Source organism: Caballeronia concitans (assembly GCF_001544615.1).
In the GTDB taxonomy this organism is placed as follows: Bacteria; Pseudomonadota; Gammaproteobacteria; order Burkholderiales; family Burkholderiaceae; genus Caballeronia; species Caballeronia concitans.
The window spans coordinates 1-56,401 of sequence record NZ_FCNV02000018.1; the positions used below are offsets into that span (position 1 = coordinate 1).

The 56,401-nt window shown below is 63.8% G+C and carries 52 protein-coding genes and 5 tRNA genes (1 of these 57 cut by a window edge); 41 read left to right on the plus strand and 16 right to left on the minus strand.

The features are described from left to right. Window positions 1–303: 303 nt before the first annotated feature. Genes imuA through AWB72_RS26210 form a run of 3 tightly spaced genes read left to right on the plus strand, consistent with a single transcriptional unit; the run spans window position 304 to window position 6,167 of the window. Complete coding sequence (gene imuA, locus AWB72_RS26200) at window positions 304–1,167, plus strand: translesion DNA synthesis-associated protein ImuA (RefSeq protein WP_040050929.1); 864 nt, start codon at window positions 304–306, stop codon at window positions 1,165–1,167. Then, window positions 1,112–2,695: a Y-family DNA polymerase gene (locus tag AWB72_RS26205; RefSeq protein WP_040050928.1), complete on the plus strand. Its 1,584-nt coding sequence runs from the start codon at window positions 1,112–1,114 to the stop codon at window positions 2,693–2,695. The genes imuA and AWB72_RS26205 overlap by 56 nt, the downstream gene beginning before the upstream one ends. 7 nt (window positions 2,696–2,702) lie before the next feature. Next, the gene (locus AWB72_RS26210; protein WP_244285759.1) at window positions 2,703–6,167 is read left to right on the plus strand and encodes an error-prone DNA polymerase; all 3,465 of its coding nucleotides are present in this window, start codon (window positions 2,703–2,705) and stop codon (window positions 6,165–6,167) included. A gap of 4 nt (window positions 6,168–6,171) precedes the next feature. Here AWB72_RS26210 and AWB72_RS26215 read toward each other — a convergent pair whose 3' ends face one another. Further along, on the minus strand, window positions 6,172–7,113 hold the full coding sequence (locus AWB72_RS26215) for a dTDP-4-dehydrorhamnose reductase family protein (protein WP_040050927.1): 942 nt from the start codon (window positions 7,111–7,113) through the stop codon (window positions 6,172–6,174). Next, window positions 7,110–7,316 carry a heavy-metal-associated domain-containing protein gene (locus tag AWB72_RS26220; protein ID WP_040050926.1) on the minus strand — a complete coding sequence of 69 codons (207 nt, stop codon included), beginning with the start codon at window positions 7,314–7,316 and terminating at the stop codon, window positions 7,110–7,112. The genes AWB72_RS26215 and AWB72_RS26220 overlap by 4 nt, the downstream gene beginning before the upstream one ends. Window positions 7,317–7,414: 98 nt before the next feature. On the opposite strand from AWB72_RS26220, the gene cueR reads away from it, so the two are divergent. Next, complete coding sequence (gene cueR / locus AWB72_RS26225) at window positions 7,415–7,801, plus strand: Cu(I)-responsive transcriptional regulator (protein WP_040050925.1); 387 nt, start codon at window positions 7,415–7,417, stop codon at window positions 7,799–7,801. A 222-nt stretch (window positions 7,802–8,023) separates the two neighbouring features. Then, window positions 8,024–8,170: a DUF3563 family protein gene (locus AWB72_RS26230; protein ID WP_087128962.1), complete on the plus strand. Its 147-nt coding sequence runs from the start codon at window positions 8,024–8,026 to the stop codon at window positions 8,168–8,170. 108 nt (window positions 8,171–8,278) lie between these two features. On the opposite strand, the gene copM is transcribed toward AWB72_RS26230, so the two are convergent. Next, window positions 8,279–8,677: a CopM family metallochaperone gene (copM, locus tag AWB72_RS26235; protein WP_040050924.1), complete on the minus strand. Its 399-nt coding sequence runs from the start codon at window positions 8,675–8,677 to the stop codon at window positions 8,279–8,281. Between the two features lie 221 nt (window positions 8,678–8,898). On the opposite strand from copM, the gene AWB72_RS26240 reads away from it, so the two are divergent. Continuing rightward, on the plus strand, window positions 8,899–9,126 hold the full coding sequence (locus AWB72_RS26240) for a hypothetical protein (RefSeq protein ID WP_244285760.1): 228 nt from the start codon (window positions 8,899–8,901) through the stop codon (window positions 9,124–9,126). Window positions 9,127–9,147: 21 nt separating this feature from the next. Here AWB72_RS26240 and AWB72_RS26245 read toward each other — a convergent pair whose 3' ends face one another. After that, the gene (locus AWB72_RS26245) at window positions 9,148–9,993 is read right to left on the minus strand and encodes a 23S rRNA (adenine(2030)-N(6))-methyltransferase RlmJ (RefSeq protein ID WP_040050922.1); all 846 of its coding nucleotides are present in this window, start codon (window positions 9,991–9,993) and stop codon (window positions 9,148–9,150) included. 251 nt (window positions 9,994–10,244) lie between these two features. On the opposite strand from AWB72_RS26245, the gene AWB72_RS26250 reads away from it, so the two are divergent. From AWB72_RS26250 to iscX, 11 genes are all read left to right on the plus strand, one after another. Beyond that, a complete protein-coding gene (locus tag AWB72_RS26250; protein WP_087128964.1) occupies window positions 10,245–11,039 on the plus strand; it encodes a 3-hydroxybutyrate dehydrogenase in 795 nt (264 codons plus the stop codon). Between the two features lie 12 nt (window positions 11,040–11,051). Further along, window positions 11,052–12,269: a patatin-like phospholipase family protein gene (locus tag AWB72_RS26255; protein WP_040050920.1), complete on the plus strand. Its 1,218-nt coding sequence runs from the start codon at window positions 11,052–11,054 to the stop codon at window positions 12,267–12,269. A gap of 91 nt (window positions 12,270–12,360) precedes the next feature. Further along, window positions 12,361–12,843 carry a low molecular weight protein-tyrosine-phosphatase gene (locus AWB72_RS26260; protein WP_040050919.1) on the plus strand — a complete coding sequence of 161 codons (483 nt, stop codon included), beginning with the start codon at window positions 12,361–12,363 and terminating at the stop codon, window positions 12,841–12,843. 151 nt (window positions 12,844–12,994) lie between these two features. Further along, window positions 12,995–13,522, plus strand: coding sequence for a Fe-S cluster assembly transcriptional regulator IscR (gene iscR, locus AWB72_RS26265; RefSeq protein WP_040050918.1), 528 nt, complete (start codon window positions 12,995–12,997; stop codon window positions 13,520–13,522). Between the two features lie 85 nt (window positions 13,523–13,607). Next, on the plus strand, window positions 13,608–14,831 hold the full coding sequence (locus AWB72_RS26270; protein WP_040050917.1) for an IscS subfamily cysteine desulfurase: 1,224 nt from the start codon (window positions 13,608–13,610) through the stop codon (window positions 14,829–14,831). Window positions 14,832–14,867: 36 nt separating this feature from the next. Further along, on the plus strand, window positions 14,868–15,296 hold the full coding sequence (iscU, locus tag AWB72_RS26275) for a Fe-S cluster assembly scaffold IscU (protein WP_040050916.1): 429 nt from the start codon (window positions 14,868–14,870) through the stop codon (window positions 15,294–15,296). Window positions 15,297–15,440: 144 nt separating this feature from the next. After that, window positions 15,441–15,764 (plus strand): iron-sulfur cluster assembly protein IscA, encoded by a 324-nt coding sequence (gene iscA, locus AWB72_RS26280; RefSeq protein WP_040050933.1) that lies wholly within the window; start codon window positions 15,441–15,443, stop codon window positions 15,762–15,764. Between the two features lie 84 nt (window positions 15,765–15,848). Next, window positions 15,849–16,376: a Fe-S protein assembly co-chaperone HscB gene (gene hscB, locus AWB72_RS26285; RefSeq protein WP_040050915.1), complete on the plus strand. Its 528-nt coding sequence runs from the start codon at window positions 15,849–15,851 to the stop codon at window positions 16,374–16,376. A gap of 36 nt (window positions 16,377–16,412) precedes the next feature. Further along, window positions 16,413–18,278: a Fe-S protein assembly chaperone HscA gene (gene hscA / locus AWB72_RS26290; protein WP_040050914.1), complete on the plus strand. Its 1,866-nt coding sequence runs from the start codon at window positions 16,413–16,415 to the stop codon at window positions 18,276–18,278. A gap of 26 nt (window positions 18,279–18,304) precedes the next feature. Further along, window positions 18,305–18,646 carry an ISC system 2Fe-2S type ferredoxin gene (fdx, locus tag AWB72_RS26295; RefSeq protein ID WP_040050913.1) on the plus strand — a complete coding sequence of 114 codons (342 nt, stop codon included), beginning with the start codon at window positions 18,305–18,307 and terminating at the stop codon, window positions 18,644–18,646. 14 nt (window positions 18,647–18,660) lie between these two features. After that, window positions 18,661–18,858 carry a Fe-S cluster assembly protein IscX gene (gene iscX, locus AWB72_RS26300; RefSeq protein ID WP_035969227.1) on the plus strand — a complete coding sequence of 66 codons (198 nt, stop codon included), beginning with the start codon at window positions 18,661–18,663 and terminating at the stop codon, window positions 18,856–18,858. Window positions 18,859–18,969: 111 nt separating this feature from the next. Here the strand turns inward: iscX and AWB72_RS26305 are convergent, their stop codons facing one another. Then, window positions 18,970–19,896, minus strand: coding sequence for a patatin-like phospholipase family protein (locus tag AWB72_RS26305; RefSeq protein ID WP_052449925.1), 927 nt, complete (start codon window positions 19,894–19,896; stop codon window positions 18,970–18,972). Between the two features lie 301 nt (window positions 19,897–20,197). On the opposite strand from AWB72_RS26305, the gene gltX reads away from it, so the two are divergent. From gltX to AWB72_RS26340, 7 genes are all read left to right on the plus strand, one after another. Beyond that, window positions 20,198–21,604, plus strand: a complete 1,407-nt coding sequence (gene gltX / locus AWB72_RS26310) for a glutamate--tRNA ligase (protein WP_040050911.1) — start codon at window positions 20,198–20,200, stop codon at window positions 21,602–21,604. A gap of 136 nt (window positions 21,605–21,740) precedes the next feature. Then, window positions 21,741–21,816, plus strand: a tRNA-Ala gene (locus tag AWB72_RS26315). A 160-nt stretch (window positions 21,817–21,976) separates the two neighbouring features. Further along, a tRNA-Glu gene (locus tag AWB72_RS26320) sits at window positions 21,977–22,052 on the plus strand. A gap of 74 nt (window positions 22,053–22,126) precedes the next feature. Then, a tRNA-Asp gene (locus AWB72_RS26325) sits at window positions 22,127–22,203 on the plus strand. A 72-nt stretch (window positions 22,204–22,275) separates the two neighbouring features. After that, window positions 22,276–22,351, plus strand: a tRNA-Glu gene (locus AWB72_RS26330). A gap of 75 nt (window positions 22,352–22,426) precedes the next feature. Beyond that, window positions 22,427–22,503: transfer RNA gene (locus AWB72_RS26335), tRNA-Asp, on the plus strand. Between the two features lie 174 nt (window positions 22,504–22,677). Next, window positions 22,678–23,142 (plus strand): GNAT family N-acetyltransferase, encoded by a 465-nt coding sequence (locus AWB72_RS26340; RefSeq protein WP_040050932.1) that lies wholly within the window; start codon window positions 22,678–22,680, stop codon window positions 23,140–23,142. 18 nt (window positions 23,143–23,160) lie between these two features. On the opposite strand, the gene AWB72_RS26345 is transcribed toward AWB72_RS26340, so the two are convergent. Further along, window positions 23,161–23,994 (minus strand): AraC family transcriptional regulator, encoded by an 834-nt coding sequence (locus tag AWB72_RS26345; protein ID WP_167550981.1) that lies wholly within the window; start codon window positions 23,992–23,994, stop codon window positions 23,161–23,163. A gap of 118 nt (window positions 23,995–24,112) precedes the next feature. On the opposite strand from AWB72_RS26345, the gene AWB72_RS26350 reads away from it, so the two are divergent. Then, a complete protein-coding gene (locus AWB72_RS26350; protein ID WP_040050910.1) occupies window positions 24,113–24,529 on the plus strand; it encodes a gamma-glutamylcyclotransferase family protein in 417 nt (138 codons plus the stop codon). Between the two features lie 110 nt (window positions 24,530–24,639). On the opposite strand, the gene AWB72_RS26355 is transcribed toward AWB72_RS26350, so the two are convergent. Together AWB72_RS26355 and AWB72_RS26360 are read right to left on the minus strand one after the other, a co-directional pair. Beyond that, window positions 24,640–24,882, minus strand: a complete 243-nt coding sequence (locus AWB72_RS26355) for a hypothetical protein (RefSeq protein ID WP_040050909.1) — start codon at window positions 24,880–24,882, stop codon at window positions 24,640–24,642. Window positions 24,883–25,162: 280 nt separating this feature from the next. Beyond that, complete coding sequence (locus AWB72_RS26360) at window positions 25,163–25,675, minus strand: YdcF family protein (RefSeq protein WP_244285762.1); 513 nt, start codon at window positions 25,673–25,675, stop codon at window positions 25,163–25,165. 483 nt (window positions 25,676–26,158) lie between these two features. On the opposite strand from AWB72_RS26360, the gene AWB72_RS26365 reads away from it, so the two are divergent. After that, window positions 26,159–26,470 carry a hypothetical protein gene (locus AWB72_RS26365; protein ID WP_040050907.1) on the plus strand — a complete coding sequence of 104 codons (312 nt, stop codon included), beginning with the start codon at window positions 26,159–26,161 and terminating at the stop codon, window positions 26,468–26,470. A 235-nt stretch (window positions 26,471–26,705) separates the two neighbouring features. Here the strand turns inward: AWB72_RS26365 and AWB72_RS26370 are convergent, their stop codons facing one another. Further along, a complete protein-coding gene (locus tag AWB72_RS26370; RefSeq protein ID WP_040050906.1) occupies window positions 26,706–26,963 on the minus strand; it encodes a hypothetical protein in 258 nt (85 codons plus the stop codon). A 189-nt stretch (window positions 26,964–27,152) separates the two neighbouring features. Beyond that, window positions 27,153–27,554: a transposase gene (locus AWB72_RS26375; RefSeq protein WP_040050905.1), complete on the minus strand. Its 402-nt coding sequence runs from the start codon at window positions 27,552–27,554 to the stop codon at window positions 27,153–27,155. A 425-nt stretch (window positions 27,555–27,979) separates the two neighbouring features. On the opposite strand from AWB72_RS26375, the gene AWB72_RS26380 reads away from it, so the two are divergent. The 9 genes from AWB72_RS26380 to truB all read left to right on the plus strand — a co-directional run bounded on the left by AWB72_RS26380 (window position 27,980) and on the right by truB (window position 40,299). Then, entirely contained in the window at window positions 27,980–28,882 is a 903-nt protein-coding gene (locus tag AWB72_RS26380; protein ID WP_040050930.1) for a LysR family transcriptional regulator, read from the plus strand. Between the two features lie 107 nt (window positions 28,883–28,989). Continuing rightward, window positions 28,990–30,192 carry a pyridoxal phosphate-dependent aminotransferase gene (locus AWB72_RS26385; RefSeq protein WP_244285763.1) on the plus strand — a complete coding sequence of 401 codons (1,203 nt, stop codon included), beginning with the start codon at window positions 28,990–28,992 and terminating at the stop codon, window positions 30,190–30,192. A gap of 317 nt (window positions 30,193–30,509) precedes the next feature. Further along, on the plus strand, window positions 30,510–31,415 hold the full coding sequence (scpB, locus tag AWB72_RS26390; RefSeq protein WP_040050903.1) for an SMC-Scp complex subunit ScpB: 906 nt from the start codon (window positions 30,510–30,512) through the stop codon (window positions 31,413–31,415). 127 nt (window positions 31,416–31,542) lie between these two features. Next, complete coding sequence (rluB, locus tag AWB72_RS26395) at window positions 31,543–33,510, plus strand: 23S rRNA pseudouridine(2605) synthase RluB (RefSeq protein WP_087128967.1); 1,968 nt, start codon at window positions 31,543–31,545, stop codon at window positions 33,508–33,510. A 364-nt stretch (window positions 33,511–33,874) separates the two neighbouring features. Beyond that, a complete protein-coding gene (rimP, locus tag AWB72_RS26400) occupies window positions 33,875–34,333 on the plus strand; it encodes a ribosome maturation factor RimP (protein WP_040050198.1) in 459 nt (152 codons plus the stop codon). Next, window positions 34,330–35,805, plus strand: coding sequence for a transcription termination factor NusA (gene nusA, locus AWB72_RS26405; protein ID WP_040050197.1), 1,476 nt, complete (start codon window positions 34,330–34,332; stop codon window positions 35,803–35,805). Before rimP ends, nusA begins: the two co-directional genes overlap by 4 nt. 93 nt (window positions 35,806–35,898) lie before the next feature. Beyond that, window positions 35,899–38,877 (plus strand): translation initiation factor IF-2, encoded by a 2,979-nt coding sequence (infB, locus tag AWB72_RS26410; protein ID WP_040050196.1) that lies wholly within the window; start codon window positions 35,899–35,901, stop codon window positions 38,875–38,877. A gap of 96 nt (window positions 38,878–38,973) precedes the next feature. Then, window positions 38,974–39,357 (plus strand): 30S ribosome-binding factor RbfA, encoded by a 384-nt coding sequence (gene rbfA, locus AWB72_RS26415; protein WP_040050195.1) that lies wholly within the window; start codon window positions 38,974–38,976, stop codon window positions 39,355–39,357. A gap of 3 nt (window positions 39,358–39,360) precedes the next feature. After that, complete coding sequence (truB, locus tag AWB72_RS26420; RefSeq protein WP_040050194.1) at window positions 39,361–40,299, plus strand: tRNA pseudouridine(55) synthase TruB; 939 nt, start codon at window positions 39,361–39,363, stop codon at window positions 40,297–40,299. 71 nt (window positions 40,300–40,370) lie between these two features. Here truB and AWB72_RS26425 read toward each other — a convergent pair whose 3' ends face one another. The 4 genes from AWB72_RS26425 to AWB72_RS26440 all read right to left on the minus strand — a co-directional run bounded on the left by AWB72_RS26425 (window position 40,371) and on the right by AWB72_RS26440 (window position 45,413). Then, the gene (locus AWB72_RS26425; RefSeq protein ID WP_040050193.1) at window positions 40,371–41,930 is read right to left on the minus strand and encodes a DHA2 family efflux MFS transporter permease subunit; all 1,560 of its coding nucleotides are present in this window, start codon (window positions 41,928–41,930) and stop codon (window positions 40,371–40,373) included. A 24-nt stretch (window positions 41,931–41,954) separates the two neighbouring features. Next, entirely contained in the window at window positions 41,955–43,229 is a 1,275-nt protein-coding gene (locus tag AWB72_RS26430; protein WP_040050192.1) for an HlyD family secretion protein, read from the minus strand. A gap of 52 nt (window positions 43,230–43,281) precedes the next feature. Then, on the minus strand, window positions 43,282–44,817 hold the full coding sequence (locus AWB72_RS26435; RefSeq protein WP_052449841.1) for an efflux transporter outer membrane subunit: 1,536 nt from the start codon (window positions 44,815–44,817) through the stop codon (window positions 43,282–43,284). Window positions 44,818–44,897: 80 nt separating this feature from the next. After that, window positions 44,898–45,413: a MarR family winged helix-turn-helix transcriptional regulator gene (locus AWB72_RS26440; RefSeq protein WP_040050191.1), complete on the minus strand. Its 516-nt coding sequence runs from the start codon at window positions 45,411–45,413 to the stop codon at window positions 44,898–44,900. A 357-nt stretch (window positions 45,414–45,770) separates the two neighbouring features. On the opposite strand from AWB72_RS26440, the gene typA reads away from it, so the two are divergent. The 6 genes from typA (at window position 45,771) to AWB72_RS26470 (ending at window position 55,481) form a co-directional block, all read left to right on the plus strand. Beyond that, window positions 45,771–47,597, plus strand: coding sequence for a translational GTPase TypA (gene typA / locus AWB72_RS26445; protein WP_040050190.1), 1,827 nt, complete (start codon window positions 45,771–45,773; stop codon window positions 47,595–47,597). Between the two features lie 375 nt (window positions 47,598–47,972). Further along, a complete protein-coding gene (locus tag AWB72_RS26450) occupies window positions 47,973–50,834 on the plus strand; it encodes a 2-oxoglutarate dehydrogenase E1 component (protein WP_040050189.1) in 2,862 nt (953 codons plus the stop codon). 84 nt (window positions 50,835–50,918) lie between these two features. Continuing rightward, complete coding sequence (gene odhB / locus AWB72_RS26455) at window positions 50,919–52,214, plus strand: 2-oxoglutarate dehydrogenase complex dihydrolipoyllysine-residue succinyltransferase (protein ID WP_040050188.1); 1,296 nt, start codon at window positions 50,919–50,921, stop codon at window positions 52,212–52,214. An 88-nt stretch (window positions 52,215–52,302) separates the two neighbouring features. After that, window positions 52,303–53,733 (plus strand): dihydrolipoyl dehydrogenase, encoded by a 1,431-nt coding sequence (gene lpdA, locus AWB72_RS26460; protein ID WP_040050187.1) that lies wholly within the window; start codon window positions 52,303–52,305, stop codon window positions 53,731–53,733. 86 nt (window positions 53,734–53,819) lie between these two features. Continuing rightward, the gene (gene zapE / locus AWB72_RS26465) at window positions 53,820–54,917 is read left to right on the plus strand and encodes a cell division protein ZapE (RefSeq protein ID WP_040050186.1); all 1,098 of its coding nucleotides are present in this window, start codon (window positions 53,820–53,822) and stop codon (window positions 54,915–54,917) included. A gap of 147 nt (window positions 54,918–55,064) precedes the next feature. Next, window positions 55,065–55,481, plus strand: coding sequence for a transposase (locus AWB72_RS26470; RefSeq protein WP_040050185.1), 417 nt, complete (start codon window positions 55,065–55,067; stop codon window positions 55,479–55,481). A gap of 103 nt (window positions 55,482–55,584) precedes the next feature. On the opposite strand, the gene AWB72_RS26475 is transcribed toward AWB72_RS26470, so the two are convergent. Together AWB72_RS26475 and surE are read right to left on the minus strand one after the other, a co-directional pair. After that, window positions 55,585–56,049, minus strand: coding sequence for a DUF2147 domain-containing protein (locus AWB72_RS26475; protein ID WP_040050217.1), 465 nt, complete (start codon window positions 56,047–56,049; stop codon window positions 55,585–55,587). 102 nt (window positions 56,050–56,151) lie between these two features. Continuing rightward, a protein-coding gene (gene surE / locus AWB72_RS26480) for a 5'/3'-nucleotidase SurE (RefSeq protein ID WP_040050184.1) crosses the window boundary here: on the minus strand, window positions 56,152–56,401 show its end. The gene runs 536 nt beyond the window's last position; only the last 250 of its 786 coding nucleotides appear in the window; the start codon falls outside the window, past its right edge; it ends in the stop codon at window positions 56,152–56,154.

Sequence of the window (56,401 nt, forward strand, 5' to 3'; positions counted from 1 at the left end):
GACCGTGAAACGACTCCACGCCGATGATAGTGCGGATTGCCCGTGTGAAAGTAGGTAATCGTCAGGCTCCTCATGCAATAAACAAAAACCCCACCCCGCAAAGGTGGGGTTTTTGCGTTTGGGCTAGCGAAACGGCTGCACTGTAACGCTCAACTACCCACCACATCGTGCGCTCGAAAAGCGCCTCTCCAAACATCCTCGCGTTCCCCATACTTCGCCGGAATACTGTATAAATATACAGTACAGCCAGCGGCCGTCCCGTGTCATGCATGAGCGGACCCTGCATTCGTCCAACGGGAACTCATGGGTGCCGCACTTTCACTACTCGATTTCGAGCTGACCTCGCGCTTGCAGCAGCAACTGTGGCAAGGCGAGCAGGGCAGCGTATCGCATTCGAACGTCATTTCCAGTGGATATCGGATGCTCGATCGTGTCTTGCCGGGCGCAGGCTGGCTACCCGGCACCGTCACCGAATTGTTGATCGAAGAAAGCGGCGTAGGCGAAATCAGATTGCTTGCTCGCTCGCTTCGTGAGTTGACGACCACGCAAAGCCGCTCCGTCGTTTTCATCGCGCCGCCGTGGATGCCCAATTTTGCGGCTTTCCGGGCAATGCACATTGCGCCGAACAAGCTCGTGTGGGTCAAAGCGCCCGACGATCAGGTGTTGTGGGCCGCCGAGCAGTCGTTGAAGCAGGAGGGCATCGGTGCAGTGCTGATCTGGCTGCCGAAGGCGCGGCCCGAAGCCTTGCGACGGCTTCAGGTGGCGGCTCACGAGTCGCAATCGCTGGCGTTTCTGTTCCGCCCGCTGAATGCCGCGAAGCAATCATCTGCCGCACCGTTACGCATGGTTTGCAAGCCGATATTGCCGCCCACCGCGCAGACGATGAATCGTCGTGAATGGATGCAGGCCGTCATGCTGGAAATCCACATCATCAAGCGGCGTGGTCCGCTGCTGGAAAAGCCGTTGCAGTTGCGCTTGCCGCTGCAGTTGCCTGCGTTGCCCGAGCATCTGCGCCGCGCGAGCCAGCAAAGGAAAGCACGAGAGGTCAAACATGTTGTGGATAGCGGTGACATTGCCGCTTTTATCGCTCGAAGCAGTCAGGCCGCCATCGATGCCATTCGCATCGGAGAGTCCGATTTCGCCTGGAGCGAGGCCGACGCCCAGTGATCCCGCGGCAGACGCCATCGACCAGCCGTGTTTCGCGCTGGCCGATCACGCGCGCATCCTGCTGCCCGATCTCATCGCGTTTCGACTCGGCGTGCGGCCCGGCAGCACGCGCTCCCACGCGTTCGCGCTGGCGCCGCAGTTGACGCTGCTTGCCGCCAATATCAGCGAGGAACAGCGCGCGCTCGAAGCCGTCGCGCTGGCGTTGCTCGTCTTTACGCCGAAGGTCGTGCTGGCGCACGCGAACACGGTGCTCCTGGAGGTCAGTGGAAGCACGCGGCTTTTTGGCGGGCTGCGCGCGTTGCTGTCGAAAGTGGCGGCCACGGTGAAAGGCTGCGGCTTTACGTCGCGCATGGGTTGTGCGCCGACCGCGTGGGGTGCGTGGCTGCTGGCGCACGCCCGTACGCGTCGTGTGATACGGCGCGTGCGGACCGTGAAGGAAACGACGCTCGTGCGCGTGCTCGATGCCTTGCCGGTGTCGCTCGTTCCGTCGGCGGAATCGCATGGGAATGTCTTCGAGCAGATTGGCTGTTCGACGCTCGCCGATTTGCGCCGCTTGCCGCGCAAAGGCGTCGCGCGGCGGTTCGGGCCGGGCGTCCTGCAATGGCTCGCGCAGGCGTACGGGCAGGCGCCCGATCCGCGCGAGGCGTTTTGCGCACCGGCATCGTTCGAGGCGAAGCTGGAGTTGCAGGCGCGGGTCGAAAACGCCGAGGCGTTGCTGTTCGCCGCGCGTCGGCTCGTGCTGCAACTGGCCGGCTGGCTGAGCGCGCATCACGCGGCGGTCAGCGGATTTGCTCTTTTGCTGGAACACGAACTGGCCGCGCGCAACGCGCCGAAGACATCGACGCTCGAGATCGCCTGGGCCGTGCCGACGCGCGATGCCGATCACATCCTCTGGCTGCTGCGCGAAAAGCTGAACCAGACGACGCTCATCGCGCCGGTCATCGAAATGAAGCTGCTCGCGGACAAGGTCAGCGAGCACGCGCCGCCGTCCGACACGCTTTTCCCGATGCCGAGTTCCGATCAGGAATCGATGGCGCAGTTGCTCGAACGGCTGAGCGCGCGCCTGGGCGCGGAGAACGTGGTGCAGTTGGTCGCGCGGGATGATCATCGGCCCGAGGCGGCGATGACGGTCGAGCCGTATCAGGCCGTGCGCGATGCCAGGCCGAAGCGCGGAAAAAAGCAGAAGGAAACGCCTGCCGAAGCGGTCTTCGACCAAGAGCACGAAGCGGAATCGGCGGACGTGGAACCCAGCGAGCAACTCGAACTTCCCGATCTGGCCGTGCCTTCGCAGCCGCGTCCTGCTTGGATTCTGGAGACGCCGCAGCCATTGAAGCTGCGCAACGAGCGGCCGTTTTATCGTCGTCCGCTGAAGCTGATCAGCCGCACGGAGCGCATCGAGGCGGGATGGTGGGACGGCAACGGCGTCCAGCGCGATTACTACGTCGCCTCGGACGATCGCGGCCGCATGTTCTGGCTGTATCGCGAACGGCTGAGCGGCGCGTGGTTCCTGCACGGATTTTTCGGATGACGCCGCCATGGACGATCTGAACGACATCATCGGGCTGAGCGGCGAGGGAAGCGGCTTTTCGGGCGCGGTGTCCGCGTCGACGCTATTGCCCGGATATGCCGAATTGCACTGCCTGAGCAACTTTTCGTTCTTGCGCGGCGCCTCGCATCCACAGGAACTGGCGGCCGCGGCGCTCGAACACGGCTATACCGCGCTCGCCATCACCGACGAATGTTCGCTCGCGGGCGTCGTCCGCGCGCATGGTGCGATCAAGGACATCGAGGCGAAGGCGAAAGCCGCGATCGAGGCCGCGCGGCTTGCCGGCCAGCCGCTGCCCGACACGCCGACGTTGAAGCTCATCATCGGCAGCGAACTGCATCTGACCGATGGCGACGGTCAGCCGTTTTGCACGCTCATCGCGCTTGCGACGAATCGCGAAGGCTACGGCAATCTGTCGGAGCTGATTTCGCTCGCGCGCTCGCGTTCGCCGAAGGGCAACTATCGGCTGGGACCGGAGGATTTCACCGATCCCGCCGCATCGTCCGACGCCACGGACGCCACCGATTTGCGCGGCGATATCGCGCATCTGAAGCATCTTCCCGACTGTCTGCTGATTCTGGTGCCGCGACGTTCGGCGACGCTCGCCGACACGCTCGACCGCGCGCACTGGCTCGCGCGTTTCGCGGCGGGCCGCGCGTGGCTCGCGCTCGAATTGTGGCAGGACGGCAGCGACGACGAACGTCTTGCATCGTGCCGTGTGATTTCGGAGGCGAGCGGTTTGCCGCTCGTCGCGGCAAGCGGCGCGCTGATGCACGCGCGATCGCGCAAGCCCTTGCAGGACACGCTGACGGCCATTCGTCTCGGCCGTCCGCTCGCCGAATGCGGCTATGCGCTCGAAGCGAACGCGGAGCGGCATCTGCGCACGCGGTTGCGCATCGGCGCGCTATATCCGAAGGCGGCCATCGCGGAAACGCTGAAAGTGGCCGCGCGCTGCACGTTTCGCCTCGACGAGTTGCAGTACGAATATCCCGAGGAGCTCGTGCCGCCCGGCGAGACGCCCGCCAGCTATTTGCGCAAGAAGGTGATCGCCGGCGCGAAGCAGCGCTGGCCGGACGGATTCGACGCCGACACGATCGGCCAGATCGACAGAGAGTTGGAGCTCGTCGCCGAACTGAAGTACGAAAAGTATTTCCTGACGGTCTACGACATCGTCGCGTTCGCGCGCAGCAAGGGCATTCTGTGTCAGGGACGCGGCTCGGCGGCGAACTCCATCATCTGCTTCTGCCTTTTCATCACCGAGCTGGATCCGGTGCGGATGGGCCTTCTGGTCGAGCGCTTCATCTCGCGGGCGCGCAACGAGCCGCCCGATATCGACGTCGATTTCGAGCATCAGCGGCGCGAGGAAGTCATCCAGTACATCTATCAGAAGTACGGGCGGCATCGCGCGTCGCTGGCGGCGTCGGTCACGACGTATCACACGCGAAGCGCGCTGAAGGATGTCGGCAAGGCGTTGGGGCTCGATGCGTCGCTGATCGAGCGCATCGGCAAGTCGCAGCAGTGGTGGGATGGGCCGTCCGCGGTCGCCGGCTATCTCAGGGAGGCGGGTTTTAGCGAGGACTCGCACATCACGCGGCATCTCATTCGCCTGACGCGTGAACTGCGCGGATTTCCGCGTCATTTGTCGCAGCATGTCGGCGGTTTCGTGATCGCGCGCGAGCGGCTGTCGCGGCTCGTGCCGATCGAAAACGCCGCGATGAAAGACCGCTGCGTGATCCAGTGGGACAAGGACGACATCGACCAGCTCAAGCTGCTGAAGGTGGATGTGCTCGCGCTCGGCATGCTGTCGGCGATCCGGCGCGCGCTTGAATTCGTCGCGTTGCGGCGCGGCGTTCCGGGCTTCGGCGTGTCGCACATTCGCCGCGAGGACCAAGCGGTGTACGAAATGTGTTGCCGCGCGGATACCATCGGCGTGTTTCAGATCGAATCGCGCGCGCAGCAGAGCATGCTGCCGCGCTTGCGGCCCCAGAAGTACTACGACCTCGTGATCGAAGTGGCGATCGTGCGGCCGGGTCCGATTCAGGGCGGCATGGTGCATCCGTATCTGCGACGCAAGCAGGGTCTGGAAGAAGAGGAATACCCGAAGGAAGAACTGCGGCCCGTGCTTGGCCGCACGCTCGGCGTGCCGATTTTCCAGGAGCAGGTGATGAAGCTCGCGATGGTCGCGGCGGGCTATTCGGCGGAACAGGCCGATCAACTGCGCCGCGCGATGGCCGCCTGGCGACGCGGCAGTCATCTCGAGGAATATCAGGCCGATCTGATGAAGAAAATGCTCGCGCGCGGCTACGAACATGAATTCGCGTCCCGCGTGTGCAAGCAGATCGAGGGCTTCGGCGAATACGGCTTCCCCGAAAGTCATTCGGCGAGTTTCGCGCTGCTCGTCTATTTCAGCGCGTGGATCAAGCGTTACGAGCCGGCGGCGTTTCTTGCCGGCTTGCTGAACAGCCAGCCGCTCGGGTTCTATTCGCCGTCGCAACTCGTGCAGGACGCGCGGCGTCATGGCGTGGAAGTCTTCGCGCCCGATGTCACCTTGAGCGACTGGGAATCCGTGCTCGAATTGCCGCCCGGCAACGGCGAGCGCGTCGTGTTCGATCCCGGCAAGGAGCGGCGGCGTCAGCAGTTCTACGGCACGCCGCTGCCGGATCAGGTCTTTCGCAAGACCATGCGGCGCGGTGCGCGCAAGCTCGCCGCGCGCACTCAATTAGCCGCGAAGCGATACGGCGCCAACGGGCCGGGCGTGCGGATCGGCCTGCATCTGATCAAGGGTTTGCCGCAAGCCGCGGCCGAGCGGATCGTGATCGCGCGCGCCGAAGCGCCTTTTGTGGATGTCGACGATCTCACGCGGCGCGCGGCCTTGTCGCGTCGCGAACTGGAGGCGCTGGCCGCCGGCAATGCGCTCGCGGGCATCGCGGGGCATCGGCGTCAGGCGTGGTGGGCGGTGACCGCGCAGCAGCGCGCGCCCGAATTGCTGCGCGACGCGCCGATGCCCGAAGCGCCGCTCGCCTTGCCGCAGGCATCGGAAGGGCGCGAAATCGTCGATGACTACGCGAGCCTCGGGCTCACGCTGAATCGCCATCCGCTTGCGTTGCTGCGCGCGAAGCTCTCGCGCCTGCGCTTCAGGACGGCCGCCGATCTGGCGGATCTGCGAAGCGGACGCATCGTGCGCGCGTGCGGCATCGTGACGGTGCGCCAGCGGCCAGGCACCGCGAACGGCACGATTTTTGTCTCGATCGAAGACGAAACCGGCGCGATCAACGTGATCGTCTGGCCGGGGCTCGTCGAGAAACAGCGCAAGGTGCTGCTCGGGGCGTCGCTGCTCGGCGTTCACGGCGTCTGGCAAAACGAGGGCGATGTGCGGCATCTCGTCGCGCAGCGGCTCGAAGATCACAGCGTGATGCTCGGCCGGCTTGCCGCGACGAGCCGCGACTTTCACTGAAGCGTCACTGCGACGGCAACGCCGGATAGCGTGCGAGCAGGTGCGCGATCGCCGTATCGAATCGAGTGCGCCGGCCGATGCCGAGCGATTCGAGCCGGGCCGAGTCCAGATGACAGTCGCGCGGACGCGGCGTCGAATCGGTCGGTGTGCGCTGCGCTACCAGTTTCGCGTTCACGTTCAGCACGCGCGCGATGCGTTCGGCGATATCGAACTTCGTCATCGGCTCGTCGCCGGACCATTGCGTGATGCCGGAGATGGTCGCGCCCCTCGCGTGGTGCTCGAGCATGTGGCGGATCACGACCGCGACGTCGGGCGTGTAGGTCGGGTAGCGCGTTGCCCAGGCGTCCATCGTGGCGGGCGCACTCGCCGAATGCGCCGAATTCGCCGATGCGACGATCGCGGGCGTCAAGCTCGTCACCGCGGATTCGCTCCAGTCGACGACCGGCCCATAAAGCAGCGGCAAACGCAGCACGCAGGACTTCGGATGGCAGCCGAGCAGCGCGCGTTCGCCGTCCAGCTTGCTTCGGCCGTAGGCGTTGAGCGGCGCGGGAGCATCGTCGGGAAGATAGGGCGGGCGCGTGCCGTCGAATACGTAGTCGGTCGACATCGACAAAACCCACGCGCCGAGCGAGCGCGCTTCGTCGGCGATCGTGCGCAGCGCGTCGACGTTCAGCGCGCGGGCGAGCGCCGGATCGTTCTCGCACACGTCCGGACGACGCTCCGCCGCCGCGACGACGATCGCGTCCGGCGTCGTATCGCGCAGAAACGCACGCACGGCGTCGTGGTCACGGATGTCGAGCGAAACGCTGTCAGCATCGCCACGCCGATGCGCCGTGCGGACGATGCGCCATTCTTTCGCGTTTTGCGCGAGTTCCGCCGCGACCGCGCGCCCGAGCAAACCGGAGGCGCCGATCAGCGCCACCGTGAAGCGCTCACCGCCCCTCATGCCGAAGCAACGCCGACAACCGTGTAACCGGCTTCGTCGATGGCTTCCTTCAGCGCCGCTTCAGACTGCGTGGATTCCACCGCGACTTTGCCTTTTTCGAGATCGACGCGGACCTGCGCTTTCGGATCGATGTCCTGAATGGAACGCGTCACGGCAGCGACGCAGTGCTGGCAGCTCATGCCCTGGACGTTGAACTCTGTCATGGAAGATTTCCTCTTGAAATGGCCTTGGATATCGACATCGTATACCTTGCCATGATGGGAAGGTGTAGAGTCGGACGAAGATATATGAGGAGCGGACTATGAATATCGGCGAGGCAGCCCGCGCGTCGGGCGTCACGGCAAAGATGATTCGTTATTACGAGAGCGTCGGATTGCTCAATCCGGTGGGGCGTACGTCGGCGGGCTATCGCGTGTATGGAACGCAGGAGGTGCACGCGCTCCGGTTTGTGCGGCAGGCGCGCAGACTCGGCTTTCTCGTCGAGGACATTCGCAAACTGCTCGCGTTGTGGCAGGACCGGTCACGCGCAAGCGCGGAGGTGAAGGCGATTGCGCTGGAGCATGTCGCGGAGCTGGATCGACGTATTTCGGAACTCACCGACATGCGCGATACGCTCTCGTACTTGGCAAACCATTGCCACGGCGATGGTCGGCCCGATTGCCCGATACTGGACAAATTGGCGCAGTGAATGCACCATGTTTGTGCTTATTAAGGGGCGATGGACCTATATAGCCAATCAAATCAATGGTTTAGCGCCATTCGCGTTTGCACCATTCCGAAACAGAATGCACTTCATGCAAGCATTTCACTACCGCGCCGCAGCATGTATGTCTATAATCCGGGTTATCCCTAATGCGGGTTATCCCTGACCCGAACTGCCAGGGACAGAAAGAATCCTTGGAGAAACATCATGTTTGCAATCCTGCTCGAAAAAATCAGCATCTGGTTTGAAGCCGCCGAACAACGCCGCCGCGAAGAGTATCTCGCGCAATCGTCGGACGTGGTCCAGCTCGAAAAGCGTATCCGCTCGCTCGAAAGCAACGGCTACAACTTCTAAGGCACGAATGCCGGGCGCTTTGAGCGCCGGAAGTTGATCTGAAAGCCCCGCATCGCGGGGCTTTGTCATTTGTGGCCGCCGAATCTCGCCGATCTACTTCCCGCAGCCTCACTTCTGCGCGGGATGCGCCGCGAGCCACTGATTCATGAACGCGATTTCCTTGTCCTGCGCCGCGATGATGTCCTTCGCCAGCTTGCGAAGCTTGGCGTCCTTGCCATACTTGAGCTCGATCTTCGCCATTTCCACCGCGCCCCGATGATGCGGAATCATATGCGCGACGAAATCGCGATCCGCATCGCCGGTGTACTGGATGCCCGACATCGCCGACATCATCGCCTGGTCCGCTGCCTGAAAAGCCGCAGTGGACGGCAAATCGGTTTCGCTGCCGACATGGTGCTCCATGTCCATGCCCGGTGCGCTGCCATGCGCGGGAGTCGTCGTTTGGGCGGTCGCGGTCGCGCTGCAGAAGACGGTGAAGACGGCAAGTAGCGCGCTTGATGGTTTCATCGATTCTCCTTCGAGATTTCATGGGCTAAAGCGCCTAGCGTAAAGCTTGCCACCGGGGTAAGGTAAAGCGTTTCGTCTACTCAATAGAGCAAGCGATGCCAGGCCTCCCTCGCAAGACCATGAAAGCTCGTATCCGTGGCATCTGCGGCATTGGTTTAATCGCGGCCGCTTCGCTTCCTTTCTGCCAACCAGCGTCGGCCAAGCCTGGCGGCGAACCGCTCGTGCTCGATACCCAAACCGGCATTCACAGCGGCGTGAGCGGGACTGTGTTGCAAAGCGCGCCGCTCGGCGCACCGGGCATGGTGCCGATGGCCACGCTACCCGGTCCGCCGCAGCAGGAGCAGCAGCCGATCATCGTTTCGCCGTATGTCCAATATGGCGGCGAAAGCGCGCCGCCCGCAGCGGGCAGCGGAACCTACCTTCGCAGGCAGCGGGCGCCGCATCCCTGACACGGCGCTCATTTGCCGCAGTCAGTCCGCGCGATGCTCCAGCTTGAACGATGCGTTCGCGTCCTGTCCGAGCGCGTCGACGAGAAGTGGCAGCGCTTCCTTCAACTCGCTCGCCAGCCTGTATGGCGGATTCAAAATAAACATACCGCTGCCGTACAAGCCGAAGCCATCCGTCGGCGGCGCCTTGACGGTCAAACTGGCATGGAGCCATCCGCTCGGCTGAATGGCTTTTAGCTGATCGGCGAAGCGTTGCGATTCCATGCGCGCGACTTGCGGATACCACACCGCGTAGGTCCCCGTCGCAAAGCGCTTCAGCGATTCTTCAAGACAGGTGAGCGTGCGCGCGTAGTCGCGTTTGTCCTCATACGACGGATCGATCAATACCAGCGCCCGGCGCGGCGGCGGCGGCAGAAGCGCCTTGATGCCGTCGAAGCCGTCGCCCTCGTAAATCATGGCGCGGCGGCCAGCGTCGCGGAAGTTGTGGCGCAACACGTCGATTTCCGTGCTGTGCAATTCGAACAGACGCATGCGGTCCTGCTCGCGCATCAATCGCCAGGCGAGATAAGGCGAGCCGGGATAGAAGCGCAAGCCGCCTTCCGGGTTCAATGCTCGAACTTCGTCGACGTAATCCGCGAGCAGCGGCGGCAAATCAGCGCGGTCCCATAGTCGAGCGATGCCGGTTTCGTACTCCGCGTTCTTCGCGGCGAAGCCTTCGGTGAGCGAATACACGCCCGCGCCCGAATGCGTGTCGATATACCAGTACGATTTGTCCTTCAGGCCGAGATAGCGAAGCATCTGAATGACGATCGCGTGCTTCAGCACGTCTGCGTGATTGCCGGCGTGAAAGGCGTGGCGGTAGCTGAGCATGGCGAATGGCGCGTGAAAAAGGGCTAAACAGTCGATTGTAGCGGAGCGCACGAGCGCGGCTTCGGGGTTCATACGCTGATGCGGCGCGGCGTGTCGTTCATGCACAATAGCCGCTCCCGGCCAGGCGCGACAGTCAGCCGAATGGCATAGGCGCTTTCGCATTTTCATTGCGATTGCTCCTATGCCATTTGGCCAGCTTGATGGCCCTGTGCATCGCATGTTGTCATTCAGTTATTCGACAGGAGGTGGGCATGTCACAGAACGGTAAGCTCGACGGCAAGACGGCCGTGGTCACGGGCGCGGCAAGCGGCATCGGCCGCGCAGTTGCATTCACGCTCGCGGAGGCGGGCGCGGCGGTCGCTATCGCCGATCTGAACCAGCAAGGCGCGGATGCAGTCGCCAACGAAATACGCGCCAAAGGCGGCAAGGCAATCGGCATCGCGATGGACGTCACGGACGAAGAGGCCGTCAATAGCGGCATCGACCGGGTCGCCGCGGAACTGGGCTCAGTGGACATCCTTGTGTCGAACGCGGGCATCCAGATCGTCAATCCGATCGAGAGCTACGCCTACGCGGATTGGAAAAAAATGATGGCCATCCACGTCGACGGCGCTTTTCTGACAACGCGGGCCGCGCTGAAGCATATGTACAAGGACGATCGCGGGGGCGTCGTCATCTATATGGGCTCGGTACATTCGCACGAGGCGTCGCCGCTCAAGTCGGCGTATGTGACGGCCAAGCACGGCCTGCTGGGCCTCGCGCGCGTGCTCGCGAAAGAGGGCGCCAAACACAACGTGCGCTCGCACGTCGTCTGTCCGGGCTTCGTACGCACGCCGCTCGTCGACAAACAGATTCCCGAACAGGCGAAGGAACTGGGCATTAGCGAGGAAGAAGTCATCCGGCGCGTGATGCTCGGCGGCACGGTGGACGGCGTATTCACCACGGTCGAGGACGTCGCGCAGACGGTGCTTTTCTTGTCGGCGTTCGAAACGGCGGCGCTGACCGGCCAGTCGTTCGTTGTCAGTCACGGCTGGCACATGCAATAGGAGCGACGCGCCATGGCAGAGATCGAACCGGTATCGGACCGAGAAGCTACGCCCACCGCCGCCAGCGACGCCGCGCCTCGCGAGCGCATCGCATTGCCGCCCTACGAGACCATTGCGCTGATGCTCCAGGGCGGCGGCGCGCTCGGCGCCTATCAGGCGGGCGTTTATCAAGGGCTGCACGAGGCGGACATCCATCCGAACTGGATCGCCGGTATCTCCATCGGCGCGCTCAATACGGCGATCATCGCCGGCAATCCGCCGGAGCATCGCGCAACACGTCTTCTTGAGTTTTGGGAGACGATCTGCCAGCCGGCCTTCGGCTTCCCATTGCCTGGATTCGTCGAGCGCGCGTTCTTCGACTCCGCCGACGAAATCCGCAAGGCGTTCACCGCGCTACAGGCGGTTGGTGCGCTCGTCGAAGGGCAGAAGGGCTTTTTCGTGCCGCGCTTCCCGCCGCCGTCGCCGGTGGCCGCCGGTTTGCCGCAAACCGCGAGCTATTACGACACTACGCCGCTCAAGGCTACGCTCGAACGCCTCTGCGACTTCGACCGCATCAATTCCGGCGAGACGCGGGTGTCGGTGGGCGCGGTGAACGTCGCGACAGGCAACTTCGCCTATTTCGACAACACGCGCATCAAGCTGCGCGCGGAGCATTTCATGGCTTCCGGTGCGCTGCCGCCGGGCTTCGCGGCGGTCGAGATCGACGGGCAGTTCTACTGGGACGGCGGTCTGATGTCGAACACGCCGCTTTACGAACTTGCACAGGCCGTCCCGCGCCGCAATACGCTCGGTTTCCAGGTCGATCTGTGGAGCGCGCGCGGACCGGTGCCGGACAGCATCGTCGATGTCATGGGTCGCGTGAAGGACATCCAGTATTCGAGCCGCACGCGCCTCGTCACGGACGACATGCAGCGTGCGCAACGCTACCGCAACGTACTGCAGCACGTGCTCGATCTCGTCCCGGAGGACGTGCGCAAGAACGACGAATGGTGCCGGCGCGCCGCCGAACTCGCGTGCTCGAAGCGCTACAACATCATTCACCTGATCTACCGGCAAAAAGAATACGAGGGCCACTATAAGGATTACCAATTCGGCCTTTCAACCATGCGGGAGCACTGGCAAAGCGGGCTGACGGATATTCGCCGCACGCTGGCTCACCGCGACTGGCTCGAGATGCCGAACGGTGAAACACGCTTCGTCACGCACGATATCCACCGCGAGGAACGCTGATTGGCGTCAGTCGACCGTCCGGGCGCGTTTTGTCACTGCTTTGTATAATCCGACCGCCGCGTTTCCATTGCCACTTTCCTTCCCGATTCCGATGAATTCGATCGCTGTCTGCTTCGTCTGTCTCGGCAACATCTGCCGATCGCCCAGCGCGGAAGCCGTGATGCGCGATCTGGTCGTGAAGGCGAAACTGACGGACCGGATCATCATCGATTCGGCGGGCACCGGCGACTGGCATATCGGCCAACCGCCGGACGAACGTGCGCAGCGCGCGGCGAAAAAACGCGGCTACGACCTGTCGAACCTGCGTGGCCGGCAGGTCGCGGCGGACGACTTCGCGCGCTTCGATCTCTTCATCGTCATGGACGATGCGAATGCTTCGGCGCTTGCATCGGTATGTCCGCCTGAGCATCGCGACAAGATCCGGCTGTTGATGGAGTTCGCCACGATCGATGACAGTCGTGTGGTGGTCGATCCCTATTTTGGCGGCGACGAGGGCTTCGAGCGCGTGCTGGACCAGTGTGAGGACGCCTGCGCGGGCTTGTTAGACAGCCTGCGCGCGCAACTGGCGGCGTGAATCTGGCGGCGTCGCTTCGGCCGAAGGGGTTAAAGCGGGGCGCCAAATAAATCCGCTAAACCGCTACATATTTCGCCTCAGATACTTGACTAAAACTGTGGGCTATTTATACTTGACGAAAATCATCGAGTATTAGCGTTAGCCCCCAATTATGAGACTCACCACGAAAGGCCGTTTCGCCGTCACGGCGATGATCGACCTGGCGTTGCGCCAGGAGCAGGGCCCGGTGACGCTGGCAGGCATCAGTCAGCGCCAGCGCATCTCGCTTTCCTACCTCGAGCAGCTGTTCGGCAAGCTGCGTCGTCATGAGATCGTCGAATCGGTTCGCGGTCCGGGCGGCGGCTATAACCTTGCGCGCCGCGCGGAAAACGTCACGGTCGCCGACATCATCATCGCGGTCGACGAGCCCATCGACGCCACGCAGTGCGGCGGCAAGGGCACGTGCGAAGGCACGAAGCAGCACGACGGCCACTGCATGACGCACGAATTGTGGGCGACGCTCAATCAGAAGATGGTCGAGTACCTCGATTCCGTCTCGCTGAAGGACCTGGTCGATCAGCAGCGCGCCCGCGAAGGCTCGGCAGCGGTGCTGCGCGACCGGCGCGCCGAACCGGCGGGCGTCGAAGCCGCGCGTGTCGTGCCCAAGGGCCCGAATTCCATTTTCAATCTGGCCGGTTGACCTGCGCCGCCGCGAAGCCAGTCAGACGGCAGCGCGGCAGGCAGCGGCCTGGCAGACGATGTGACCGATTTTCCCGGAGCGACTGATGAATAACGATATTCCCCACCTGCCCATTTACATGGACTACAGCGCGACGACGCCGATCGATCCGCGCGTGGTGGACAAGATGATTCCGTATCTTCGCGAGCAGTTCGGCAATCCGGCCTCGCGCAGCCACCAGTACGGCTGGGATGCGGAGCGTGCGGTCGAGCAGGCGCGCGAGGACGTCGCGGCGCTCGTGAACGCGGATCCGCGCGAGATCATCTGGACCTCGGGTGCGACGGAGTCGGACAACCTCGCCATCAAGGGCGCGGCGCACTTCTACAAGAGCAAGGGCAAGCACATCATCACGGTGAAGACCGAGCACAAGGCCGTGCTCGACACCACGCGCGAGCTCGAGCGCGAAGGCTACGAAGTCACGTATCTGGATGTGAAGGACGACGGTCTCATCGATCTCGAAAAGTTCAAGGCAGCGATCCGCCCGGACACGATCCTTGTCTCGGTCATGCACGTGAACAACGAAATCGGCGTGATTCAGGACATCGAGGCGATCGGCGAGATTACGCGCGCGAAGGGCATCATTTTTCACGTCGATGCCGCGCAAGCCACCGGCAAGGTCGTCATCGACCTGCAGAAGCTGAAAGTCGATCTGATGTCGTTCTCGGCGCACAAGACGTACGGACCGAAGGGCATCGGCGCACTGTACGTGCGCCGCAAGCCGCGCGTGCGTATCGAAGCGCAGATGCACGGCGGCGGCCACGAGCGCGGCATGCGCTCGGGCACGCTCGCGACGCACCAGATTGTCGGCATGGGCGAGGCGTTCCGCATCGCGCGTGAAGAAATGGCTACCGAAAACGAGCGCATCCGCATGCTGCGCGACCGCTTGCTGAAGGGCCTGCAGGATATCGAAGAGGTGTACGTCAACGGCGACATGGAACGCCGCGTGCCGCACAACCTCAATATCAGCTTCAACTTCGTCGAAGGCGAATCGCTGATCATGGCGGTGAAGGATGTCGCGGTGTCGTCGGGTTCGGCGTGCACGTCGGCGTCGCTGGAGCCGTCGTATGTGCTGCGCGCGCTCGGCCGCAACGACGAACTGGCGCATAGCTCGATCCGCTTCACGGTGGGCCGCTTCACGACCGAGCAGGATGTCGATTACGTGATCAACCTGCTCAAGAACAAGATCGCGAAGCTGCGCGATCTATCGCCGCTCTGGGAAATGCACAAGGACGGCATCGACATCTCGACCATCCAGTGGGCTGCGCACTGAGCGACGCGCGTCATCGAATAAAGGAGAGTTTGAATCATGGCTTATAGCGACAAGGTTCTGGACCACTACGAAAACCCGCGCAACGTCGGTTCGTTCGCGAAGGACGACGACACCGTCGGCACCGGCATGGTCGGCGCGCCCGCTTGCGGCGACGTGATGAAGCTGCAGATCCGTGTCGGCGCGGACGGCGTGATCGAAGACGCGAAGTTCAAGACTTACGGCTGCGGTTCGGCGATCGCGTCGAGCTCGCTCGTCACCGAGTGGGTGAAGGGCAAGACGCTGGATCAGGCGCTGACGATCAAGAACACGCAGATCGCCGAAGAACTGGCGCTGCCGCCGGTGAAAATCCACTGCTCGATTCTCGCGGAAGACGCGATCAAGGCAGCGGTCGCCGACTACAAGCAGCGCCACGGCGCCGCCGCTCCGCAAGCGCACGACGCGCAGGCGAAGCAGCAGGCAGCGTAAGGGCGGGCGCGCGTGCGACAAGCACCGCGCGCACCCGGTTTTCGAAGCAAGGAAAGACCGCAGCGGCGCCGCATCGAATGAGGGCAACGCTGCGGGAAGCGGGATTTGAGCGCGCGAGACGCGAAGACGAGAGACGCGAAGACTATGGCAATCACGTTGACGGAGAAGGCGGCACAACACGTGCAGAAGTATCTGACGCGACGCGGCAAGGGCGTCGGTCTGCGGCTGGGCGTGCGTACGACGGGCTGTTCGGGTCTGGCCTACAAGCTCGAATATGTCGATGAACTCGCACCTGAAGATATGGTGTTCGAATCGGCCGGCGTGAAGGTCGTGATCGATCCGAAGAGCCTCGCCTATCTCGACGGCACCGAACTGGACTTCGCGCGCGAAGGGCTGAACGAGGGCTTTCGCTTCAATAATCCGAATGCGAAGGACGAATGCGGCTGCGGCGAATCGTTCCGCGTATGACGCGTGTGACGCCGGCGGTTTCGGCAAAAGAGGCGGCGCTGGCCGCCTTTTTCATTCGCGCATCTTGAATACACACACAACGTCATGGCCACGCTCACCGACAGCCACTTCGATCTCTTCGATCTGCCGCAGACTTTCGCCGTCGATCGCCAGAAACTCGACGACGCCTACCGCACCGTGCAGGCGCAGGTTCATCCCGACCGCTTCGCAGCGGCCGGCGACGCCCAGCGGCGGCTCGCGATGCAATGGGCGACGCGCGCGAACGAGGCGTATCAGACGCTGCGCGATCCGTTGAAGCGCGCGCGCTACATGCTGTCGCTGCGCGGCGTCGATGTCGGCGCGGAAAACAATACGGCGATGGAACCCGCCTTCCTGATGCAGCAGATGGAATGGCGCGAGAATATCGAGGATGCCGCTGCCGCGAAGAACGTCGGCGCGCTCGAAGCCTTGCTCGACGAACTGCGCGACGAAGAGCGCGTGCGTTTCACGAAGCTCGAAGCGCTGATCGACAGCCACGCGGATCAGGCGGCGAGCGAAGCGGTGCGCCAGTTGATGTTCATCGAGCGCATGGCGCATGAAATCGGCGCGCAGATCGAGCGGCTCGAACACTGACAAGAACGCGCCGGATACAACCCCATAAGACCAACGATGGCTTTACTGCAAATCTCAGAACCCGGCATGGCGCCCGCGCCGCACCAGCGGCGTGTGGCGGTCGGCATCGATCTCGGCACCACGAATTCGCTCGTGGCCGCCGTGCGCAACAGCGTGCCCGAAGCGCTGCCGGACGAGGACGGCCACGTGCTGCTGCCGTCCGTCGTGCGTTATCTGGAAAAGGGCGGCCGGCGCATCGGCAGGATCGCGAAGGAAGAAGCCGCCACTGATCCGCGCAACACGATCGTCTCCGTCAAGCGCTTCATGGGCCGCGGCAAGAGCGAAGTGGAGGGCGCCGAAAACGCGCCGTACGACTTCATCGACGCGCCCGGCATGGTGCAGATCCGTACCATCGACGGCGTGAAGAGCCCGGTCGAGGTATCGGCGGAAATTCTCGCGACGCTGCGTTATCGCGCGGAAGACACGCTCGGCGAGGATCTCGTCGGCGCGGTCATCACGGTGCCCGCTTATTTCGACGAAGCGCAGCGCCAGGCCACGAAGGACGCGGCTAAGCTCGCGGGACTCAACGTGCTGCGGCTCCTCAACGAACCGACGGCAGCCGCGATCGCCTATGGCCTCGACAATGGCGCCGAAGGCCTCTACGCGGTCTACGATCTCGGCGGCGGCACATTCGATCTGTCGATTCTCAAGCTCACGAAGGGCGTCTTCGAAGTGCTCGCGGCGGGCGGCGACTCCGCGCTCGGCGGCGACGACTTCGATCACGCGCTGTATCGCCATGTGATCGCGCAGGCGGGCGTTCAGTTGGACGCGCCGGAAGACGTGCGCCTCTTGCTCGATCGCGTGCGCGCGGCGAAGGAAGCGCTGTCGTCGGCGAACGAGGCGCGCGTGCAGGCGACGTTGTCGACAGGCGTGGCAATCGACGTCGCCGTGACCGAAGCGCAGTTCGCCGCGCTGACCGAAGCGCTCGTCGCGCGCACGCTCGGGCCGACGAAGAAGGCGCTGCGCGACGCGAAGGTGACGCCCGCCGAAATCAAGGGCGTCGTGCTGGTCGGTGGCGCGACGCGCATGCCGGTCATCCGCCGCGCGGTGGAAGCGTTCTTCGGCCAGCCGCCGCTCGTCAATCTCGATCCGGATCAGGTCGTCGCGCTCGGCGCAGCCGTTCAGGCCGATCTGCTCGCGGGCAACCGGCGCGGCGAAGGCGACGACTGGCTGCTGCTCGACGTGATTCCGCTGTCGCTTGGCGTCGAAACGATGGGCGGCCTCACCGAAAAAATCATCCCGCGCAATTCGACGATCCCGACTGCCCGCGCGCAGGAATTCACCACGTTCAAGGACGGCCAGACGGCCATGGCGATCCACGTCGTGCAGGGCGAGCGCGAGCTCGTCTCCGACTGCCGGTCGCTCGCGCGCTTCGAGCTGCGCGGCATTCCGCCGATGGCGGCGGGCGCGGCGCGCATCCGCGTCACGTATCAGGTCGACGCGGACGGTCTGCTGTCGGTCTTCGCGCGTGAGCAGTTGTCGGGCGTGGAGGCGTCGGTGGTGGTGAAGCCGTCGTACGGTCTCGCCGATGACGACGTCGCCCGGATGCTCGAAGAGAGCTTCAAGACGGCCGAAATCGACATGCGCGCCCGCGCGCTGCGGGAAGCGCAGGTCGAAGCCGAGCGTCTCGTCGAAGCGACGCACGCCGCGCTCGAAAGCGACGGCGAGTTGCTCGACGACGCCGAACGCGCGCAGATCGACACGCTCACCGCCGAACTCGCGACGCTCGCGAAGGGCGAATCGACGCAGCAGATCGAGGATGCCACGAAGGCGCTTTCGGCCGCCACCGACGAATTCGCCGCGCGCCGCATGAACAAGAGCATTCGCCGCGCGCTCGCGGGCCGCAAGCTCGACGACGTCTGATTTCACTCAAGCATTCACGGAAAACCATGCCTCAAATCGTTGTGCTGCCTCATGTCGAACTGTGCCCGGACGGCGCCGTGATCGACGCCGATGTCGGCAAGAGCATCTGCGACAACCTGCTGGAACACGGCATCGAAATCGAGCACGCGTGCGAGAAGTCGTGCGCGTGCACGACCTGCCACGTCATCATCCGCGAGGGTTTCAACGCGCTGGAACCGTCCGGCGAAGACGAAGACGACCTGCTCGACAAAGCGTGGGGCCTGGAACCGACATCGCGGTTATCATGTCAGGCAATGATGCCGGCCGAGGAAGATCTCGTGGTCGAGATTCCCCGGTACTCCATCAATCACGCCAAGGAAAATCACTGACAGGAGGCTCGCCCATGAAGTGGACGGATACGCAGGAGATCGCGATGGCGCTCACCGACGCGCATCAGGATGTCGATCCTCAATATGTGCGTTTCACGGATCTGCATCGCTGGGTGACGGAACTCGACGGTTTCGACGACGATCCGCAAAAGTCCAACGAAAAGATTCTTGAAGCGATTCAGGCGGCGTGGATCGAAGACGCGGATTATTGAATCGACCGTAGCATGGGTTTATGGAAACGGCGGCGCTCGCGAGAGGCCGCCGTTTTTCGTTGGCGCAGGTGTTTCATCGCGGCCGATCAGCCGACACGCCGGCCCGAATCGTCAAACCCGCATTCCACGGTCCGCAAGCTGCCGCTGCAACGTCGGCCACATCTTCGCGACCGCTTCCTCGCCCGCCAGAATCGCCGCGTTGCGCTGGCTGAAGTCGCTGCTGCTCATCGCGTTGAGGTTCGGGCGAATGACGGCGTCGGCGTATTTGTCGAGTTCGTAGGCCTTGATCGACTGGCCCATGATCGTGAACGTCTGCATGAGCACGTCGAACGAACTCTGCGTGAGCGCGGTCTCGGGCCGCGCGGAAATATCGACGGCAATCACGAAATCCGCGCCCATCTTGTGCGCGAACGCAGCCGGCACCGGACTGACGAGTCCGCCATCGACGTACTCGTGATCGCCGATCTTCACCGGCTCGAAAATCGACGGCACGCTGCACGACGCCCGCACCGCGATGCCGGTGTTGCCGCGCTGGAAGAGAATCGGCTGGCCGCTCCGGAGATCCGTGGCGACGATGCCGAGCGGCTTCGTCATTTTCTCGATCGGCCGGTTGTCGAGCGTCTTGTTCAGGTAGTTCTGCAGCGCGACGCCTTGCAGAATGCCGCGCGTGCGAAAGGGCATCGCCCAGTCGCTGATCGACGCTTCGTCCATCGTGAGCGCGAGCTTGTTGATGGCGATGCCGTTCATCCCCGATGCATACAGCGCCGCGATCACCGAACCCGCGCTCGTGCCCGCGACGAGATCGACGCGCACGTTGCGCGCCTCCAGCGCCTTGATGACGCCGATATGCGCGAACCCGCGCGCCGCGCCGCCGCCGAGCGCAAGCCCGATGCGCGCCGGCCGTTCGGCCCCGGCGTTCGGCGCAGGCGTGGCCGCGACGGGCGCGCCGCCACCGCTCGTGGTCGTGCAGGCGGCAAGAACGGACGATGCCGCCGCGAGCGAAAACGCGCGGCGGGAAAGACGAGGTGATGACTTCAAGGCGAACTCCAGCGATCCGGCGAGTGCGCAACAAAGCGCCTGAGCAGGCGGCTTCGAGCACGATGTAGAACGGCGCGCACATCATAAAACAAAAGCCGCGCGGGGCGGCCCGGCGCCGTCGGCGAGTATAATTTCGACTCATTTCAAGCCGGCGCGCGCCGCGTGCGCACGATGTTTCCGCCAGGCAATCCCTTTTGTGCAAAGAGCCATCGGGCGCTCGACACCTGCTCCGCAAACAAACACGCCGGAGGGCGTGGCGGCGTGACGAGCGCCAACCATCGAGCACTTCGAGAACACAGCAATGACCCAAGTCCGTACACGCTTCGCCCCGAGCCCGACCGGCTTCATCCATCTCGGCAACATCCGCTCCGCGCTCTATCCGTGGGCGTTCGCGCGCAAGATGAAGGGCACCTTCGTGCTGCGCATCGAAGATACGGATGTGGAGCGCTCCACGGAAGCATCGGTCGACGCGATCCTCGAAGGCATGGCGTGGCTCGGCCTCGATTTCGATGAAGGCCCGTTCTATCAGATGCAGCGCATGGACCGGTATCGTGAGGTCGTCGCGCAAATGCTGGAAAGCGGGCTCGCGTACCACTGCTACATGTCGACGGAGGAGCTCGACGCATTGCGCGAGCGTCAGCGCGCAGCGGGCGAGAAGCCGCGCTACGACGGCACGTGGCGCCCGGAACCGGGCAAGGTGCTGCCGCCGATTCCGGAAGGCGTGAAGCCGGTGGTGCGCTTTCGCAATCCGCTCTCGGGCGTCGTCGCGTGGGACGACGCGGTGAAAGGGCGCATCGAAATCTCGAACGAAGAACTCGACGATCTCGTGATCGCGCGTCCCGACGGCACGCCGACGTATAACTTCTGCGTGGTCGTCGACGATCTCGACATGAAGATCACGCACGTCATTCGCGGCGACGATCACGTGAACAACACGCCGCGCCAGATCAACATCCTGCGTGCGCTGGGCGGCGAACCGCCGGTGTACGCGCATCTGCCGACCGTGCTGAACGAGCAGGGCGAGAAGATGAGCAAGCGCCACGGCGCGATGAGCGTCGTGGGTTATCGCGATGAGGGTTATCTGCCCGAAGCGGTCGTGAATTATCTCGCGCGGCTCGGCTGGTCGCACGGCGATGCGGAGATATTCTCGCGCGAGCAGTTCGTCGAATGGTTCGATCTGGAGCACCTCGGCAAGTCGCCCGCGCAGTACGACCACAGCAAGCTCAACTGGCTCAACGCGCACTACATCAAGGAAGCGGACAACGGTCGCCTCGCCGGGCTTGCGAAGCCGTTCCTGGTCGCGGCGGGCATCGATGCCGCGGCCATCGAAGGCGGCGCGCCGCTCGATCAGGTCGTCGCGTTGCTGAAGGATCGCGCATCGACGGTGAAGGAAATCGCCGATAACGCCGCGATGTTCTATCGCGAGCCGACGATCGAACCGGACGCCTACGCGCAGCATGTGACCGATGCGGTGCGCCCGGCAATCGCGGACTTGCGCGCGGCGCTCGAACAGGCTGAATGGACGAAGGACGCGATCTCGGCCGCGCTGAAATCGACGCTGGCGGCGCACAAGCTCAAGATGCCGCAACTGGCGATGCCGGTGCGCCTGCTCGTCGCGGGCACGACGCATACGCCGTCCATCGATACCGTGTTGATGCTGTTCGGCCGCGAGACAGTGCTGCGCCGGTTGGAAAAAGCGGCAGGCTGAAGGAACGGCGCGCGATGGGCGTGAATCGTCCGTTGCGCGCGAATCGGGCGGCTAAGGCAAAAAAATTTCGATTCAGGCTTCAAAAGGTATTTACAAGTTCGAAAACGGCCTATAGAATCTCGTTTCTGTTCTGCAAGGGGGTATAGCTCAGCTGGGAGAGCGCTTGCATGGCATGCAAGAGGTCAGCGGTTCGATCCCGCTTACCTCCACCAAAGAACGGATGAAGGTGATTGCGAAGGTTGTTTTCCGAAGTCGGAAGTCGCAAAAAATACTTCACAAGATACGCGAAGTTGTTTAGAATCTCGGTCTTCGTTGATTTCAAGCAGCAAACTGAATTAACGAACACGTAGTAAGACAGATACACAAGTTTCTGTCCCCTTCGTCTAGAGGCCTAGGACATCACCCTTTCACGGTGAGTACAGGGGTTCGAATCCCCTAGGGGACGCCAGAACATCGGCGGCTGCTAGTTAAAGCGCTGCAGGTTTCGCGAGGTGCCGCACCTTGCGAAGCGATAAAAAAGTTGGAGCGGTAGTTCAGTTGGTTAGAATACCGGCCTGTCACGCCGGGGGTCGCGGGTTCGAGTCCCGTCCGCTCCGCCAACACTTTGCGAGCAGGAGTACTCCGGCTGATCAGCCGGTTTTTTTTCGCCGCAGGGTTGCAAGAAGTTTGTTGTCCCCTTCGTCTAGAGGCCTAGGACATCACCCTTTCACGGTGAGTACAGGGGTTCGAATCCCCTAGGGGACGCCAGAACATCGGCGGCTGCTAGTGAAGCGCTGCACGTTCCGCGAGGTTCATGATCCTCGCAGACGCGATGAAAGAGTTGGAGCGGTAGTTCAGTTGGTTAGAATACCGGCCTGTCACGCCGGGGGTCGCGGGTTCGAGTCCCGTCCGCTCCGCCAACTCAGTCAAGGAAAATCCAGCCTCCGGGCTGGATTTTTTTTCGTCCATCGTTTCCTGCGCCGTCCAGTTTTTCCGATGCGGGGCACACCGGAACGTGCGTATCGCATTTTTGATTGCCAGCACGCTCACGCTGTCATAGTGTTGAGGCACTGTCCCGTGCCTGCATGCGTGCGATGCTCGACCCGACCGAAGACCTGTCCCTTTATCAACTCCGTCAGGCGACGATGGCGGATTTCGCCTTCGCCGAAGCGCTCACGCACGACAACATGGGCGGCTACTATCGGCGGCACAACCTCGTCTGGCGCGGCGACCTGTTTCTGTCGAGCTGGCGGGAATCCGAGAATTTCATCCTTCAGGCGGACGGCGTGCCGATCGGCATGATGCGCGTCACCGAGGAGAACCATTCGCTTCACATCCGCGATGTGCAGATCGCGCAGGGCTTCCGCGGTCGCGGCGCCGGCACGTTTCTGCTCAACACCGCGCATCGCTGGGCGCGCGCACGCGGGCTCACGGAATGCCAGCTGCGCGTATTCGTCGATAATCCGGCCGCCCGGCTTTACACGCGCATGGGCTATCGTCCGGCGGGGCCGCGGCTCGCGCAGCTCGGCGCGATCCGGCACATGGTTCGGCGCGTCTGACGTCGCTATCAAAGCCTTTCACACGCTGTCGCCGTGGCGTTCATCGCTGGAATCGCGCGCGAAGAAAGCGCGAGGACTTTCGCCGAAGGCGCGGCGGAACATCGCCGAAAACGCGCTCTGACTCTGGTATCCCAATTCTCGCGCGACTTGCGCGAGCGGCCGGCCCTGGCTCAGCAGCGGAATCGCGCGCGCGAGCACGGCCTGCTGACGCCATTGCGAAAAGCTCACGCCCAGTTCGCGCCTGAAAAGCCGCGCGATGGTTCGCGTGCTTGCGCCCGCTTCCGACGACCAGCGCTCCAGATCGGAATTCGACGGATCCGCGAGCACCGCGTCGCACAGCGCGCGCAGGCGCTTTTCATTGGGCATCGGCACGGAGAGCGGCAGGGGCTGCGAGCGCATGATTTCGTCGAGCGCGAGCGTGCCGAGGAGCCGCTCGCGCTGACGCGTGATCGGTCGGTCATCGAGCGCGGCGATCACTTCCCGCAGCAAAGGCGAAACCTCGACGACGCGGCACGCGTCGAGCCCGGCCGGGATGACGCTCGCATCGACGTAGAGCGTGCGGAGATAGGCGTCCTCGACGATCACGACTTCGTGCGTGACATTGGGCGGCACCCAAATGGCGCGGGAGGGCGGCACCATCCAGGTGGAATCGGCGGTTGCGACGCGCAGCACGCCCCGCGACGTATAAGCCACCTGCGCCCACGGATGCGTATGCAGTGCGATGCGCACGCCATACGGCACGGGCCGCGAGCGAACGCGGATCGGATGATCGAGCGTCGGCGAATGCTCGACGGGAATATCGAGATGTTCGACTTCTTCGTTCAACGGCCGTGTATCCGCGAATGTAGGCATGTTGGTTATTGCGCGTGAACGTGGTGCGTGGCGGCGCGCGCCAATCGAAGCCGCTTGCGCTTTTTGAGCGGCGATAATGCCCAATCAATCAGCGACCGACAAAGGAGCGGCTTCTTCGATGCAATACGTTTTTGTGTACGGCACGCTGCGCGCGGGCGAAGTGAACGATATCAACGTCGCGGCGCAGCGTCATGGAATCACGGCGCCGATCAGAATTGGCGCGGCGCACGTGTACGGACGCCTGTACGATTTTGGCTCATATCCGGGACTCGTGCTGGACCACACCGGCGCGCCGATTCATGGCGACGTTTATCGAATCGAAGACACGCTCGTGCCCGTGCTGGATGAGATCGAAGACGTCTATCCCGGCGTGGAGGGGCTATTTCGCGCGCATCGGCTGCACGTTGAGGTGGAACTCGAGGGCACGGCGACGCATCTCGATTGCCTTATTTATCCGGTGACAGCGGCGGCGGTGCAGGGGTTGCCGCGCATCGAGGGTGGCGACTGGGTCGCGTATCGGACGGCGCGCGGTTGAAGCGCGGGGGAAGAAAGTAAAAGCTCGCCCACGCCGTCATCGCGACGCGTGAGGCATCGCGATGACGGCGCAGCCCGACCGGTCGGTGCCGGCCAGAAACAGCGGGGCGCTTACTCTGCGTGCTGCTTCGACTTGCCGTGCGACTTCTTGTGATGGCCCGACTTGCCCGACATCGAGTGATCCATCGGCATGTCTTGCATGCTCGACTGACGCGATTGCAGAGCCTGTGCGCGCGATTCGACGTCCGCGATCGTTGCGGGATCGGTACTCATCCGCACGCCTTGTTCGCTTTGCGCGTAAGCCGACGCCACCGCGCTAAGGGACAACAGAACAGCCAGGGACACTTTCTTCATTGTTACCTCCTAATAGCAGTTGAACCCGGGAATCGCCTGCCGATCCGGTTGGAAAGACGCATAAGTCAGAGCAAAAAGCGCTCCTGCCTGGACCGGCACGCGCTCGCGCGTCGATGACCGCAGGGCGAGCCGGACTGGCGCGGATCCGGGCAAGACAATCGTAATCCCGGAATGGTCCGTGCGGTATGGGCAGGCCATTCCGTCCGGCCCTGCGGCCGGAGCGAAATCATACCGGCGCGCTACAGTACTTTCCAGTCCTGATTATTTTGATATGGCGCACTCAATAAAGATGTAGCCATCGATACACATAAAACCGCGCCAGCCCGACGAGTTCATGCAGCGACAGTTCGCTGTTTTCATAGCTCCGAAAACGCGGGATGAGTGTGAGACGGGAGCGCCGCACGTCGGAGACATAGGGCTGCGGCTCGTACCCGAACGCCTCGAAAGCGCGGACAGAACGCCGCATGTGGTACGCGGACGTGACGAGAATCAAAGTACTGTCATGCGCGTTCCCTAATATACCGGCTACGTTTTGAGCGTTCTCGTATGTATTCAGGCTTTTGTTTTCTCGCGTCAGATCCGTCGACGGAACGCCGCGCGCCAGCACGTAAGGAGCGTAGTTATCGGCTTCTGCTTGCCCGTGGTCCTGCGGATCGCCGCCGCTCACGATCACGCGGCACGATGCGCCCGTTTCTCGGCACTGGCGATATACCTTCGCCGCCGCCTCGATGCGCGGCATCGATGCGCGCTTCGGAACCAGTCCGGAGTCCGTGCGCGACGTGCCGCCGCCCATCAGCACGATCGTCGTTTTCGGTGCGAAAGAGGGCGGAATCGTCTGTTCATAACCGTACTGAGCGAGCGAGAAAAGCGGCCTCGCGAACCACCCCGTGCCGAAACCCCAGGCGAGCAGCAAGGTCAGGATGGCGATCTGCGTGCGCCGTTTCTTCCATAGCGCGAATAATGCGAAAAAAAGCAGCAATAAAGTAAATAGAACCAATTTGATTGGGGTAACGTATTGGTTTCAGGACAATTCGCTCCGTCATCGCGTGATTAGAAGCGCATCGGCGGGGGTGCAGAAGGCGCGTGATCAGCGCGCGCTCAACGGGGGTTTTTAAGAGAAAGCAGCACCTAACGCAAGCGGCGGCCAAACATTCAGGCTGCGAACGGTGGTCTCGCTCGTCAGCGCGAAATTCGGCGCGCCGCGTTTAGTCGACGTCGCGGGCCGTCTTGCGACCGTCACGAGCGTCGTCATGGCTGCATAGGAAGAAAGAACGAGATGACCACGTATTCCAACGAAGCCGTACTCGAAGGACTTCGGCGAGCGCAGTATCGTCAAGTTCCGTGGGCGAAACGCCCCAATGTTTTCGACCGTCTCCGCGCCCTCGGGCTGCTCGAACTGGCGCGGCAGCGTACCGTCGCGCCGGCGCCCGGGTTCCATGCGCCGGTCGACATCGCCGTCGTCACCGAACGGGGAAAACAGGAGTTCTCGCGCCTGTCGCGGGACGAGCGCTCGATCGACTGGGACTTGCGCCGCGCCGAACCGTACACCTTCGGCGGTCACGAAGCGATGCTCGAAGCGAGAATCTAGCGCACGACGGAACGGGCGGAACGAGCCCTTCGGGGCAGCATGCCGATCGGCGGACGGGCCGAGGGTGGATCGTCGTCATCGGATGAAGTGCGCTGACGGGCGAAAAAAAGCCCGTATCCAAGGATACGGGCAGACCGGTTATCACTGCTGCCACGCTGTGCTCATGGCATCTGATGTGACTTGCGGCGGCTCGCTGGGTTCCGCGCGTCGATGACCGCGAGCGCCTTTGACGGTTTCAATGCTGCGGCGAGCGTTCTTCGCGTTCGTTGTCCGGCCGAGCGCGGACGTTGCTCGCAATGTCGCCGCGCAAGTCGCCGCGTGGGGCAGGCGGTGTCGAAGCCGCTGCACGTGAGACTTCACGCTGCGCGGATGCCGTAGCGCGCGTGCTCAAACGCAGATCGGACGATGCGGGCGGCGGCTGCGCCTGGCCGGCTGCCGCTACGCCGGCGAGCGCGATGAACGCGCCTCGGACGAGCAGAGTCGATGCCTTCATGTGAGTGTCCTCAGATCCTGGGGATCTGTTTATCCACTCAACAAGCTATGCCTCGTTGGATACCGCCGCTGTAAGGAATGGTAAAGAGTTGTTTCGCGCCGGGCGGGGCGCGCTCGGGCGAAGAGAAGCGATGACGGAAAGAGAAAAGCCATAGCCGGACATGCGCCGGCTATGGCTCGATCGATGATGTCAGGCCATCTTGGCCGGCGCGCGCCACGATTCCGGATTCGTCCAGAATGCACCGCGCAGGCGGTCCCGGCTCGGCGGTGCGGGCGGTTTCACGGCGCTCGAACCAATGCGTCCGCGCAGCGATACTTCGCGGCCATTGGTCGACAGCCGCTTCACGATTTCCGCGAGCGTGCCGTCGGCTTGCCACTCGTCGAAGCGACGGCGGCAGGTGGGCGGTGAAGGATAGCGGCCGGGCAGCTTCGACCAGCCTTCGCCCGTCGACAAGACCCACAGCACGGCGTTGACAACCGAGCGCGCTTCCACGCGCGGACGGCCGCGCCGCTCGCTGCGTGCCGGCTCGGAACAAAACAACGCCTCAACCAGCGCCCACTCGTTATCTCTCAAATCGTCGAACAGCACCATATCTCACCTCAGCGAAGCTAACCCCGGTGCGCTGCCCCGCGCCGCGCACTCTGGTCGGAATCCGATGAACGAATACCAGGGAAGGTCGAAGCGGCGGCGGTGATCACTGTTTCAATCTGTCCGCGTATGGCTCCGACCTCTGTGCGCAATGAAATGCGAGAACCGTGCCATGCATGTCGCGAAATCCGGGAAACCCGCATGGCAGTAGGCTGACGCGATGCCAGCATGGCCCGTATCAGACCCGAAAAGGATTGATTAAGAAATCGGGACAATCACCAATCCTGTGCAGCAGGCCCATCGCCCGTGCGTTCGCGGCGTTTTGCTGCACCGCAGCGTAACGTGTCTTCGCCTCCAGACTTCGAGATCGACTGCTTATAATGCGCATAGGATTGGGTTATTAATGAGCGGATGGAATGAACGCGCCTTTGAACGTGACGTTGCGGCAACTGCGCGTCTTTATCGAGGTCTCGCGGCTACGCAGCTTCAGCCGGGCGGGCGAAGAGATCGGTCTGACGCAATCGGCGGTCAGCCGATGCGTGCGCGAGCTGGAAGGCGAGATCGGGCTGAAGCTGATCGACCGGACGACGCGCGAAGTGCAACTGACGGATGTCGGCGTGGGTCTCGTCGGTACGGTGTCGCGGCTTCTCGCCGATCTCGACGAAGCGCTGCGCGAAGTGCGCGATCTCGGGCAGCAGCGTCGCGGGCGGGTGATCGTCGCGGCGAGTCCGACGGTCGCGTGCCGGCTGATGCCGCGCGTCATCGCTTCGTGCCTGCGGCAGCATCCGCTGATCACGCTCAGCCTGCGCGACGACGTTCAGTCCGACGTGCTGCGCAAGGTGAAATCGGGCGAAGTGGACTTCGGCGTGGTGATCGGCCCGTTCGCCGCCGACGAAGTGGAATCCCAGCCGGTGATGACCGATTCCTTTTGCCTCGTCGCGCGGCGCGACCATCCGCTCGCGAGGGAGCGGGCGGCGCCGTGGGAAGCGCTCGCGGGCGAGCGGCTCGTGATGCTCGACTACGCGTCCGGCAGCCGGCCGATCATCGATTCCGTCATGCAGGAGCACGGCGTCGACGCTCACGTCGTGCAGGAACTCGGCCACTCGGCAACGGTATTCGGCCTGGTCGAGGCGGGCGTCGGCGTGAGCGTGCTGCCGTGGCTCGCGCTGCCGCTGCCCGCCGATTCGTCGCTCGTCGCGCTGCCGCTCGAGCCGCGTGCGGAGCGCACCGTCGAGCTGGTGCGGCGGCGTGACCGGTCGTTGTCGCCGGCGGCGGAGTCGGTGTGGTCGCTCATCGCGGCCTTGCCGCGGCGTGCGGAAGATCTCGAATGAGCGGCGGCGCGTCTCGAAAAGAATGCAGCCGCGTTAGACTTTCCAATTTTTCACGGAGCGGGGCGATGAGTGAATCCGAAGGCGCGGTAATCGCTGAACTGAGCGGCATGACGGGCGCGCAGGCCCACGCGAGCGGCCCGCACGGCGCGCCGAATGCGCGCGACGCGGTGCGCGCGCTGCGGCCTTCGCAGATCCGCGAAGTCGCCAACGCGGGCTTCGGCGTGCCGGACGTGCTGCCGTTCTGGTTCGGCGAGTCGGATCGCGTGACGCCGCCGTTCATCCGCGATGCCGCGAGCCGCGCGCTCGCCGATGGCGCAACGTTCTACACCCACAATCTCGGCATCGCGCCGCTGCGCGAGGCGCTCGGGCGCTACGTCAGCGGGCTGCACGGCGCGACGCCTGCGGAGAACATCGCGGTCACGAGCGCCGGCGTCAATGCGCTGATGCTGGCGGCGCAGCTGGTCGTCGGTGCGGGCGATCGCGTCGTCGCGGTGACGCCGCTCTGGCCGAATCTCGTCGAGATTCCGAAGATTCTCGGCGCGACGGTCGAAACCGTCTCGCTGAGCTACGGCCCGCGCGGCTGGACGCTGGACATCGAGCAACTGCTTGCTGCGCTCACGCCGTCCACGCGCATGCTGATGATCAACTCGCCGAACAACCCGACCGGCTGGACGATGACGCGCGAAGAGCAGCGCATCGTGCTCGATCATTGCCGGCGGCACGGCATCTGGATCGTCGCGGACGAAGTCTACGAGCGCCTCTATTACGGTGCAGGCGCGACGGTCGCGCCGTCGTTCCTCGATCTCGCCGCGCGCGACGAACGCGTGATCGCCGTCAATTCGTTCTCGAAAGCATGGCTGATGACCGGCTGGCGACTCGGCTGGATCGTCGCCCCGGCCGCGCTGATGGACGATCTGGGCAAGCTCGTCGAGTACAACACGTCGTGCGCGCCGTCGTTCGTTCAGCAGGCGGGCATCGTCGCGGTCGAAGAAGGCGAGCCGTTCACGCAATCGCTCGTCGCCGACCTGCGCGCGAGCCGCGATCACCTGGTGAACGCGCTGCAAGGCATCGAGGGTGTCGATGTCCGCGCTCCCGACGGCGCGATGTATCTGTTCTTCTCGCTGCCGGGCGCGTCGAAAAGTCTCGAACTCTGCAAAGCGCTCGTGCGCGAGGCGGGCGTGGGCCTCGCGCCCGGCAGCGCATTCGGCGCGGAAGGCGAAGGTTTCGTGCGCTGGTGCTACGCCTGCGACCCGGCGCGGCTCGACAAAGGCGTCGAGCGCCTGCGACGCTTCCTGGCGGCGCGCGTGTGAGATGAGTGAGGGCCGGGGCGGGCGGATCAATCACCTTTACGCCCCGGTTCTTTTTGCGTAATATGGCGCTCAGTCACGCGCTTTCGCCTAGGAAGGCGCCACCTCGTCCGGCTGGGATGGCCCGGCGTTCGCTCACCGATCGCCCATTGACGCCTCTCCCCGGTGCGTGCTCCCAATCAATATGACCGATTAATCGGGCGAGCGCGTCTGAAACTCCGCGTCCAGCATCATCGTGCGCACCGCTTAGGTGCCGTTCGAACCCGCTCAGGCTCGATTTGGAATTGGATCATTGACCATACAGGGTTGACCCAAGCTGCATGAATACCCAAGAGGCGAAAATCGTCCTCGAGACTGCTTTGATTTGCGCGCAGGAACCGCTGCGGCTGAGTGAGTTGCGTAAGCTCTTCGCCGAAGACATCTCGGCGGATACCGTGCGCACGCTGCTCGAAGGGCTCCAGGCCGACTGGTCGGGCCGCGGCGTCGAGCTGGTCGCGCTGGCATCGGGATGGCGCTTTCAAAGCAAGCCCGCCATGCGGACTTACCTCGATCGGCTGCATCCCGAAAAGCCGCCCAAGTATTCGCGTGCCGTCATGGAAACGTTGGCGATCATTGCTTATCGTCAACCGGTGACGCGCGGCGATATCGAGGAAATTCGCGGCGTCACGGTCAATACGCAAGTGGTCAAGCAGCTGGAGGATCGCGGCTGGATCGAGGTGATCGGTCATCGTGACGTGCCCGGCCGGCCCGCGCTTTACGCGACGACCAAGCAGTTTCTCGACGATCTCGGCCTGACCGCGCTCGACGAACTGCCCGCGCTCGACAATCCGTCGGCGCAACTGGAAGCGTCGCTGCTCGCGCAGCATTCGATCGAGTTTGCGGACGGCGCGGCGGCGCAAGCGTCGTCGGCTGACGGAGCCGAAAACGTGGCAACGGCGCATGAGCCCGCTGCCGCCGTGACGCCCGTGGAAAGCGCGGGACAACAGCCGGAAGCCGAGGCCGGAACGGATCATGCGGGCACGGAAAACGAGAGCGTCGCTCCGTTGCTGACCGAGCTTCGCGTGCAGCCGCTGAAGCCGGCGCACGAAGAAACCGAGGCTTTCGACGCAAGCAACGCGAGCGCGGCGCAAGAGCCGCAAGGCGACGAACACGACACACGCCCGTCGGCCGACGCCGATCTGACCGGCGACGATTCCGACGAGGAACCGAAGGCGCGCCGCGCCTGATGCAATTGCATGGCCCCTGATTCAACCGGCTCTCGATAAAAGATCACGTCGAAGACGATCGCCGGACCGATCAGCGGATATTTTTGACGCGCCCGACCGGGCGCGCAATTCGACATTTGAGGTTGTTTTGACACACTCCCACGACAGCGATTCGCCCGAATCCGCGCGCTCCGCGCATACCGCGGACGCCCATGAGTCGGCCGATGCCGGCGAACGCACGCGTATCGACGAGAGCGCCGACGGCGATGATCGTCCGCGCCGCGGCCTGCGCCGCGGGCCGCGCAGCCTGATCGCGCGACGCCGCGCTGTCGCCAAGACGAAGGCGCCCGAAGGCGCGGCCGCCGCGCCCGGCGCGGTCACGGAAGCGCCGCCCGATGGCGTCGTCGTCGCGCAGGTGCGCATGCCGCGCAAGGACGCGAGCGCCAGGACGCCGCGCAACGCGCAAGGCAAGCGTGACGCCGGCGGCGCGAATCCGGGCGTGAACGCAGCCGCGAACCCGAACGCGAACCCGGGCGAAAAGCCGGCGGGCAAGCAGGGCGGGCGCAGGAATGCGCGCCGCGACGCGGCCGAACCGGGCGTCGAGGTATCGGCGGAAGCGGGTGCATCCGCGCCGCGCGAAGGCGGCCGTCGCAAGGGCGCGCAGCCGAAGCGCGAGAAGAACGAGAAACACGCCAAGCGTGGCGACGCCGGTCCGGCAACCGTGGCGAGCGCCGCCGCCGCCGCCGTCGACGACGTGTTCGCCTACGTGACATCGCCCGCATTCGACGCGGACAACGGCTCGACCGGCGTGCGCGCTCCGATGCTGCGCCGCGGCCGCAACGCGCCCCAGCAAAAGCGCGTGCTCGAACCGGACGACGACGCGCCGAAGCTGCACAAGGTCCTCGCCGATGCCGGCATGGGCTCGCGGCGCGACATGGAAGAGCTGATCATCGCGGGGCGCGTGTCGGTGAACGGCGAGCCGGCGCATATCGGCCAGCGGATCATGCCGACGGATCAGGTCCGCATCAACGGCAAGCCGCTCAAGCGCAAGCTGGCGAGCAAGCCGCCGCGCATTCTGCTGTATCACAAGCCCACGGGCGAGATCGTCAGCCACGCGGACCCGGAAGGGCGTCCGTCGGTGTTCGACAAGCTCCCGTCGATGAAAACGGCGAAATGGCTTGCGGTCGGCCGTCTGGACTTCAACACGGAAGGGCTCTTGCTGCTCACCACGTCCGGCGATCTGGCGAACCGCTTCATGCATCCGCGCTACAGCGTCGAGCGCGAGTACGCGGTGCGCGTGGTCGGCCAGTTGTCCGAGGCGATGAAGCAGAAGCTGCTGAAAGGCATCGAACTCGACGACGGTCCCGCGAACTTCCTGCGTATCCAGGATGGCGGTGGCGAAGGCACGAATCACTGGTATCACGTCGCGCTCGCGGAAGGCCGCAATCGCGAAGTGCGCCGCATGTTCGAAGCCGCGGGCTTGATGGTCAGCCGGCTGATCCGCACGCGCCACGGTCCGATCGCATTGCCGCGCGGTCTCAAGCGCGGCCGCTGGGAAGAACTCGAAGACAATCAGGTGCGCAGCCTGATGGAAACGGTCGGGCTGAAGGTGCCGGTCGCCGAGAAGGGCGGGCGCAGTTCGGCGCCGCGTGTCCAGCCGGATCCGATGCAGACCTCGATGGGCTTCATCACGCGTGAGCCGGTGCTGAGCTCGCATTCGCGCATGGCGCAGACGCCGGCTCGCGGCGGGCGGCGCGGCGCGGCGGGCGGCGGCATGCCGGGCGCGTTCGGCGCAGGCGGCATGGGCGGACTTGGCGGCTTCGGCGGGAACACCGGCAATGCCGGCGGCCCCGGCCGACGCGGTGGCCGCGAAGCGAACGGCAATCGAATCGGCGGCGAGCCCAACGGCAATCGGGCCAACGGCGGCGGTCGCGGGCCTGGTCAGCGCGGCGCGCGTCCGCAAGGCGGACCGCAGGGAGCGAACGGTCCGGCCAAGCGGGCCGGCGGCAACGGTCCGCGCGGCGGCAATCGTCAGGGCGGCGCGCAGCCGGGCGGAGCGCAAGGCAAGGCCGGCGCAGGCCGCGGCGGTCCGCGCAATCGCTCGCGCGGACGCTGACAGGCGCTCGCGTCGCCTGACAGGCGACGGAAGGCATCGGTCGAAGCGAGCGTCTTCGACCGAATGTCGAAACCCGTGGCCGAAGCCATCGAAACAAGGCAACAAAGCATGCGATCCGGCGCGAAACAGGGCCGAACGCGCGCTTTACGTTTGCGTTTATCCCGAAAAATGGCTAAAATCACGAAGTCGCTGGGCACATAGTTTTCGCGCTGCCCGGGTGCGACCTCGGTTGAAAATGATGGGCGTTGCGCCCATTTTTTTTTGGCTTTTTGGTTCGGCATCTCGGGAGCAGGGGTGCGCGCCCGGTCAAGGCGCTCGCCCGCAGGTGTTTCGCGGCGCGATGCGCGAACACCTTGGAGTTACTGTGCAACTGACGGAATTGATTGAAACCACGGTCTCGAGCCTGGGCTACGAGCTTGTCGATCTCGAACGTTCGGGAGGCGGCATGCTGCGCATCTATATCGACCAGCCGGCCGGTATCGCCATCGAAGACTGCGAGAAAGTCACGCGTCAGCTCCAGTACGTGCTCGAGGTGGAAAACATCGACTATGACCGCCTCGAAGTGTCGTCGCCGGGGCTCGACCGCCCGCTCAAGAAGCTGGCCGACTTCGAGCGCTTCGCCGGAAGCGAAGTCGTCATCACACTGAAAAAACCGCTGGACGGGCGCAAGTCGTTCCGTGGCATCTTGCACGCCCCGCAAGGCGAAACGATCGGATTGGAATTTGAAGGGAAGGACGGCGCCGCGATGCTCGATTTCACGGTCGCGGACCTCGATAAAGCACGTCTCGTCCCCAAAGTTGACTTTAGGAGCCGCAAACAATGAGTCGCGAAGTTTTGATGCTGGCGGATGCGCTGGCGCGCGAAAAGAACGTCAACAAGGACGTGGTGTACGCAGCCCTGGAGGCTGCGCTTGCTTCGGCAACGAAGAAGCTGTTCGAGGAAGATGTGGATATCCGTGTCGCGATCGACCGTGAAAGCGGCGAGCACGAGACGTTCCGCCGCTGGCGCGTGGTGCCGGACGAGGCCGGCCTGCAGGAGCCGGATCAGGAAATCCTGCTGTTCGAAGCGAAAGAGCAGAAGCCCGACGCGGAAGTGGACGATTTCATCGAGGAACCCATTCCGTCGATCGAGTTCGGCCGGATCGGCGCGCAGGCCGCCAAGCAGGTGATCCTGCAGAAGGTGCGCGACGCCGAGCGCGAGCAGATCCTGAACGACTTCCTCGAGCGCGGCGAAAAGATCATGACCGGCTCGGTCAAGCGCCTGGACAAGGGCAATTTCATCGTCGAATCCGGTCGCGTGGAAGCGCTCTTGCGCCGCGACCAGCTGATTCCGAAGGAAAACCTGCGCGTGGGCGACCGCGTGCGCGCGTACATCGCGAAGGTCGACCGCACGGCACGTGGCCCGCAGATCGAACTGTCGCGCACCGCGCCCGAATTTCTGATGAAGCTGTTCGAGCTGGAAGTGCCGGAAATCGAACAAGGCCTGCTGGAAATCAAGGCGGCCGCGCGCGATCCCGGCGTGCGTGCGAAAATCGGGGTGATCGCCTACGACAAGCGGATCGACCCGATCGGCACGTGCGTCGGCATCCGCGGTTCGCGCGTTCAGGCGGTGAGAAACGAGCTCGGTGGCGAGAACGTCGACATCGTGCTATGGTCGGAAGACCCCGCGCAGTTCGTGATCGGCGCCCTCGCGCCGGCAGCCGTCCAGTCGATCGTCGTCGATGAAGAAAAGCATTCGATGGACGTCGTCGTTGACGAAAGCGAACTCGCGGTCGCCATCGGCCGCAGCGGCCAGAACGTTCGACTCGCCAGCGAACTCACCGGCTGGCAGATCAACATCATGACGCCGGACGAATCGGCGCTGAAGCAGAACGAAGAGCGTGGCAAGTTGCGCGACCTGTTCATGGCGCGTCTGGATGTGGACGAGGAAGTCGCCGACATCCTGATCGACGAAGGCTTCACGAGCCTCGAAGAAATCGCCTACGTGCCGCTCAACGAGATGCTCGAAATCGAAGCATTCGACGAAGACACCGTGCACGAGCTGCGCAATCGCTCGCGCGACGCGCTGCTGACGATGGCCATCGCCAACGAAGAGAAGGTCGAAGGCGTGGCGCTCGATCTCAAGAGCCTGGAAGGCATGGACAACGAGCTTCTCGCGAAGCTCGCCGAGCACCAGGTTCAAACCCGCGACGACCTCGCGGAGCTGGCAGTAGATGAACTGGTCGAAATGACCGGTATGGAAGAGGATGCCGCTAAGGCGTTGATCATGAAAGCACGTGAACACTGGTTCCAGTGAGAAATGACCATGGCGCACTGAAATTTGGCGGCCAGTCTGGCCGCATGACCCCGATCTAACCGCAAGGATTGGTCCTTGCATCAAGAGGAATGAATGGCGAGTAACAACGTAGCCCAATTTGCCGCGGAACTCAAAATGCCTGCGGGCGTCCTGCTCGAGCAGTTGCAGGCGGCTGGCGTCCAGAAAGCGAGCGCGAACGACGACCTGTCCGAGACGGACAAGGCGCGTCTGCTCGATCATTTGCGCAAGTCGCACGGTTCCGCCGAGGCTGACAAGCGCAAGATCACTTTGACGCGCCGGCATACGTCGGAAATCAAGCAATCCGACGCAACGGGTAAGGCTCGCACCATTCAGGTCGAGGTGCGCAAAAAACGTGTTTTCGTGAAGCGCGATGAAACCGGCGTCGAGCAGGTCGAAGCGCCGGCAGCGAATCATGTCGAAGAACCGGAAGTCGATGAAGCCGAGCTTGCGCGTCGCGCGGAAGAAGCGCGCCTCGCCGCCGAGCAGCTCGAACGCGAAGAGCGCGAGCTGAAGGAGCAGCAGGCGAAGCTGGAGCGCGAGGAAGCCGAACGCCGCGCCCGCGAGGAAGCGGCGGAAGCCGAGCGCAAGAAGCAGGAAGAGGAAGCGGCGCGTCGTGCGGCGGCTGCGGCTCAGGCTGCGGAAATCTCGCGTGCGGCACAGGCCGCGCGTCAGGAAGCGCGCACGCAACCGGCGGTCGAAGCGAAGCCGGAACCGAAGCAGGACGACACCGCCCAGCGCGAAGCCGCCGAAAAGGCTGCGGAAGAAAAGGCTGCGAGCGAGCGTGCTGCCCAGCGCGAAGCCGCGAAGAAGGCGGAAGAAGACGCAAAGGCCAAGGCCGAGAAGGCGCGCATGGAGCAGGAAGCCATCGCGAAGCGTCGTGCGGCGGCTGAAGCCGAAGCGCGCGCGATCCGCGAAATGATGAACACGCCGCGCAAGGCGCAGGTCAAGGCGCCGGAACCGGCCCCTGCTGCGAAGCCGGCGGAAGCGGCGAAGGCTGCCGAAGCCAAGGGCACGCTGCACAAGCCCGCGAAGCCGGAAGGCGCGCAGGCCGCGCGTCCGGCGGCGAAGAAGCCGGCTGCGGCCGGCGCAACCGCGCCCGCAACGGCGGCTCCGTCCGCCGACAAGAAGAAGGCCGGCGGCAAGGGCGGCTGGCAGGACGACGCCTCGAAGCGCCGAGGCATCAAGACGCGCGGCGACACGAGCGGCGGCGTCGATCGCGGCTGGCGCGGCGGTCCGAAGGGCCGTGGCAAGCATCAGGAACAGACGTCGTTCCAGGCGCCGACGGAACCGATCGTCCGTGAAGTGCACGTGCCGGAAACCATTTCGGTGGCCGACCTCGCGCACAAGATGTCGGTGAAGGCTTCGGAAGTCATCAAGGTGATGATGAAGCTCGGCCAGATGGTCACGATCAACCAGGTGCTGGACCAGGAAACGGCGATGATCGTCGTCGAGGAACTGGGCCATCGCGCGGTCGCCGCCAAGCTGGACGATCCGGAAGCGCTCCTGATCGAAGGCGAAACCACCGAGGAAACGGCAGAGCGTCTGCCGCGTCCGCCGGTCGTCACCGTAATGGGTCACGTCGACCACGGCAAGACCTCGCTCCTGGACTACATCCGTCGCGCGAAAGTGGCGGCGGGCGAAGCGGGCGGCATCACGCAGCATATCGGCGCATATCACGTCGATACGCCGCGCGGCGTCATCACGTTCCTCGACACGCCGGGTCACGAGGCCTTCACGGCCATGCGTGCGCGCGGCGCGAAGGCGACCGACATCGTCATTCTGGTGGTCGCAGCCGACGACGGCGTGATGCCGCAGACGAAGGAAGCGATCGCTCACGCGAAGGCGGGCGGCGTGCCGATCGTCGTCGCGATCAACAAGATCGACAAGCCGGAAGCCAATCCGGACCGGGTGAAGCAGGAACTCGTCGCGGAAGGCGTGGTGCCGGAAGAGTACGGCGGCGATTCGCCGTTCATCGAGGTGTCGGCGAAGACGGGCAAGGGCATCGACGATCTGCTGGAAAACGTGTCGCTGCAGGCCGAAGTGCTCGAATTGACCGCACCGGTCGATGCAGCCGCCAAGGGTCTCGTGATCGAAGCCAAGCTCGACAAGGGCAAGGGTCCGGTCGCGACCATCCTGGTGCAGTCGGGCACGCTGAACCGCGGCGACGTGGTGCTGGCGGGCAGCGCGTACGGCCGCGTGCGCGCCATGCTGGACGAAACCGGCAAGCCGACGAAGACCGCGGGTCCGTCGATTCCTGTGGAAATCCAGGGTCTGTCGGAAGTGCCGGCGGCGGGCGAGGAAGTCATCGTGTTGCCGGACGAGCGCAAGGCGCGCGAAATCGCGCTGTTCCGTCAGGGCAAGTTCCGCGACGTCAAGCTGGCGAAGCAGCAGGCCGCGAAGCTCGAAAACATGCTCGAGCAGATGGGCGAAGGCGAAGTGCAGAACCTGCCGCTCATCGTCAAGGCAGACGTGCAGGGCTCGCAGGAAGCGCTCGTGCAATCGCTGCAGAAGCTGTCGACCGGCGAAGTGCGCGTACAAATCGTGCACAGCGCGGTCGGCGCGATCAGCGAGTCGGACGTCAACCTGGCGACGGCGTCGAAGGCGGTCATCATCGGCTTCAACACGCGTGCGGATGCGCAAGCCCGCAAGCTGGCCGAATCGAACGGCATCGACATCCGCTACTACAACATCATCTATGACGCAGTGGATGAGGTGAAGGCGGCGATGTCCGGCATGCTCGCGCCGGAGAAGCGCGAGACGGTGACGGGCACGGTCGAGGTGCGTCAGGTCATCCGCGTGCCGAAGGTCGGTCTGATCGCGGGTTGTATGGTGACGGACGGTTTCGTCAAGCGCTCCTCGTCGGTGCGCGTGATCCGCAACAACGTCGTCATCCATACGGGCGAGCTGGATTCGCTCAAGCGCTTCAAGGACGACGTCAAGGAAGTGCGTCAGGGCTTCGAGTGCGGTATCTCGATCAAGAACTTCAACGACATCGTCGAAGGCGATCAGCTGGAAGTCTTCGAAGTGACCGAAGTGGCTCGTACGCTCTAACGCATCACTACGCTGAGCCTCGAGGCGGAGCGGGCCAAACGGCTGGCTCCGCCTTTTTCTTTGGCGCGGCGGCGGAATAGGAATTGGAACAGGATCATGGCTAAAAGACGGACATCCACGAACCGCAACGTGCAGATTGCGGACCAGATTCAGCGCGATCTGTCGGAGCTGATGCGCGAGGTGAAAGATCCGCGCGTCGGCATGGTGACGATTCAAAGCGTCGAGCTGACGCCGGACTACGCGCACGCGAAGGTCTATTTCACGACGCTCACGGGCGATCCCAAGCAGACGCAGGACGCGCTGAACCACGCGGCCGGGCATCTGCATAATCAGCTTTTCAAGCGCCTGCACATCCACACGGTGCCGACGCTGCATTTCCATTACGACCAGACGATCGAGAAGGCCGTCGAAATGTCGCGCCTGATCGACGAAGCGAACGCGACGCGCGCGAAAGACGCCGACGACCAGGAAGGCGCGTAAGCGATGAGCGGTCAGGAAAAGCAGGCGCGGCCGAAGATTCCGCGCCGCGCGCTCGATGGCGTGCTGCTGCTGGACAAGCCGCTCGGGCTATCGAGCAACGACGCGCTCATCAAGGCGAAACGGCTGTATCTGGCGAAGAAGGCGGGTCACACCGGCACGCTCGATCCGCTCGCGACGGGCTTGCTGCCGCTTTGCTTCGGCGAGGCGACGAAGTTCTCGCAAGATCTGCTCGAAGCCGACAAGACCTACGAAGCGACGATGCGCCTCGGCATCCGCACGACGACGGGCGATGCCGAAGGCGAAGCCATCGACACGCGTGACGTGACGTGCGATGAAGCAGCGGTCGAAGCTGCGATGACGCGGTTTATCGGCGACATCGTGCAGGTTCCGCCGATGTATTCGGCGCTCAAGCGCGACGGCAAGCCGTTGTACGAATACGCGCGCGCGGGGCAGACGGTCGAGCGCGAAGGCCGTCCGGTCACGATCCACGCGTTGAAGATGATCGCGTGCGCGCTGCCGCTCGTGACCTTTCGCGTGACGTGCAGCAAGGGCACGTACGTGCGCACGCTGGCGGAAGACATCGGCGAGGCGCTGGGTTGCGGCGCGCATCTGACGGCGCTGCGCCGCACGGGCGTCGGCGCGTTGACGCTCGAGCACGCGGTGACGCTGGATGCTTTGTCGACCGCCGATGAAGCCGAGCGCGATTCATGGCTTCAGCCGGTCGACGCGCTCTTGTCCACGTTTCCTGCCGTTCGTCTCAACGATGAAGCGACGAAACGTTTCCTGCACGGCCAGCGTCTGCGGCTCGCGGATGTCGTCGAGACACGTCTGGAAGACGGTCGCGTGCGCGTCTACGCGCAGGACGACGGCCGCTTGCTCGGCGTGGCGAGAGCCGGCGAGGGCGTGCTTGCTCCGGAACGGTTGATCGTCACGGCAAGCTGAGCTACTAAAAAGAAAGCCCGGAATCTCGCGATTCCGGGCTTTTCTTCACGCGCGCTGCAACGGGAAAAGAATCAGTGCGCCGCCGATGCCGCTGCCGCCGAGTCGCCGCCGCCCGCACGTTCGGGCCGCGTGATCCAGATCAGCGCGATCAGCGCGACGAAAATTCCCGCCGAGATATAGAACATGTCGTTCACGCCCAGCTGCGCGGCCTGCTGCGTCGCCATGCTGTTGAAGAGGCCATAGGTCTGCTCCTGCGACATGCCGAGCGCGCGCATCTGCTGCATCGAGTTGGCGAACGTCGGATTGAACGCGTTCGCCTGTTCGACGAGTTGCGCGTGATGCACGATCGACCGATGCTCCCACGCCGTCGAAAAAATCGACGTGCCGATGCCGCCGCACATGATCCGCACGAAATTCGACAAGCCCGACGCCGCCGGAATGCGATGCCCCGGCAAGCCCGACAGCGTGATGGACACGAGCGGAATGAAGAAGCCCGCCATGCCGATGCCCTGAATGAGCGTCGGCAGCGTCAGCGACCACGTGTCGACGCCGGTCGTATAACGCGAGCGCATCCAGAAGCACAGCGCGAAGACGAGAAACGCGGCCGTCGCGATACGGCGCGGATCGGTGCGCGGCAGGAACTTGCCGGTGATCGGAGAAAGCAGGATCGCGAACACGCCGACGGGCGCCATCACGAGACCGGCGTTCGTCGCCGTGTAGCCGATATCGGTTTGCAGCCACAGCGGCAGCAGCACGAGATTGCCGAAGTAGAGCCCGTAACCGATCGACAGCGCGATCGTGCCGCCCGTGAAGTTGCGCAATTCGAACAGCGACAGGTCCACCACCGGATGTTCCGCCGTCAGCTCCCACACGATGAAGAACGCGAACGAAATCACGGCGATCAGCGCGAGCACGACGATGGTCGTCGAATTGAACCAGTCCAGGTCCTTGCCCTTGTCGAGCATGATTTGCAGCGAGCCGACCCACACGACGAGCAGCCCGAGGCCGACCGTGTCGATCGGCGCCTTGCGGATGGCCGAATCGCGGTCGCGGAAGATCGCGAACGTGGCGAGCGCGGCCGCGAAACCGACCGGGATGTTCACGTAGAAAATCCACGGCCACGAGATGTTGTCCGAGATCCAGCCGCCGAGCACGGGGCCGGCGACCGGCGCGATCAGCGTGGTCATCGACCACATGGAAAGCGCCATCGGCGCCTTCTCGCGTGGATAGCTCGCGAGCAAGAGCGTCTGCGATAGCGGGATCATCGGGCCGGCGACCGCGCCTTGCAGCACGCGGGCGGCGAGCAGGAAGGGCAGCGTCGGCGCGAGCCCGCACAGCCACGACGCCAGCACGAACAGGATGATCGAGCCGAGAAAGAGGCGCACCTGGCCGATGCGCTGCGTGAGCCAGCCCGTGAGCGGCACCGAGATTGCATTGGCGACCGCGAACGACGTGATGACCCACGTGCCCTGATCGGACGACACGCCGAGGTCGCCCGAGATCGACGGAATCGAGACGTTCGCGATGGACGTGTCGAGCACGTTCATGAACACCGCGAGCGACACGGCGATCGTCCCGATGACCAGCTTCCCGCCCGACAGCGGCGGATGTACGACGTTAGCTTGAGACATGAGTGGAGTCCGCGATGCCGCCGCTTACATCAGCTTGGCGGCCGACGCCGATTTCACCGGCTTCGACGCGCCGCCGCGCGAGGCCGACGGCGCCGGCGACGCGCCCTGCGTGCCCGCGCCCGTTCCGGCGTTCTGCTGGATGATGCGCGCGATTTCGGCATCCGCCTGTTCGCCGTACTTGTCGAACACGTTGGTCTGATACACCGTGTTCTGCGCGTTGCCGAGCTGGCCGCCTTGCTCGTCCTTGATGGTGACGTCGACGTTCATCGAAAGGCCGATGCGCAGCGGATGCTGCTCCAGTTCCTTCGGATCGAGCGCGATACGCACCGGCAGACGCTGCACCACCTTGATCCAGTTGCCCGTCGCGTTCTGCGCCGGCAGCAGCGAGAACGCCGAGCCCGTGCCGGCCGAGAAGCCGATCACCTTGCCGTGGAACACGACGCCCGAGCCATAGAGGTCGGCCGTCAGTTCGACCGGCTGGCCGATGCGCATGTGCTTGAGCTGCACTTCCTTGAAGTTGGCGTCGACCCACACGGCGTTGAGCGGCACGATCGCCATCAGCGGATTGCCCGGCGCCACGCGCTGGCCGACCTGCACCGAGCGCTTCGCGACATAGCCCGTCACCGGCGCGGGCAGCGTGTTGCGCGCGTAGTTGATGTACGAATCGCGGACCTTCGCGGCGGCGGCGAGCACGTTCGGGTGATCGGCGATCGTCGTGTTGGCCGTCAGCGACCGGTTCGACGCGAGTTCCTGCTGGGCGGCGTCGAGCGCGGCTTGCGCGCTGCGGACGGCGTCGCGTGCGTGCGAGATTTCTTCCTGCGATACCGCGCCCGTCTGCGCGACGGTCAGGCGGCGCTTCAGGTCGTCCTGCGCGCGCGACAAATCCGACTTGCGCAGCGCGATCTGCGCTTCGTACTGGTTGTTGTTGACGAAGAACGTGCGGACCTGGCGCACGGTCTGCGCGAGATTCGCCTCGGCCTGATCCAGCGCGACTTTCGAATCGGCGGGATCGAGCGCGACGAGCGGATCGCCGGCTTTCACGGTTTGCGTGTCGTCGGCATTCACGGACACCACCGTGCCGACCACCTGCGGCGTGATCTGCACGACGTTGCCGTTGACGTACGCGTCATCGGTGTCCTCGTGGAAGCGCGCGACGAGGAAGTAATACAGGCCGTACGCGATAGCCGCGATGATGATGACGAGCACGATCAGCGTCATCAGCCGGCGGCGCTTCGCGTTGCTTTGCTTCGGCGCGGGCGCGGCGGGTGCGCCGGCGGCGGTTTGTTTAGGGTCGCTCATGAAGGGCTCCGAAAATTCCGTATTGGTCTTGATGCGTGTTCTTGTGCGCGGCTCAGTTCGATGCCGCGTTCTGGTTGGTGGCCGGATTGGCGGCCTGAGGCTGTCCGCTGCCGTCGATCGCGAGGTCCGTGCTCGTCGCGTCGAAGCCGCCACCGAGCGCGCGAATCAGCGCGATCTGCAAGTCGTTGCGCTTCATGCGCAGGTTCGTCACGGTCTGCTCGTTCGCGAGGCGGTTCTGGTCGGCCGTCAGCACCTGCAGTTGCGGCGACAGGCCCGCCTTGTAGCGGATCACCGCGAGCTGGTATGCGCTCGTGGCCGCGGTCAGCGCGCGCTGCGCGTCGGTCATTTGCTGGTCGAGCGAGCGGATCGCTGCGATATTGGTCGCCACGTCGTTCAGCGCGTTGACGAGCGTCTGGTTGTAGTTCGCGACATCGCCTTCGAAATCGGCGTAGCGGCCTTTCAACTGCGCGCGCAGTGCGCCGGCGTCGAAGATCGGCAGATGGATCGCCGGACCGGCCTGAATTTGCCGGCTGCTCGCCTGCAGGAAGCGGCTCCAGCCGAACGCGTCGAACCCGAAGGCCGCCGCGAGGTTGATGTCAGGGAAGAATTCGGCCTTCGCTTCCTTGATGTTGTGCGTGGCCGCTTCGATCTGCCAGCGCGCCGCGACGATATCCGGCCGGCGCGAAATCAGATCGGCGGGCACGTTGTCCGGAAGCGTGACGTTGACGTTCGGATTGAGCACCGGATTGGCGATCTGCAAGCCGCGATCCGGACCCTTGCCGAGCAGCGCCGCCAGCTGATAGCGCACCGACTGGATCTGCCCGTCGAGTTCGCTGAGATTGGTCTGGCTGGTCGCGACGTTGCCTTCGGCCGTGCGCTGTTCGACGTTGGTATCGAGACCGGCGGTCACGCGTCCGCTGGTGATGCGGCCCACGTTCTCTCGATTCGCGATTTCACGCTGCGTCACGTCGCGCAGCGCGTAGAGCAGGGCGAGCTGGTTGTAGGTCCGCGCCACCGACGCCGCGAGCGTGACGCGCGCCTGCTGCATGTCCGCCTCGGCCGCCTTCTGCTGCGAGACCGCCATGTTCAGGCGCGCGCGGTTCTTGCCCCACAGGTCGAGATCCCACGACGCGCTCGCGAGCACGTTGTTTTCGCTGTACCACGTCCCGCCGTAAGGCGGCGGGAAGAGGGCGTTGGCGGAATACAGTTCGCGCGTCCACGAATACGAGCCCTGAACGTGCGGATACAGCGTCGAGCGCGAGCTTTCGATATACGACGACGCCTTCGCGATGCGCGCCTGCGCCTGCGCGATGCCCGGATTGCCCGCGATCGCTTCGTCGATCAACTGCGGCAGCTGCGGATCGCCGAACTGCTTCGCCCAGTCGAGCGTCGGCCACTGGCCGCCTTGCCCCGGCACGCTCTGCGTGGCTTCGAGGCTCTCGGGCGGGTTAATCTGCTTGTCGCTCGAAATGCCTGAGTAGTTCGCGCAGCCCGCGACCGCGAGCGCGGCCACGGCGGCAGCCACGGCGCTCTTCGCGCCGCGCAGCCTGCTCGCGGGCCGAAGTGCGGACAAGGAAAGGTGTTTCATCGCTCGTCTCTTGAGAGAGTATTGAAATATGGACGTTGCAACTATTTCTGCGGCGGAAAACGGGATCGTCGCGCGCTTTCTCACCGCGAAGACGGGCCGGGCTTGTCGGTGCCGCCGGCGAGGCAGGTTGCGGCGGGATCGCACGTATTCGCGAGAATCCGGCGAAGCATGCTCTTCAGGAAGCCGACTTCCTCGGGCGTGAAGCCCGCGAGCAGCGTGTCGAGCACGCGCGTGAAGATGGCCGGGACCTGTTCCGCCATCGCGCGGCCGTCGGGCGTGAGCGCCAGGCGCACGACGCGCCGGTCTTCGCTGCTGCGCACGCGCGAGAGCAGCCCGCGCTTTTCCAGCCGGTCGATGAGCCGCGTGACCGCGCTCGCATCGATGCCGTATTCGCGGGCGATATCCGCCGCCGTCAGGCACTTGCCGACCGCCAGCATGAACACGATGCTCGCCTGCGTGCTCGTGATGCCGAGTTCGGCCGTCGTGTGCTGCGTCACCATGTTCCAGAGCGTCGAGCGTACGCGGCTGAGCAGATAGCCGACGCTTTCGCTCAGAACGTAGGTGTCGATCGCCGTGGGTTTTGGAGCGTCGCTCATGAAAGGAATATGCAAGTGCAATAGTGGACTAGGCAGGATTATGGCGCGTCGTTGCGCCGCTTGCAAGGGACTTTTATGGATCTGCTTACAATGCGCGGCGGCGCTATCGCTCGGTGCCCGTCGTCGCGCGGTTTCTCCGGGTAGCGTCCTATTGTCGGGAAGGCGACGTTTGTGCGTGCTATACTTTACGGTTCTCACCGCGCCGGGCCGGAAGAGTCTTCCAGTCTTTGAAGTCTTCCCAGCGATTCACGCAAAGCGTCACGAACGACGTGACGCTCAATCGACGGTCTGCCGAGCCAGCCAGGAGCCTTCAGCTCCCGGGGTTCGCTTCGACGGCGCACAACCAAGATACCCCTTATGACTCGCGCCCTCCGCAATATCGCCATCATTGCCCACGTCGACCACGGCAAGACCACGCTCGTCGACCAGTTGCTCCGCCAGTCGGGCACGTTCCGGGAAAACCAACAGGTCGCCGAGCGCGTCATGGACTCGAACGACATCGAAAAGGAACGCGGCATCACGATCCTCGCGAAGAACTGCGCGGTGGAATATGAAGGCACGCACATCAATATCGTCGATACCCCCGGACACGCCGACTTCGGCGGCGAAGTGGAGCGCGTGTTGTCGATGGTCGATTCCGTGCTGCTGCTCGTCGACGCCGTCGAAGGCCCGATGCCGCAAACGCGCTTCGTCACAAAGAAGGCGCTCGCGCTCGGCCTGAAGCCGATCGTCGTCATCAACAAGGTGGACCGTCCCGGCGCGCGCATCGACTGGGTGATCAACCAGACGTTCGATCTCTTCGACAAGCTCGGCGCAACCGAAGAGCAGCTCGACTTCCCGGTGGTGTACGCGTCGGGTCTGAACGGCTACGCTGGCCTCGATCCCGACGTGCGCGAAGGCACCATGCGTCCGCTCTTCGAAGCCATTCTGGAACACGTGCCGGTGCGCCCGGCCGATCCGGACGGTCCGCTGCAACTGCAGATCACGTCGCTCGACTACAACACGTATGTCGGCCGTATCGGCGTGGGCCGTGTTGCGCGCGGCCGCATCCGCCCCGGCATGCAGGTGGCCGTGCGTTCGGGTCCCGACGGCGCCATCCTGAATCGCAAGATCAACCAGGTGCTGTCGTTCCACGGCCTCGAGCGCGTTCAGGTGGAAGAAGCGCAAGCGGGCGATATCGTGCTGATCAACGGTATCGAAGAGATCGGGATCGGCGTGACCATCTGCTCGCCGGAAAATCCGGAAGCGCTGCCGATGATCACCGTCGACGAACCGACGCTCACGATGAACTTCCTCGTGAACTCGTCGCCGCTCGCGGGCAAGGAAGGCAAGTTCGTGACGAGCCGCCAGATTCGCGACCGTCTGATGAAGGAACTGAACCACAACGTCGCGCTGCGCGTGAAGGACACGGGCGACGAAACCACGTTCGAAGTGTCGGGTCGCGGCGAACTGCACCTGACGATTCTCGTCGAGAACATGCGCCGCGAAGGCTATGAGCTGGCGGTGTCGCGTCCGCGCGTGGTGCTGCAGGAAATCGACGGCGTGAAGTGCGAGCCGTACGAAAACCTGACTGTCGATATCGAAGACCAGCATCAGGGCGGCGTGATGGAAGAGCTCGGCCGACGCAAGGGCGAAATGCTCGACATGACCTCCGACGGCCGCGGCCGCACGCGTCTCGAGTACAAGATTTCGGCGCGCGGTCTGATCGGCTTCCAGAGCGAATTCCTGACGCTCACGCGCGGCACGGGCCTGATGAGCCACACGTTCGATTCGTACGCGCCCGTGAAGGAAGGCTCGGTCGGCGAGCGTCGCAACGGCGTGCTGATCTCGCAGGACGACGGCGCTGCGGTCGCCTACGCGCTGTGGAAGCTGCAGGATCGCGGCCGCATGTTCGTGTCGCCGGGCGATGCGCTCTATGAAGGCATGATCATCGGCATTCATAGCCGCGACAACGACCTCGTCGTGAACCCGATCAAGGGCAAGCAGCTGACCAACGTGCGCGCGTCGGGCACCGACGAAGCCGTGCGTCTCGTCCCGCCGATCCAGCTTTCGCTGGAATACGCGGTCGAGTTCATCGACGACGACGAACTCGTCGAAGTCACGCCGCAGTCGATCCGTCTGCGCAAGCGTCATTTGAAGGAACACGAGCGCCGTCGCGCGAGCCGTGAGGCCGCTGCCGACTAAACAGCGACCACGCTGCACTGTTGCGCTTGAGCAGCAAAAAACGAAAGCCGCCTTCGGGCGGCTTTTTTTGTTTAGTGAGCGCGAAAGCACCTCAAGATCGGCGAAACGAAGCCGACATACACAGGCGATACGGCCGCTTGCATAAACGCAAAACGCCCGCACATGCCCGTTGCAGAAGGGTGAGAACGAAGGCAAAGGTGCGACCACCGGTCATATGACGAATGGTTCTGTGCTATGCTACTCGGATTAGCTGTCGCTTTTTAGGTCCTTCCAAGCAGACTTGATTCGCGCAATCCGCTAAACGGTCAGGCCGTGGCGCGGAAGGTTTCGTAACCCGCACTTCCTCGAGAAACTCGAAGAAAGGTGAGCGTAAAAATGATGAAGCAATTCCAGTCGAACTCCTATTTGTTCGGCGGTAATGCTCCGTACGTCGAAGAGTTGTACGAGGCATATCTCGATAATCCCGCGTCAGTGCCCGAGACCTGGCGAGCCTATTTCGACGCGTTGCAGAACGTGCCCGCATCCGACGGCACGAACCACAACGACGTGGCCCACGGCCCCATCGTCGAATCTTTTGCCCAGCGCGCGAAGTCCAACAGCTTCCTGCCGCGCGAAGGCGCAACGGAAGACCTCGCTACCGCGCGGAAACAAGTCTACGTTCAGTCCCTGATCGGCGCGTATCGCTTTCTCGGCTCGCAATGGGCCAATCTCGATCCGCTCAAGCGCCGCGAGCGCCCGCATATCCCCGAACTCGAGCCTGCGTTCTACGACTTCACCGAAGCCGACATGGACCAGACGTTCAGCGCCACGAACCTGTATTTCGGTTTCGAGCGCGCGTCGCTGCGCGAGATCGTCAAGGCATTGCGTGACACGTACTGCGGCACGATCGGCGCCGAGTACATGTACATCAGCGATCCGGAACAGAAGCGCTGGTGGAAGGAACGCCTCGAGTCCATCCGCTCGACGCCGAACTTCACGAACGAAAAGAAGAAACACATCCTCAACCGCCTGACGGCCGCCGAAGGCCTCGAGCGTTTCCTCCACACCAAGTACGTCGGCCAGAAGCGTTTCTCGCTGGAAGGCGGCGAGAGCTTCATTGCGTCGATGGACGAAGTCGTTCGTCACGCGGGCAAGAACGGCGTGCAGGAAATCGTCATCGGCATGGCGCACCGTGGCCGTCTGAACGTGCTGGTCAATACGCTCGGCAAGATGCCGGCTGACCTCTTCGCCGAATTCGAAGGCAAGCACGTCGATGACCTGCCGGCCGGCGACGTGAAGTACCACAAGGGCTTCTCGTCAGATGTCTCGACCGAAGGCGGTCCGGTTCACCTGTCGCTCGCGTTCAACCCGTCGCACCTGGAAATCGTGAACCCGGTGGTCGAAGGTTCGGCGAAGGCGCGTATGGATCGCCGTGGCGACGAAGAAGGCCTGCAGGTTCTGCCGGTGCAGATTCACGGCGACGCGGCCTTCGCGGGCCAGGGCGTCGTGATGGAAACGCTGAATCTCGCGCAGACGCGCGGCTACGGCACGCACGGCACGCTGCATATCGTCATCAACAACCAGATCGGTTTCACGACGTCGGACCCGCGCGATGCGCGCTCGACGCTGTACTGCTCGGACGTCGTCAAGATGATCGAGGCACCGGTGCTGCACGTGAACGGCGACGATCCCGAAGCCGTCGTGCTCGCCACGCAGCTCGCCATCGACTTCCGCATGAAGTTCCACAAGGACGTGGTCGTCGACATCATCTGCTTCCGCAAGCTCGGCCACAACGAGCAGGACACGCCGGCGGTCACGCAGCCGCTGATGTACAAGACCATCGCCAAGCACCCGGGCACGCGCGCCGTCTACGCGGAAAAGCTCGTGCAGCAAGGCGTGATCACGGCGGAAGACGCGGACAACTTCGTCAAGGAATATCGTCAGGCGATGGACGAAGGCCATCACACGATCGATCCCGTGCTCTCGAACTACAAGAGCAAGTACGCGGTCGACTGGGTGCCGTTCCTGAACCGCAAGTGGACCGACGCGGCCGACACGGCCGTGCCGCTCGCCGAACTGAAGCGCCTCGCCGAGCGCATCACGACGATTCCGGAAAACTTCAAGGTTCACCCGCTCGTCGAGCGCGTGATCAACGATCGCCGTGCCATGGGTCGTGGCGAAGCGAAGCTCGACTGGGGCATGGGCGAGCATCTCGCGTTCGCGTCGCTGGTGGCATCGGGCTATGCGGTTCGTCTGACGGGCCAGGATTCGGGCCGCGGCACGTTTACGCACCGCCACGCCGTTCTGCACGACCAGAACCGCGAGCGCTGGAACGACGGCACGTACATTCCGCTGCAAAACATCGCGGAAGGCCAGGCCAAGTTCACCGTGATCGACTCGGTGCTGTCCGAAGAAGCGGTGCTCGGCTTCGAGTACGGCTATTCGACGGCTGAACCGAACACGTTCGTCGCGTGGGAAGCGCAGTTCGGCGACTTCGTGAACGGCGCGCAGGTCGTGATCGACCAGTTCATCTCGTCGGGCGAAGTGAAGTGGGGCCGCGTCTCCGGTCTCACGATGATGCTGCCGCACGGCTACGAAGGCCAGGGTCCCGAGCACTCGTCGGCGCGTATCGAGCGCTTCCTGCAACTGTGCGCGGATCACAACATGCAAGTGGTCCAGCCGACGACGCCGGCGCAGATTTTCCATCTGCTGCGCCGTCAGATGATCCGCCTGTTCCGCAAGCCGCTCATCATCGCGACGCCGAAGTCGCTGCTGCGTCACAAGGAAGCCGTGTCGGACCTGTCGGAACTGGCGAAGGGTTCGTTCCAGCCGGTCATCGGCGAAGTGGACGAAGCCATCGACGCGAAGAAGGTCAAGCGCGTGATCGTGTGCTCGGGCCGCGTGTACTACGACATCGTCGCGCATCGCCGCGAAGCGAAGGCGAACGACGTCGCCATCGTGCGTATCGAGCAGCTGTATCCGTTCGCGCACAAGCAGTTCGACGCCGAGCTCAAGAAGTACGAGAACGCGACGGAAGTGGTCTGGGTGCAGGACGAGCCGCAGAATCAGGGCGCCTGGTTCTACGTCGAGCACCATCTGCGCGAAGGCATGAAGGAAGGGATGAAGCTCGCGTACAGCGGCCGCCCGGCTTCGGCCTCGCCCGCGGTCGGCTACTACGCGAAGCACTACGAGCAGCAGAAGGCGCTGGTCGAAGGCGCGTTCGGCCGCCTGAAGGGTGCGCAGACCATCGCGAAGTAATCGTTGCCTGATCGGAACCGGCGTGCGGGAAGCGCGCCGGTTCCGACGCTCGTACATACAGACACGCATTAGGACAATACAGAAATGGCTATCGTAGAAGTCAAGGTTCCCCAGCTTTCCGAGTCGGTCTCGGAAGCGACCATGCTGCAGTGGAAGAAGAAGCCGGGCGAGGCTGTCGCCCAGGACGAAATCCTGATCGAAATCGAAACCGACAAGGTCGTGCTCGAAGTGCCCGCGCCGTCGGCCGGCGTGCTCGCGCAGGTCATCAAGCATGACGGCGATATCGTCACCGCCGACGAACTCATCGCGAAGATCGACACCGAAGCAACCGCGGGCGCAGCGCCCGCCGCCGTCGCCGCTGCCGGCGACGCCGAAGTGAAGCCGGCTCCGCAAGCCGAACCGGTTGCCGCTGCTCCCGCCGCCGCGCAAGCGGGCGCCACGGGCGGCGCGACGTCGCCGGCTGCGACGAAGATTCTGGCCGAGAAGGGCGTGTCGGCGGATCAGGTGTCGGGTTCGGGCCGCGACGGCCGTATCACGAAGGGCGACGCGCTCGCCGCTTCCGCATCGGCTCCGGCTGCGAAGGCCGCAGCGCCGGCTCCGGCCGCTGCACCCGCGAAGGCTGCAAAGCCGTCGCTGCCGCAAGTCGGCGCACCGGCATCGGCCGATCAATGGCTGAAGGATCGCCCGGAACAGCGCGTGCCGATGTCGCGTCTGCGCGCGCGTATCGCCGAGCGTCTGCTCGAATCGCAGCAGACCAACGCCATCCTGACGACGTTCAACGAAGTCAACATGGCGCCGGTCATGGACCTGCGCAACAAGTACAAGGACCGCTTCGAGAAGGAACATGGCGTGAAGCTCGGCTTCATGTCGTTCTTCGTGAAGGCCGCCGTCCACGCGCTGAAGAAGTTCCCGCTGGTGAACGCGTCGATCGACGGTAACGACATCGTCTATCACGGCTACTTCGACATCGGTATCGCGGTCGGTTCGCCGCGCGGTCTCGTCGTGCCGATCCTGCGTAATGCCGATCAAATGAGCCTCGCCGACATCGAGAAGAAGATCGCCGAATTCGGCCAGAAGGCGAAGGACGGCAAGCTGTCCATCGAAGAAATGACGGGCGGCACGTTCTCCATCTCAAACGGCGGCGTGTTCGGCTCCATGCTCTCGACGCCGATCATCAACCCGCCGCAGTCCGCGATTCTCGGCGTGCACGCCACGAAGGAGCGTCCGGTCGTCGAGAACGGCCAGATCGTCATCCGCCCGATGAACTACCTCGCGCTGTCTTACGACCACCGCATCATCGACGGCCGCGAAGCCGTGCTGTCGCTCGTCGCCATGAAGGACGCGCTGGAAGATCCGGCCCGCCTGCTGCTCGACCTGTAAGAAGCATCGTTGCCCCGGCGCGCGCGATAGGCTCGCGCGCGCCGCGTAAAGCGTCTCCGCAGAAGCGGAGTCACTCACAAGGAAAGTCATGTCCAAAGAATTTGATGTCGTCGTGATCGGCGCGGGCCCGGGCGGGTATATCGCGGCGATTCGCGCAGCGCAGCTCGGCAAGACGGTTGCGTGTATCGAGAAGTGGAAAAACCCGGCCGGCGCGTTGAAGCTCGGCGGCACGTGCCTGAACGTGGGCTGCATTCCGTCGAAGGCGCTGCTCGCGTCGTCGGAAGAATTCGAAAATGCGTCGAAGCACCTGGCCGATCACGGCATCAGCGTGTCGGACGTGAAGCTCGACGTGTCGAAGATGCTCGCGCGCAAGGACGGCATCGTCGAAAAGATGACGAAGGGCATCGAATTCCTGTTCCGCAAGAACAAGATCACGTGGCTCAAGGGTCACGGCAAGTTCACCGGCAAGACCGGTGCTGGCGTGCAGATCGAAGTGTCGGGCGAAGGCGAAACGGAAACCGTCACCGCGAAAAACGTGATTATCGCGACGGGTTCGAAGGCGCGTCATCTGCCGAACATTCCGGTCGACAACAAGCTGATCGCCGACAACGAAGGCGCGCTGTCGTTCGACTCGGTGCCGAAGAAGCTCGCCGTCATCGGCGCGGGCGTGATCGGCCTGGAGCTCGGCTCGGTGTGGCGTCGTCTGGGCGCGGAAGTCACCGTGCTCGAAGCGCTGCCGCAATTGCTCGGCGCAGCGGACGAATCGCTCGCGAAGGAAGCCGCGAAGCAGTTCAAGAAGCAAGGTCTCGACATTCACCTCGGCGTGAAGATCGGCGAAGTGAAGACGAACGGCAATGGCGTGTCGATCGCCTACACGGACAACGCCGGCAATGCGCAAACGCTGGAAGCGGATCGCCTGATCGTGTCGATCGGCCGCGTGCCGAACACGGACAACCTCGGTCTGGAAAGCATCGGCCTGAAGGCGAACGAGCGCGGTTTCATCGACGTGGACGACCACTGCGCGACGAGCGTGCCGGGCGTGTACGCGATCGGCGACGTGGTGCGCGGCCCGATGCTCGCGCACAAGGCGGAAGACGAAGGCGTGGCGGTGGCGGAAATCATCGACGGCCAGAAGCCGCATATCGACTACAACTGCGTGCCGTGGGTCATCTACACGGAACCGGAAATTGCGTGGGTCGGCAAGACGGAGCAACAGCTCAAGGCCGAAGGCCGCGAGATCAAGACCGGCCAGTTCCCGATGATGGCCAACGGCCGCGCCTTGGGTATCGGCAAGGCTGAAGGCTTCGTCAAGATGATCGCGGACGCGAAGACCGACGAAATCCTCGGCGTGCATGTGATCGCGGCGGACGCGTCGGATCTGATCGCGGAAGCGGTTGTCGCGATGGAGTTCAAGGCAGCGTCGGAAGACATCGGTCGCATTTGCCATCCGCATCCGTCGCTGTCGGAAGTGATGCGCGAAGCGGCGCTGGCAGTCGACAAGCGCGCGCTGAACATGTAAGACGGCTCGACTTCGGGCAATAAGCATCGCAAAAACGAAGGCGAGCGGATCAAACCGCTCGCCTTCGTCACATCGAACGGCAGAAGATGAACGTCACCGAATACTACGAAAACGAACTGCGCACGCGGGGCTATCAGTCGGACGAAGCGCAACTCGCGGCGGTCGCGCGTCTGCAGCGCTGCTACGAGGAGTGGGTCGCCTACAAGTCGCGCCGCTCGAACGCGATCAAGAAGTTTCTCGTGCATCCGGACCTGCCGCGCGGCGTGTACATGTGGGGCGGCGTCGGACGCGGCAAGAGCTTTCTGATGGACAGCTTCTACGCGGTCGTGCCCGTGCAGCGCAAGACGCGCCTGCATTTTCACGAGTTCATGCGCGAGGTGCATCGCGAACTGGAAGAACTGAAAGGCCAGTCCGATCCGCTCGACGAACTCGCGCGGCGCATCGCGAAGCGTTACCGGCTGATCTGCTTCGACGAATTCCACGTCTCGGATATCGCCGACGCGATGATTCTCTATCGCCTGCTCGACCGCCTGTTCTCAAACGGCGTGCAGTTCGTGATGACGTCCAACTACGAGCCGGACGCGCTGTATCCGGAAGGGCTGCATCGCGATCGTCTGCTGCCGGCCATCGAGCTCATCAAGCAGCATCTCGACGTGCTGAACGTCGATGCCGGGACGGACTATCGCAAGCGCACGCTGTCGCAGGTGCAGGCGTATCACACGCCGCTCGGTGCCGCCGCCGACAAGGCGCTGCGCGCGGCCTACGCGAAGCTCGCGGCGGTGCCCGACGAAAGCCCGATCCTGCATATCGAAAAGCGCGAGATCAAGGCGCTGCGCCGTGCCGATGGCGTGGTGTGGTTCGACTTCGCGACGCTCTGCGGCGGACCGCGCTCGCAGAACGACTACCTCGAACTGGCGAGCCGCTTTCACGCGGTCATTCTCTCGGACGTGCCGCAGATGTCGCCGCGCATGGCTTCCGAGGCGCGCCGCTTCACGTGGCTCATCGACGTTTTCTACGACCACAGGGTGAAGCTGCTGATGTCGGCGGCGGTGGCTGCCGAGGATCTTTACGTCGAAGGGCCGATGGCCAACGAATTCGCGCGCACCGTGTCGCGCATCGTCGAAATGCAGTCGCAGGAGTATCTCGAAACGCCGCGGCGGCAGGCGAACGTATCGCTTACATAGGCTAATACGAGAACCAAAAACAGGCTATTAGCCAAATGGCATAAGGGTTTCGCTGGTTTTTCAAGATTAGGACCTCTCCGATTTGCCGGGTGAAAGGCACTCGGTATCGTTCTCGCCAGTATTTGTCAGCTAACTGGAGAGAATGCCGTGAAGCCTTACCGCGATATGTCCGACGAAGAATGGCAGATGGTCGCTCCGCTGCTCCCCGAACTGCGTCCGCGCTCGGAGTTGCGCGGCCGTCCGCTGGCGAACACGCGCGCCGTGCTGAATGGCGTGCTGTGGGTGATGTACAGCGGCGCGTCGTGGTCCACGCTGCCGCGCAAGTATCCGTCGTATCAGACGTGTCATCGCCGCTTCAAGGCGTGGCACGAGTCGGGCGTGCTGTTGCGCGTAATGACGCAACTGTTCGGGCCGGCGGGCGAATCGCTTTACGCGCTCATGACGTCGCGCATGCGCGTGCCGGCGGAAATGCCCATCGGCGAGGCGCAGGCCATCGCCGGCTTCCAGGATGTCGCATCGCCGCGTGCGCAACCGGCCGACTCGCCCGTGCGGCACGCTGCCTGAAGACTGGAAATCACTGACGCGCTTTCGCGTCGATCAAGAAAAAGCCGGCGGAAGACGCACTGTCTTCCGCCGGCTTTGTCGTTTCATTGACGCGATGAACGCGTTATTCCTGCCGCAGCCACGTTTGCGAACGCCCCAGCAGCGACACGCCGATATACCCGCGTACGACGAGCTTCTGTCCGCCGCTCTCCAGCGTCATCTTGCACTTGTACAGCTTGCCGTTCTCCGGATCGAGAATCTGGCCACCGGTCCACGCGTCGCCGTCGCGCTTCATGCCGGTGATGATCGTCATGCCTTTGACGAGCTGATCCTTGCGCTCGTCGGTGCAGGCGGTGCAGCGCCGGTCCGGATGATCGAATTCGCCGATGCCGCGCACGACCTTGCCCGCGAGTTGTCCGTTGCCTTCGTCGACGATCTGGATGATGGCTTTCGGTTTGCCGGTCGTGTCGTCGATGGTCTGCCACGTGCCGACCGGCGTCGCCGCTTGCGCGAACGCGCCCGCTGCCGTCAACGCGAATAGCGCGCCGATCGCCACGCGCGCGCTCATGCGGCCGATGGATTGCGTCATGTCGTCCCCTTGTTCTTGTGATTTCCCTTCGACGCGCGACGCAGGAATGCCGCGCCGACGCAGCATACGAGAAACCGTGCGCCGCGTTTGGGAGTAAACGTGCTAGCCGCGCCGCAGGCCCGCTTCGAGCGCCTCGAAGGTGTTCAGCGCGGTGCGGTCGAAGTGCAGCGGCGTCACCGCGATGCGCCGCGATGCGACCACGGCCGTTTCGCTGTCGGGGGCGTTCTCGCGCGGGCCGCGCTGAAAGCGCAGCCAGAAATAATCGATGCCGCGCGGATCGACTTCCGGCACGACATCGATGCCCTCCACGAGCCCCACGCCTTGCCGCGTCACGGTCAGCGGACCGGCGGCC

Excerpts from the sequence above, each read along its gene's own strand:
- AWB72_RS26205 (WP_040050928.1), top strand. The coding sequence starts at position 1,112 with ATGCCATTCGCATCGGAGAGTCCGATTTCGCCTGGAGCGAGGCCGACG.
- iscU (WP_040050916.1), top strand. The coding sequence starts at position 14,868 with ATGGCTTATAGCGACAAGGTTCTGGACCACTACGAAAACCCGCGCAAC.
- lpdA (WP_040050187.1), top strand. The coding sequence starts at position 52,303 with ATGTCCAAAGAATTTGATGTCGTCGTGATCGGCGCGGGCCCGGGCGGG.
- AWB72_RS26345 (WP_167550981.1), bottom strand. The coding sequence starts at position 23,994 with ATGCCTACATTCGCGGATACACGGCCGTTGAACGAAGAAGTCGAACAT.
- AWB72_RS26350 (WP_040050910.1), top strand. The coding sequence starts at position 24,113 with ATGCAATACGTTTTTGTGTACGGCACGCTGCGCGCGGGCGAAGTGAAC.
- AWB72_RS26385 (WP_244285763.1), top strand. The coding sequence starts at position 28,990 with ATGACGGGCGCGCAGGCCCACGCGAGCGGCCCGCACGGCGCGCCGAAT.
- AWB72_RS26270 (WP_040050917.1), top strand. The coding sequence starts at position 13,608 with ATGAATAACGATATTCCCCACCTGCCCATTTACATGGACTACAGCGCG.
- infB (WP_040050196.1), top strand. The coding sequence starts at position 35,899 with ATGGCGAGTAACAACGTAGCCCAATTTGCCGCGGAACTCAAAATGCCT.
- AWB72_RS26450 (WP_040050189.1), top strand. The coding sequence starts at position 47,973 with ATGATGAAGCAATTCCAGTCGAACTCCTATTTGTTCGGCGGTAATGCT.
- AWB72_RS26215 (WP_040050927.1), bottom strand. The coding sequence starts at position 7,113 with ATGAGGGGCGGTGAGCGCTTCACGGTGGCGCTGATCGGCGCCTCCGGT.
- scpB (WP_040050903.1), top strand. The coding sequence starts at position 30,510 with ATGAATACCCAAGAGGCGAAAATCGTCCTCGAGACTGCTTTGATTTGC.
- typA (WP_040050190.1), top strand. The coding sequence starts at position 45,771 with ATGACTCGCGCCCTCCGCAATATCGCCATCATTGCCCACGTCGACCAC.
- AWB72_RS26435 (WP_052449841.1), bottom strand. The coding sequence starts at position 44,817 with ATGAAACACCTTTCCTTGTCCGCACTTCGGCCCGCGAGCAGGCTGCGC.
- iscA (WP_040050933.1), top strand. The coding sequence starts at position 15,441 with ATGGCAATCACGTTGACGGAGAAGGCGGCACAACACGTGCAGAAGTAT.
- truB (WP_040050194.1), top strand. The coding sequence starts at position 39,361 with ATGAGCGGTCAGGAAAAGCAGGCGCGGCCGAAGATTCCGCGCCGCGCG.
- iscR (WP_040050918.1), top strand. The coding sequence starts at position 12,995 with ATGAGACTCACCACGAAAGGCCGTTTCGCCGTCACGGCGATGATCGAC.
- nusA (WP_040050197.1), top strand. The coding sequence starts at position 34,330 with ATGAGTCGCGAAGTTTTGATGCTGGCGGATGCGCTGGCGCGCGAAAAG.
- AWB72_RS26440 (WP_040050191.1), bottom strand. The coding sequence starts at position 45,413 with ATGAGCGACGCTCCAAAACCCACGGCGATCGACACCTACGTTCTGAGC.
- imuA (WP_040050929.1), top strand. The coding sequence starts at position 304 with ATGGGTGCCGCACTTTCACTACTCGATTTCGAGCTGACCTCGCGCTTG.
- AWB72_RS26220 (WP_040050926.1), bottom strand. The coding sequence starts at position 7,316 with ATGACAGAGTTCAACGTCCAGGGCATGAGCTGCCAGCACTGCGTCGCT.
- gltX (WP_040050911.1), top strand. The coding sequence starts at position 20,198 with ATGACCCAAGTCCGTACACGCTTCGCCCCGAGCCCGACCGGCTTCATC.
- AWB72_RS26370 (WP_040050906.1), bottom strand. The coding sequence starts at position 26,963 with ATGAAGGCATCGACTCTGCTCGTCCGAGGCGCGTTCATCGCGCTCGCC.
- fdx (WP_040050913.1), top strand. The coding sequence starts at position 18,305 with ATGCCTCAAATCGTTGTGCTGCCTCATGTCGAACTGTGCCCGGACGGC.
- AWB72_RS26430 (WP_040050192.1), bottom strand. The coding sequence starts at position 43,229 with ATGAGCGACCCTAAACAAACCGCCGCCGGCGCACCCGCCGCGCCCGCG.
- AWB72_RS26365 (WP_040050907.1), top strand. The coding sequence starts at position 26,159 with ATGACCACGTATTCCAACGAAGCCGTACTCGAAGGACTTCGGCGAGCG.
- copM (WP_040050924.1), bottom strand. The coding sequence starts at position 8,677 with ATGAAACCATCAAGCGCGCTACTTGCCGTCTTCACCGTCTTCTGCAGC.
- AWB72_RS26360 (WP_244285762.1), bottom strand. The coding sequence starts at position 25,675 with ATGGGCGGCGGCACGTCGCGCACGGACTCCGGACTGGTTCCGAAGCGC.
- rbfA (WP_040050195.1), top strand. The coding sequence starts at position 38,974 with ATGGCTAAAAGACGGACATCCACGAACCGCAACGTGCAGATTGCGGAC.
- AWB72_RS26250 (WP_087128964.1), top strand. The coding sequence starts at position 10,245 with ATGTCACAGAACGGTAAGCTCGACGGCAAGACGGCCGTGGTCACGGGC.
- hscB (WP_040050915.1), top strand. The coding sequence starts at position 15,849 with ATGGCCACGCTCACCGACAGCCACTTCGATCTCTTCGATCTGCCGCAG.
- zapE (WP_040050186.1), top strand. The coding sequence starts at position 53,820 with ATGAACGTCACCGAATACTACGAAAACGAACTGCGCACGCGGGGCTAT.
- AWB72_RS26475 (WP_040050217.1), bottom strand. The coding sequence starts at position 56,049 with ATGACGCAATCCATCGGCCGCATGAGCGCGCGCGTGGCGATCGGCGCG.
- AWB72_RS26255 (WP_040050920.1), top strand. The coding sequence starts at position 11,052 with ATGGCAGAGATCGAACCGGTATCGGACCGAGAAGCTACGCCCACCGCC.
- AWB72_RS26425 (WP_040050193.1), bottom strand. The coding sequence starts at position 41,930 with ATGTCTCAAGCTAACGTCGTACATCCGCCGCTGTCGGGCGGGAAGCTG.
- iscX (WP_035969227.1), top strand. The coding sequence starts at position 18,661 with ATGAAGTGGACGGATACGCAGGAGATCGCGATGGCGCTCACCGACGCG.
- AWB72_RS26230 (WP_087128962.1), top strand. The coding sequence starts at position 8,024 with ATGTTTGCAATCCTGCTCGAAAAAATCAGCATCTGGTTTGAAGCCGCC.
- AWB72_RS26355 (WP_040050909.1), bottom strand. The coding sequence starts at position 24,882 with ATGAAGAAAGTGTCCCTGGCTGTTCTGTTGTCCCTTAGCGCGGTGGCG.
- AWB72_RS26260 (WP_040050919.1), top strand. The coding sequence starts at position 12,361 with ATGAATTCGATCGCTGTCTGCTTCGTCTGTCTCGGCAACATCTGCCGA.
- AWB72_RS26375 (WP_040050905.1), bottom strand. The coding sequence starts at position 27,554 with ATGGTGCTGTTCGACGATTTGAGAGATAACGAGTGGGCGCTGGTTGAG.
- AWB72_RS26245 (WP_040050922.1), bottom strand. The coding sequence starts at position 9,993 with ATGCTCAGCTACCGCCACGCCTTTCACGCCGGCAATCACGCAGACGTG.
- AWB72_RS26210 (WP_244285759.1), top strand. The coding sequence starts at position 2,703 with ATGGACGATCTGAACGACATCATCGGGCTGAGCGGCGAGGGAAGCGGC.
- odhB (WP_040050188.1), top strand. The coding sequence starts at position 50,919 with ATGGCTATCGTAGAAGTCAAGGTTCCCCAGCTTTCCGAGTCGGTCTCG.
- AWB72_RS26340 (WP_040050932.1), top strand. The coding sequence starts at position 22,678 with ATGCTCGACCCGACCGAAGACCTGTCCCTTTATCAACTCCGTCAGGCG.
- cueR (WP_040050925.1), top strand. The coding sequence starts at position 7,415 with ATGAATATCGGCGAGGCAGCCCGCGCGTCGGGCGTCACGGCAAAGATG.
- hscA (WP_040050914.1), top strand. The coding sequence starts at position 16,413 with ATGGCTTTACTGCAAATCTCAGAACCCGGCATGGCGCCCGCGCCGCAC.